Annotated in this window: 54 protein-coding genes and 1 pseudogene (1 of these 55 running past the window's edge); 48 read left to right on the top strand and 7 right to left on the bottom strand. The window is 37.2% G+C overall.

The window, feature by feature from the left end; genetic code table 11:
- Together KQI83_RS02270 and KQI83_RS02265 are read left to right on the top strand one after the other, a co-directional pair.
- Positions 1-331, top strand: partial view of a class-III pyridoxal-phosphate-dependent aminotransferase gene (locus KQI83_RS02270; protein ID WP_216554423.1) — the 3' end only. 914 nt of this gene lie to the left of the window's left edge; only the last 331 of its 1245 coding nucleotides appear in the window; its start codon lies beyond the left edge, outside the window; its stop codon occupies positions 329-331.
- A gap of 95 nt (positions 332-426) precedes the next feature.
- Complete coding sequence (locus KQI83_RS02265) at positions 427-2460, top strand: amino acid permease (RefSeq protein ID WP_216554422.1); 2034 nt, start codon at positions 427-429, stop codon at positions 2458-2460.
- Between the two features lie 144 nt (positions 2461-2604).
- Here the strand turns inward: KQI83_RS02265 and KQI83_RS02260 are convergent, their stop codons facing one another.
- Positions 2605-3714 carry a response regulator transcription factor gene (locus KQI83_RS02260; RefSeq protein WP_216554420.1) on the bottom strand — a complete coding sequence of 370 codons (1110 nt, stop codon included), beginning with the start codon at positions 3712-3714 and terminating at the stop codon, positions 2605-2607.
- 241 nt (positions 3715-3955) lie between these two features.
- On the opposite strand from KQI83_RS02260, the gene KQI83_RS02255 reads away from it, so the two are divergent.
- From KQI83_RS02255 to KQI83_RS02140, 24 genes are all read left to right on the top strand, one after another.
- Positions 3956-4672, top strand: a complete 717-nt coding sequence (locus KQI83_RS02255) for an AzlC family ABC transporter permease (protein WP_216554419.1) — start codon at positions 3956-3958, stop codon at positions 4670-4672.
- A complete protein-coding gene (locus KQI83_RS02250; protein ID WP_216554417.1) occupies positions 4665-4970 on the top strand; it encodes an AzlD domain-containing protein in 306 nt (101 codons plus the stop codon). The genes KQI83_RS02255 and KQI83_RS02250 overlap by 8 nt, the downstream gene beginning before the upstream one ends.
- 51 nt (positions 4971-5021) lie before the next feature.
- Positions 5022-5741: a purine-nucleoside phosphorylase gene (deoD, locus tag KQI83_RS02245; RefSeq protein ID WP_216554415.1), complete on the top strand. Its 720-nt coding sequence runs from the start codon at positions 5022-5024 to the stop codon at positions 5739-5741.
- 159 nt (positions 5742-5900) lie between these two features.
- A complete protein-coding gene (metE, locus tag KQI83_RS02240; protein WP_216554414.1) occupies positions 5901-8171 on the top strand; it encodes a 5-methyltetrahydropteroyltriglutamate--homocysteine S-methyltransferase in 2271 nt (756 codons plus the stop codon).
- Positions 8172-8247: 76 nt separating this feature from the next.
- The gene (locus KQI83_RS02235) at positions 8248-8397 is read left to right on the top strand and encodes a FeoB-associated Cys-rich membrane protein (RefSeq protein ID WP_216554412.1); all 150 of its coding nucleotides are present in this window, start codon (positions 8248-8250) and stop codon (positions 8395-8397) included.
- A gap of 146 nt (positions 8398-8543) precedes the next feature.
- The gene (locus KQI83_RS02230) at positions 8544-9221 is read left to right on the top strand and encodes a site-2 protease family protein (protein ID WP_216554410.1); all 678 of its coding nucleotides are present in this window, start codon (positions 8544-8546) and stop codon (positions 9219-9221) included.
- Between the two features lie 400 nt (positions 9222-9621).
- Entirely contained in the window at positions 9622-10128 is a 507-nt protein-coding gene (locus tag KQI83_RS02225; protein WP_216554408.1) for an SEC-C metal-binding domain-containing protein, read from the top strand.
- A 138-nt stretch (positions 10129-10266) separates the two neighbouring features.
- Positions 10267-10587: a DUF1540 domain-containing protein gene (locus KQI83_RS02220; protein WP_216554406.1), complete on the top strand. Its 321-nt coding sequence runs from the start codon at positions 10267-10269 to the stop codon at positions 10585-10587.
- Between the two features lie 169 nt (positions 10588-10756).
- Complete coding sequence (locus KQI83_RS02215; protein WP_216554404.1) at positions 10757-11359, top strand: zinc dependent phospholipase C family protein; 603 nt, start codon at positions 10757-10759, stop codon at positions 11357-11359.
- Between the two features lie 111 nt (positions 11360-11470).
- A complete protein-coding gene (locus KQI83_RS02210) occupies positions 11471-11632 on the top strand; it encodes an aspartyl-phosphate phosphatase Spo0E family protein (RefSeq protein ID WP_216554402.1) in 162 nt (53 codons plus the stop codon).
- 243 nt (positions 11633-11875) lie between these two features.
- Complete coding sequence (gene mraZ / locus KQI83_RS02205; protein WP_216554400.1) at positions 11876-12307, top strand: division/cell wall cluster transcriptional repressor MraZ; 432 nt, start codon at positions 11876-11878, stop codon at positions 12305-12307.
- 26 nt (positions 12308-12333) lie between these two features.
- Positions 12334-13281, top strand: coding sequence for a 16S rRNA (cytosine(1402)-N(4))-methyltransferase RsmH (rsmH, locus tag KQI83_RS02200; protein WP_216554398.1), 948 nt, complete (start codon positions 12334-12336; stop codon positions 13279-13281).
- Between the two features lie 34 nt (positions 13282-13315).
- Positions 13316-13837 (top strand): hypothetical protein, encoded by a 522-nt coding sequence (locus tag KQI83_RS02195; protein WP_216554397.1) that lies wholly within the window; start codon positions 13316-13318, stop codon positions 13835-13837.
- A gap of 13 nt (positions 13838-13850) precedes the next feature.
- Complete coding sequence (locus KQI83_RS02190; protein ID WP_216554394.1) at positions 13851-15821, top strand: peptidoglycan D,D-transpeptidase FtsI family protein; 1971 nt, start codon at positions 13851-13853, stop codon at positions 15819-15821.
- Positions 15822-15886: 65 nt separating this feature from the next.
- Positions 15887-17713 carry a peptidoglycan D,D-transpeptidase FtsI family protein gene (locus KQI83_RS02185; RefSeq protein ID WP_216554392.1) on the top strand — a complete coding sequence of 609 codons (1827 nt, stop codon included), beginning with the start codon at positions 15887-15889 and terminating at the stop codon, positions 17711-17713.
- A gap of 152 nt (positions 17714-17865) precedes the next feature.
- The gene (mraY, locus tag KQI83_RS02180) at positions 17866-18831 is read left to right on the top strand and encodes a phospho-N-acetylmuramoyl-pentapeptide-transferase (protein ID WP_216554391.1); all 966 of its coding nucleotides are present in this window, start codon (positions 17866-17868) and stop codon (positions 18829-18831) included.
- Between the two features lie 36 nt (positions 18832-18867).
- Positions 18868-20235, top strand: a complete 1368-nt coding sequence (gene murD / locus KQI83_RS02175) for a UDP-N-acetylmuramoyl-L-alanine--D-glutamate ligase (protein ID WP_216554389.1) — start codon at positions 18868-18870, stop codon at positions 20233-20235.
- Between the two features lie 21 nt (positions 20236-20256).
- A complete protein-coding gene (gene ftsW / locus KQI83_RS02170; protein WP_216554387.1) occupies positions 20257-21375 on the top strand; it encodes a putative lipid II flippase FtsW in 1119 nt (372 codons plus the stop codon).
- 4 nt (positions 21376-21379) lie between these two features.
- The gene (locus KQI83_RS02165) at positions 21380-22123 is read left to right on the top strand and encodes a cell division protein FtsQ/DivIB (RefSeq protein ID WP_216554385.1); all 744 of its coding nucleotides are present in this window, start codon (positions 21380-21382) and stop codon (positions 22121-22123) included.
- Between the two features lie 112 nt (positions 22124-22235).
- Positions 22236-23423 (top strand): cell division protein FtsZ, encoded by a 1188-nt coding sequence (gene ftsZ / locus KQI83_RS02160; RefSeq protein WP_216554383.1) that lies wholly within the window; start codon positions 22236-22238, stop codon positions 23421-23423.
- A gap of 384 nt (positions 23424-23807) precedes the next feature.
- Positions 23808-24443, top strand: a complete 636-nt coding sequence (locus KQI83_RS02155) for a ketopantoate reductase family protein (protein ID WP_216554381.1) — start codon at positions 23808-23810, stop codon at positions 24441-24443.
- Positions 24444-24678: 235 nt separating this feature from the next.
- A complete protein-coding gene (locus tag KQI83_RS02150) occupies positions 24679-25464 on the top strand; it encodes a sigma-E processing peptidase SpoIIGA (RefSeq protein WP_216554379.1) in 786 nt (261 codons plus the stop codon).
- Between the two features lie 12 nt (positions 25465-25476).
- Positions 25477-26217: an RNA polymerase sporulation sigma factor SigE gene (gene sigE / locus KQI83_RS02145; protein ID WP_216554377.1), complete on the top strand. Its 741-nt coding sequence runs from the start codon at positions 25477-25479 to the stop codon at positions 26215-26217.
- Between the two features lie 395 nt (positions 26218-26612).
- Complete coding sequence (locus KQI83_RS02140; protein ID WP_216554375.1) at positions 26613-28214, top strand: MBL fold metallo-hydrolase RNA specificity domain-containing protein; 1602 nt, start codon at positions 26613-26615, stop codon at positions 28212-28214.
- Here KQI83_RS02140 and sigG read toward each other — a convergent pair.
- On the bottom strand, positions 28183-28986 hold the full coding sequence (gene sigG, locus KQI83_RS02135; RefSeq protein ID WP_216554373.1) for an RNA polymerase sporulation sigma factor SigG: 804 nt from the start codon (positions 28984-28986) through the stop codon (positions 28183-28185). The genes KQI83_RS02140 and sigG overlap by 32 nt on opposite strands.
- Positions 28987-29116: 130 nt before the next feature.
- Here sigG and KQI83_RS02130 point away from each other — a divergent pair, with 130 nt between their 5' ends.
- Both KQI83_RS02130 and KQI83_RS02125 read left to right on the top strand, forming a co-directional pair.
- Complete coding sequence (locus KQI83_RS02130) at positions 29117-29626, top strand: hypothetical protein (RefSeq protein ID WP_216554473.1); 510 nt, start codon at positions 29117-29119, stop codon at positions 29624-29626.
- Positions 29623-29772 (top strand): hypothetical protein, encoded by a 150-nt coding sequence (locus tag KQI83_RS02125; RefSeq protein ID WP_216554372.1) that lies wholly within the window; start codon positions 29623-29625, stop codon positions 29770-29772. Before KQI83_RS02130 ends, KQI83_RS02125 begins: the two co-directional genes overlap by 4 nt.
- On the opposite strand, the gene KQI83_RS02120 is transcribed toward KQI83_RS02125, so the two are convergent.
- On the bottom strand, positions 29762-30619 hold the full coding sequence (locus KQI83_RS02120; RefSeq protein WP_216554370.1) for an AraC family transcriptional regulator: 858 nt from the start codon (positions 30617-30619) through the stop codon (positions 29762-29764). The genes KQI83_RS02125 and KQI83_RS02120 overlap by 11 nt on opposite strands.
- Positions 30620-30782: 163 nt before the next feature.
- Between KQI83_RS02120 and dapF the strand changes: the two genes are divergently transcribed.
- The 4 genes from dapF to KQI83_RS02100 all read left to right on the top strand — a co-directional run bounded on the left by dapF (position 30783) and on the right by KQI83_RS02100 (position 36329).
- A complete protein-coding gene (gene dapF, locus KQI83_RS02115) occupies positions 30783-31628 on the top strand; it encodes a diaminopimelate epimerase (protein ID WP_216554368.1) in 846 nt (281 codons plus the stop codon).
- Positions 31629-31832: 204 nt separating this feature from the next.
- Positions 31833-33602 (top strand): arginine--tRNA ligase, encoded by a 1770-nt coding sequence (gene argS, locus KQI83_RS02110; RefSeq protein WP_216554367.1) that lies wholly within the window; start codon positions 31833-31835, stop codon positions 33600-33602.
- A gap of 9 nt (positions 33603-33611) precedes the next feature.
- Positions 33612-34946, top strand: a complete 1335-nt coding sequence (locus KQI83_RS02105) for an MATE family efflux transporter (protein WP_216554365.1) — start codon at positions 33612-33614, stop codon at positions 34944-34946.
- 3 nt (positions 34947-34949) lie between these two features.
- Positions 34950-36329, top strand: coding sequence for an MATE family efflux transporter (locus KQI83_RS02100; RefSeq protein ID WP_216554363.1), 1380 nt, complete (start codon positions 34950-34952; stop codon positions 36327-36329).
- A gap of 44 nt (positions 36330-36373) precedes the next feature.
- Here the strand turns inward: KQI83_RS02100 and KQI83_RS17180 are convergent, their stop codons facing one another.
- The 4 genes from KQI83_RS17180 to KQI83_RS02085 form a co-directional block, all read right to left on the bottom strand.
- A complete protein-coding gene (locus KQI83_RS17180; protein WP_253295470.1) occupies positions 36374-36517 on the bottom strand; it encodes a hypothetical protein in 144 nt (47 codons plus the stop codon).
- The gene (locus KQI83_RS02095; protein ID WP_253295469.1) at positions 36469-36789 is read right to left on the bottom strand and encodes a hypothetical protein; all 321 of its coding nucleotides are present in this window, start codon (positions 36787-36789) and stop codon (positions 36469-36471) included. Before KQI83_RS02095 ends, KQI83_RS17180 begins: the two co-directional genes overlap by 49 nt.
- 107 nt (positions 36790-36896) lie before the next feature.
- Positions 36897-37439 carry a GNAT family N-acetyltransferase gene (locus KQI83_RS02090; protein ID WP_216554361.1) on the bottom strand — a complete coding sequence of 181 codons (543 nt, stop codon included), beginning with the start codon at positions 37437-37439 and terminating at the stop codon, positions 36897-36899.
- 3 nt (positions 37440-37442) lie between these two features.
- Positions 37443-38252, bottom strand: coding sequence for a YhfC family intramembrane metalloprotease (locus tag KQI83_RS02085; protein ID WP_216554359.1), 810 nt, complete (start codon positions 38250-38252; stop codon positions 37443-37445).
- A gap of 111 nt (positions 38253-38363) precedes the next feature.
- Between KQI83_RS02085 and KQI83_RS02080 the strand changes: the two genes are divergently transcribed.
- From KQI83_RS02080 to KQI83_RS02005, 16 genes and pseudogenes are all read left to right on the top strand, one after another.
- On the top strand, positions 38364-38549 hold the full coding sequence (locus KQI83_RS02080) for a ferritin-like domain-containing protein (RefSeq protein WP_216554357.1): 186 nt from the start codon (positions 38364-38366) through the stop codon (positions 38547-38549).
- Between the two features lie 10 nt (positions 38550-38559).
- Positions 38560-38832, top strand: a complete 273-nt coding sequence (locus KQI83_RS02075; RefSeq protein ID WP_216554355.1) for a spore coat protein — start codon at positions 38560-38562, stop codon at positions 38830-38832.
- Positions 38833-38995: 163 nt separating this feature from the next.
- Positions 38996-39748, top strand: coding sequence for a response regulator (locus KQI83_RS02070; RefSeq protein WP_216554353.1), 753 nt, complete (start codon positions 38996-38998; stop codon positions 39746-39748).
- 15 nt (positions 39749-39763) lie between these two features.
- Positions 39764-42652 carry a PAS domain-containing hybrid sensor histidine kinase/response regulator gene (locus tag KQI83_RS02065; RefSeq protein WP_216554351.1) on the top strand — a complete coding sequence of 963 codons (2889 nt, stop codon included), beginning with the start codon at positions 39764-39766 and terminating at the stop codon, positions 42650-42652.
- A gap of 7 nt (positions 42653-42659) precedes the next feature.
- On the top strand, positions 42660-44102 hold the full coding sequence (locus KQI83_RS02060) for an alpha-amylase (protein WP_216554349.1): 1443 nt from the start codon (positions 42660-42662) through the stop codon (positions 44100-44102).
- A gap of 83 nt (positions 44103-44185) precedes the next feature.
- Positions 44186-45070: a DMT family transporter gene (locus tag KQI83_RS02055; protein WP_216554347.1), complete on the top strand. Its 885-nt coding sequence runs from the start codon at positions 44186-44188 to the stop codon at positions 45068-45070.
- 112 nt (positions 45071-45182) lie between these two features.
- Positions 45183-45572, top strand: coding sequence for a MerR family transcriptional regulator (locus tag KQI83_RS02050; protein ID WP_216554471.1), 390 nt, complete (start codon positions 45183-45185; stop codon positions 45570-45572).
- A gap of 16 nt (positions 45573-45588) precedes the next feature.
- Entirely contained in the window at positions 45589-47343 is a 1755-nt protein-coding gene (locus KQI83_RS02045; protein ID WP_216554345.1) for a 1-deoxy-D-xylulose-5-phosphate synthase, read from the top strand.
- A gap of 324 nt (positions 47344-47667) precedes the next feature.
- Positions 47668-48753, top strand: coding sequence for a tryptophan--tRNA ligase (gene trpS / locus KQI83_RS02040; protein WP_216554343.1), 1086 nt, complete (start codon positions 47668-47670; stop codon positions 48751-48753).
- Between the two features lie 166 nt (positions 48754-48919).
- Positions 48920-49873 carry a DUF2156 domain-containing protein gene (locus KQI83_RS02035; RefSeq protein WP_253295468.1) on the top strand — a complete coding sequence of 318 codons (954 nt, stop codon included), beginning with the start codon at positions 48920-48922 and terminating at the stop codon, positions 49871-49873.
- Position 49874: 1 nt separating this feature from the next.
- A complete protein-coding gene (locus KQI83_RS02030) occupies positions 49875-51038 on the top strand; it encodes a CobW family GTP-binding protein (protein ID WP_216554342.1) in 1164 nt (387 codons plus the stop codon).
- A 16-nt stretch (positions 51039-51054) separates the two neighbouring features.
- On the top strand, positions 51055-51996 hold the full coding sequence (locus KQI83_RS02025) for a TIGR03943 family putative permease subunit (RefSeq protein ID WP_216554340.1): 942 nt from the start codon (positions 51055-51057) through the stop codon (positions 51994-51996).
- A gap of 246 nt (positions 51997-52242) precedes the next feature.
- Positions 52243-53679: an HD domain-containing phosphohydrolase gene (locus KQI83_RS02020; RefSeq protein WP_216554338.1), complete on the top strand. Its 1437-nt coding sequence runs from the start codon at positions 52243-52245 to the stop codon at positions 53677-53679.
- Entirely contained in the window at positions 53672-56341 is a 2670-nt protein-coding gene (locus tag KQI83_RS02015; RefSeq protein WP_216554336.1) for an ATP-binding protein, read from the top strand. The genes KQI83_RS02020 and KQI83_RS02015 overlap by 8 nt, the downstream gene beginning before the upstream one ends.
- A gap of 39 nt (positions 56342-56380) precedes the next feature.
- The gene (locus KQI83_RS02010) at positions 56381-57058 is read left to right on the top strand and encodes a FadR/GntR family transcriptional regulator (protein ID WP_216554334.1); all 678 of its coding nucleotides are present in this window, start codon (positions 56381-56383) and stop codon (positions 57056-57058) included.
- An 80-nt stretch (positions 57059-57138) separates the two neighbouring features.
- Positions 57139-57671 (top strand): annotated as a pseudogene (locus tag KQI83_RS02005) (hypothetical protein); the annotation flags it as partial.

The following is a 57671-nucleotide window of genomic DNA, read 5'->3' as shown; positions in this document are numbered from 1 at the left end:
TACAACAAGAACATCTACTGGTGAAAATGTGAGAAAGCTTGAAAAATTATATCATGATGGATTAACAGAACTTCAACAAAAACATAATTCTTTTATGCCTGAATTTTATCAAATTGGTGTAATTATGGGACTACAAACATCAGAACCAGAAGGAGCAGTAACCTTGATGCAAGAACTTTATAAGAGAGGGGTATGGGCAATTCGTTCTGGGTGGAATCATTCAGCTTTACAATTTAAGGCAGGACTTTTGATGGATGAGAAGCTGGCACAGGAAACATTAAATATTTTGGATGATGCGCTAACAGCTTGTAAGAAAATTTACAACAAATAGTAATAAAGTATGAAAAAGGTATAGACAATGGTGTCTTGTATAGGAGGCAGGAACCATTGTCTATTTTTAATATAAGGATACGAGGTGATGGTTTTATGAATACAAAAAAAATCGGTGTATTTACGGGATTAGCAACAGCGGTAGGTGTAGCATTAGGAAGTACAGCTTTTGTTTCTTTAGGAAAAGGTGCGGGATATGGTGGTCAGTGGTTTGTATATGCAATTATGTTAGTTGGGATAGTTTATTTATGTTTTGCATTATCTGCCTGTGAGCTGAATGATATTTTGCCAAGTTGTAAAGGAAATGCGGGAAGATTACTTGCCAGAGCATTTGGACCAAGTATATCAATTGTACTTAATATTATGACATATTTTATTATATCAGTTGTTGCAGGTTCTGCTGAAACTATTTTTGTTTCCAGAGTCATTAGTAAGACAATGTTAAAAGGAGTTCCATATCAGGTTATTGCAGTTGGACTTTTGGTAATAGTACTTGCAATCAATCTGGTAGGTGTTGACATGTTTGCTAAAGTTCAGAATTTCGTTTTTGTTTTTTTAGTTATAACATTGTTTTTATTAGCAATTGTAGGAAGTTTTGGTTTATCAACGAATGTCTCTATGGTAACGGATAATGTTCCGTCTTTAAGTGGAGTTTCAGGAGTTTTAGAATTATCTTCATGGGCTTATTATTTATTCCTTGCAATTGATATGGTTTTACCATTAGCATGCACGATGAAAAATCCAAAAAAAAATATTCGTATTTCGTTAATTGGCGGTATTTTAATGTTAATGGTATTATATTCATTGCTTTCTTATGGTCTATATCGCTATTTACCATTGGAAATTTTGTCAGTAGACAGTATGCCGAATGTCACATTCGGTAAAGCATTGTTTGGAAAATTTGGATATTATTGGATGATTGTTGCAGTTATTTTTGCGGCAGTTAGTACAGAAAATTCACTTGTACTTGCTCCTTCTGTTGATTTACAAGGATGTGCCAATAGTGGACTGTTTCCTAAAGTTATGGGAAAGACAAATAGATTTGGCTCTGCATATCCATGGATTATTATGATTAGTATATGTCAGATAGTAATTTGTAGTTGTTTTGGTAATATGGACTTGGATTTATTGATTATGGTTGCATGCGGATTTTATATAGCTGTGTTTATTTTATTTCATGTAGCAACTATTAAATTTAGAATTATTTATCCAAATGCTAATAGAAATAAAAAATATATATTATTTAATATTCCGCAAATAATAGGCATTATAAGCTTGTTATATATTGAATATACAGTATTTAAGGATTTAAAAGTGTTGCTGGTTGATATTATTGTGGGATGTATTGTGTTAATATATGCGATGATTTGGTGCAAATATGGATTAAAAAAAGAACCGTTTAAGGCCTCTATGGAATATGAAATTGAAGAAGTGGGAAAAGAAACAGAAAAAGAAGTTTCAGAGAAGAAAAATGTGTCTGCGTTTGTGCATAAGAAAAAGGTAGGAACGGAAGGGCATATTATTACAATTAGCAGGGAATTTGGTTCTTTGGGGCGACCGATAGCTGAAAAAGTAGCAGAGAAGTTAAATTATCAGTTATATGATCCACAGTTAATTGAAATGGCAGCATCTAAATTAAATAAAGATGTAGAGGATTTGCTTGCCTATGATGATCAAAAAGTTATTAAGCTTAATATTTATGGATCAAAATATTGTGGAATGGCATATCCGCTTGGCTTTGGCGATTACATAAAGCAGAGAAAACTTTTTGAAATTCAAAGTGAGATTATAAAAGATATTGCAACAAAGGAAAATGCTGTAATTGTCGGAAGAGCGGCTGATTATGTATTAACAAAAGCGGGAAAAAAGGATATATTGCGAATTCATATTACAGGTTCTTATGAGCATCGATATCAAAATAGTATTAAAGAATTAGAGTTGAGTGAGGTGGAGGCGAAAGAACATATTCGTATTATTGATAAGGCACGAGAAGAGTTTTATAAACAGATTACTGGTGAAAGTTTTGAATCTACAACATTTCGTGATGTGGTGATTAATACAGACTTGTTATCAATGGATTATATTGTAGACATGATTTGTGATATGGCACAATTTAAGTTTGACAAATAACTATATAAGATAAGAACATATGTTTTTGCTATATGAAGCTATTACTTAGAAAGTCTGTTGCTAAAGTAATAGCTTCATTATTTTTTTATGAATAGTAATCAAAATGTAGGGTAGATACTATGAAAAATTTGCAAAGTATGTTTTTTATGATTGAATTGGTTTCCAACGATGCAGATATAAATTAATGGATGTATCATTTTCTATATTTTCTAAATAGGAAATTCGTGTTTGATATTCACTAGGAGAAATTCCAACATACATACGGAAAACTCTGCTGAAGTATCCGGTTGAACTATATCCTAAAAGTAAAGCAACCTCGCTAATTTGCATTTTAGGAGAGTGCAATAGTATTTTTGCACGTTCTAATTTTACATCTGTAACGAAATCTTGAAATCCGATACCTAAAGTTTCTTTAAAAATATGTGACAAGTAAGTAGGATTTAATCCGATTTGCTTAGCAACAATTTCTAATGAAAGTTTTTCATCTACATGTAATATGATATATTTACCGGCAGTATAGGTAATAGGATCATCATCAATTAAATTATATTTTTTGAAAATCCAACATAATTCTGAAAAATATAGATAGAGTTCATGTTCAATTTCATTTTGAGATTTTGTTTCAAATCCAGTATTACGAATATAGTTTCCTTTATATAAAAATTTTTCTATCCATGGCTTTTTTGAAATCATGAGCCGGTAAGTTTCATGTTTTAATTGTTCAATGGCAAGTTGAAATTCTAAGACATTATTATTTTGTTCACTATAAATTTGTTGCGTGATATTATGAATGAAGGGATAGACATCATCACCCCCATTAAAAATATACTCAATCATAGCGTGAAGTTTAGTTTTTAAAATATCATGTATATAAGGCATTGTATGAACAGTCTCAATGTTTTGAATAGAGTTTTTTAAAGTACTGCTATCCAAAGGTAATAATATGTAGTCCTTTACATTAGATAGGAAAGCCTTTCTTATATTCTCATAGTCGTTGTTGTAACTTAACATAATAATTGCAATATCAGGAAAATATTCGTGAATGTGTTGTATCATCTCATAGCAGAGCGTATGTGAAAAATAATCAGTTACAAGTATAATGTGAATATGGTGCTTTTCTAAAAAGGTATCAGTCATTCCGGTTTCATCTGGTGCATAAAAGACAATGTTAGAAAATGGGTCATTAAATATATCTAGTTTTTTTAGTTGTTGAAGTATGGTACCTTTTAAATCATATACAGTAATATTTGCCATAAAATAATGCTCCGTAATTTATAAAATTGTTTAGACATATAGTGATTACTTATATTAAATGAATGGATATATGTAATCGTTGTAGTTCTTTAAATAATTATAATATCATAGATGGATTAGAAAAGATAGAATTAAGGTTAAGAATTATAAGTATTTAAAATTGGTATACATCAAGTTCTTTACAGAATAAAGGAAAATATAGTAAAATATACGGATAATACAAAGGCTAAGGGTGAATAAAATGAATGAATTTAAACAGGGCATAAAAGATGGCGGTGCCATAGGCATTGGCTATTTTTCTGTGTCCTTTACATTTGGAATTGCGGCAGTAGCAAGTGGACTTGACTGGTGGCAGGCACTGGTGGTATCGGTAATGAATGTGACCTCTGCGGGGCAGTTTGCAGGAATTACGATTATGTCAGCGGCTGGTTCTTACATAGAAATGGCAATTTCACAGTTTATTATCAATTTAAGATATGCATTGATGAGTATTTCACTATCTCAAAAGGTAACAAAGGAGTTTCATACACCGAAGAAAATGTTGCTTGGATTTTGTGTTACCGATGAAATATTCGCAGTATCTATGAGTAGAGAAGGGGAAGTCAGCAGTAAATATTTTGCAGGACTGATTGTTTTACCTATTTTAGGGTGGCATTTAGGAACTGTGTCAGGAGCCATTCTGGGAGATGTTTTACCAAATAATATTGTTTCTGCATTGGGACTTGCTATTTACGGAATGTTTATTGCAATTGTTGTACCGGTTACTAAGAAGAACAGAAACGTACTTTTGATAGTACTTTTGGCAGTTGTATTAAGTTTTTGTTTGTACTATTTACCGGGCTTAAATCAGATTTCCGGTGGATTTGCCATTATTATCTGCGCAGTAATAGCGTCTGCAATCGGAGCATGGCTATTTCCGGTAAAGGAAGAAGCAGAGGAGGAAGAGACACATGAATAACTTTTGGATTTATATGCTTGTTATGTTTGGTGTCACCTATCTGATTCGTGTACTGCCATTCGTGATTTTTCAAAAAAAGATAGAAAATAAATTCGTACGTTCTTTCCTTGCGTATATACCTTATACAGTACTGGGAGCGATGACCTTCCCGGCAGTTTTTTATGCAACAGGATCTGTTCTTACGGCAAGTGCAGGAGTGATTGTTGCATTAGTTCTGGCTTATCGGGGGAAAGGACTTTTTGAAGTGGCAATATTCGCCAGTTTAACAGCATTTCTGGTAGAGCTTTTGCCCTTTTAAAAATATGGAAAAAGTGGTAAACTAAAAGAAAACGAGAGAAGGAGATAGATTATGACAAATACACCAACACCACATATAGAAGCAAAAGAAGGGGATTTTGCAAAAACAGTTTTAATGCCGGGGGACCCATTACGCGCTAAATTTATAGCAGAGACTTATTTAGAAAATGTAAAATGTGTCAATCAGGTACGAGGTATGTTGGCATTTACCGGAACATATAAAGGAAAAGAAATTTCTGTTATGGGTTCGGGAATGGGAATGCCATCCATTGGAATTTATTCCTATGAATTATTCAATTTTTATGGAGTGGACAACATTATTCGTATCGGTTCTGCCGGTGCAATTCAGGATGATATTAAGCTCATGGATGTGGTAATCGGTATGGGCGCATCTATGGTGTCCGATTATGTGGCGCAGTTCGGTTGTCCGGGACATTTAGCACCATTGGCAGATTATCATTTGTTAAGTACCGCGGTAGAAAGTGCAAAAGACCTTGGAACAGAAGTAAAGGTTGGAAATATTTTATCCGAAGATGCATTTTACAATGACAGACCAAACAGCAAGGATGCATTCAAGAAAATGGGCGTATTGGCAGTAGAAATGGAAAGCGGTGCCTTGTACTTAAATGCAGCAAGAGCAGGAAAACATGCCCTTTGCATTTTAACCATTTCTGATCACATTTATCGTCCGGAAGAGTTGACTTCCGAGGAACGTCAGTTAGGATTTGGAAAAATGATAGAAATCGCATTGGAAACAGCAATTAGAGCTTAGCGGTTAGATGAATTTTGAAAAAATAAAATAACTACGATAGGAAAACTCCTATTTGGTATAACTTAAAACTATATCAAATAGGAGTTTTTAGGTATTATACAGAACGAAAGAGTATCGTTATAATGAGAGACATAATAACGGAGCAATAAGGAGGAGAAAATGAATACAACTATCGTAGGATATCCGAGAATCGGAAAAATGAGAGAATTAAAATTTGTCATAGAAAAATACTGGCGAGGAGAAGTAACAGAAGCAGAATTAAAAGAAACAGCAAAAACACTGAGAAGTGAAAAGTTAAAAAAACAAAAGCAGGCAGGAATTACCATAAGTCCGGTGAATGATTTTTCTTATTATGACGGAATGTTAGACTTGGCAGTTATGTTAAATGCAGTGCCGGAAAGATACCGCAAACTGAATCTGTCACCATTAGATACCTATTTTGCAATGGCAAGAGGATATCAGGGAGAACATGGTGATGTAAAGGCATTTGCCATGAAAAAGTGGTTCAATACCAACTATCACTATATGGTACCGGAATTAGAAAATGGAATGGAATTGAAGCTTCAGGCAGACAAACTGTTTGCAGAATACGAAGAAGCAAAAGCATTAGGTGTTTGCCCGAGACCGGTAACTATCGGAGCATATACATTCTTAAAATTGGCAGTTGCAGAAAATGGTGTAGCAAAGGAAAGCTATGTAGAACCGGTAAAAAAGGCATTTCAGGAATTATTACAGGAATGTGAGAAACGTGGGGTAGAGTGGATTCAGATTGATGAACCGGCATTAGTATTAGACATGGACAGTGCAGATAAAAAATTATTCTGTGATTTGTACCAGGATATTCTTTCTGCAAAGGGAAGTGTAAAGGTTCTGTTGCAGACATATTTTGGGGACGTGCGTGATTGTTATCAGGAGATTTCCAAACTGGCATTTGATGGATTGGGACTGGACTTTGTAGAAGGAAAATATACCGAAAAATTGATTCGGGAAAATGGATTTCCAGCGGATAAGTACTTGTATGCAGGTATTGTAAATGGTAAGAACATTTGGAAATGTGACTATGACAAAAAACTGAAGCTGATAGAGAAATTAAAGAAGACAAATGACAAGTTGGTACTTACTACTTCCTGTTCTTTGCTTCATGTACCTTATACTACAAAGAGTGAGAAGAAACTGTCTCAGGATATTTTGAAGTATTTTGCATACGCAGAAGAAAAGTTAGAAGAAATTCATGAACTGGCAGAGCTTTCCGAAAAGGATTACACAAAAGAAGAAGCATATCAGAAAAATGTATCAGTTATTCAGTCAGAACGTGGTATGAAAGATGAAGAGGTGTGTCAGAAAGTAGCAGCACTTACGGAAAAAGATTTTGTAAGAAATGTGCCAAGGGTAGAACGTCAGAAATTACAGAGAGAAAGAATGGGGCTTCCGTTATTACCAACAACAACAATCGGTTCATTTCCACAGACAAAGGAAGTAAAGGCAAACAGAAGTCGTTTCCGTAAGGGTGAAATTACGAAAGAGCAATATGATGAGAAGGTATTTGCATTTATTAAGGAATGCGTGGAGGAGCAAGAAAAACTTGATATCGATGTTTTAGTACATGGGGAATATGAGCGTAACGACATGGTAGAGTTTTTCGGAGAAAATTTTGGAGGATATGTTTTCACAGAGCATGCATGGGTACAGTCTTATGGAACCAGATGTGTAAAACCACCGGTTATTTTCGGAGATGTTAAGAGAATTGAGCCAATTACTGTAAAATATTCCCAATATGCAGCATCTTTGACAAATCGTCCAATGAAGGGAATGCTTACCGGACCTGTAACTATTTTGAACTGGTCTTTCCCGAGAGAAGATGTATCTCACAAAGAAATGGCATTTCAAATCGGTCTTGCAATTCGTCAGGAAGTATTAGACTTAGAAGCAGCAGGAATTTCCGTGATTCAGATAGACGAAGCGGCATTAAGAGAAAAACTTCCACTTCGAAAAGCAGAATGGCACAGTGATTATCTGGATTGGGCATTAGAAGCATTCCGCTTATGCCATAGCGGTGTAAAACCGGAAACACAGATTCATACCCATATGTGTTATAGTGAATTTGATGATATTATTAAAGATATTGATGCAATGGATGCAGACGTAATTACCTTTGAAGCATCTCGTTCCAAACTGGAAATCTTAGATGCACTGAAAGAAGTAGGATTTGAAACAGAATCAGGTCCTGGTGTTTACGACATCCATTCACCACGAGTTCCATCCGTAGAGGAAATCGTAGGAGCTATAAGAAAAATGTTAGAAAAAATTCCAAAGGAAAAGTTATGGGTAAACCCGGACTGTGGACTGAAAACCAGAGGAATTCCAGAAACAGAAGCAAGTTTGGAAAATATGGTAGCTGCGGCAAAAATTGTCAGAGAAGAATTGAAGTAGGTATTGACAAACACAAAAAGTTAGCATATACTAACCATGATAAATGATATACATTCTCAAATAGGAGGGATGTAACATGGGTACAGTTATCGTTGGTGCAGTAGTTGTAGCAGTTTGTGCATTGGCAGTTTATTCTTTACATAAGGATAAAAAGAACGGAAAGTCCTGTAGCGGATGCGGTGGAAACTGTTCCGGGTGCCATAGCGGATGCCATACAGAACAATAATAGAGAAAACGGAAATGCCTTGAAGGTCTTGTATCTTCAAGGCATTTTAAGTTTTGAAAATAAAGTTTATAAAAATTTAACTTGTTACTTTTTCAGGGGACGCTTATAATTAACTATAAAATCAACGAGAAAAAGGACTGAGAAAAATGTTAAGTTACTATATGCATCAATTAAGGGTAATGTTATATGTGGCACCGGTAATTCTAATTGCCATTTCATTTCACGAATTTGCACATGGATATGTGTCCTATAAAATGGGAGATCCCACACCAAAACAAGACGGAAGATTAACCTTAAATCCATTCAAACATTTGGATTTGGCAGGAACCTTGTGCCTGCTGTTTTTTCATATGGGTTGGGCAAAGCCGGTGCGCATCAATACTGCATGTTATAAGAATAAAAAGCGGGGAACCATTTTGGTGTCGTTAGCAGGTCCGGCAATGAATTTCCTGTTAGCATTTCTTTCGCTTCTTATATATGGAATATTGTTAAAATATGGAAATGGATATTCAAAAATTGTTTATACAGGAGTATTGCTTGCCTATTATTCTGCGGTAATTAACGTAGGTCTCGGTGTGTTTAATCTAATTCCATGGCCACCGTTAGACGGTTCTAATGTATTGGGAGAACTGATTCCAAAGGTAAATCAATATTTCCGTCAGATACGGCGTTACAGCAACTTGATTTTAATTGTATTGTTAGTAAGTGGAGCATTGACACGTCCTTTAAGCTATGCGAACAGCGTGATTTTAAATGAAATGTGGAAACTGGTAAAAATGATTTTGCAATTGGGTGTGGCAGGAACCACAGGCGGATTTGTATAAAAGTGAAAAAACTTGTATAAAAAGAAAAAAGCAGGTGATACTATAATTATCCGAGGGACGAAGCCCCCACTTGTTCCTCGGAGAAAGCGAAATGCTTTGAACCAAAGATAAGGTTAAATACTTATCCTCCCCTTTTAAAACCCCTCGGAGGCAACGTGCGGTTGCTTTCGGGGGATTTTTTATGTAATAGGAAATTGCGTCCTATTACATAAAAAACGCTCCGCTAAGGAATCATAGAAAACGCCGTACCATATTAATGTGTGAAAGTATGATTCCCTAGTAATAATATTAATAGTAAGAAAAAGTAAAAATGTTTTGAAAAATCAGTAGAAATGCGTTATACTATTAGAGCATATTTCAATGCATGTAAATTATATCGAAACAAAGGATGGTATTTATTATGGCATTATTAGATCAGTGGAGAAGTGTTGCATATAATCAGGAGACTGACCGTGCACAGCTTCAGAAGTTCTGGCAGGATTATTTTATGCTGGAAAAGGGCGTATATGAAAAGTTACTGGAGAATCCAGATGAGAAGGTGGAAGGTACTGTAAAAGAATTGGCAGAGAAGTACGGATTAACCGTTATGGAAATGACCGGATTCTTAGACGGCATTAATGACAGCTTGATAAAAGAAAATCCAATCGAAGAGATGGAAGAGGATACAAAGGTAAGCCTTGCTTTTGATAAGGAAAAGCTTTACAAGAACATGGTAGATGCAAAGGCAGACTGGTTATATGAGCTTCCACAGTGGAACAAGATTTTTGATGAAGAGACCAGACATAAACTGTATATTGAACAGAAGAAGTCCGGCACCGTTGTAAAAGAAGCAAAGGTATATCCAAATGATCCATGTCCATGTGGCAGCGGTAAGAAATATAAGAAATGTTGTGGAAGAAATAAGTAATCATTCCGCAACAAAACAATGCATAAATAATTTTAAAATTTCCATACTAAGAAAGTAGAGTTCAGCAGCACGAAAATTGGGATAAGTCCACACTTGTGCTGCTGAATCTGCGAAAAAGAAGAAAAAGGAGATTTTAAAATGACACAATTAAAATGTTCTGTAAGAAGTTGTATGTATAATGACAACGAAGGAAACCTCTGCTCCAAAGGAGATATCATGATTGGAGGAAAAAGTGCTACCGCATCAAATGAAACACGGTGTGAAAGTTTTGAAGAGCGCAGAGGTTCAGCAACTAATTCAGTAGGTTCTCCAAGCGAAAAGATTGAGGTGGGATGTAAGGCAGAAAATTGCGTATTTAATGAAGAATGTAAATGTTCAGCACAGTCTATCGGAATTGCCGGAAGCAATGCATGTAGTTGTGCCGAGACAGAATGTGCAAGCTTTGAATGTCAATGCTAGTAGAATTTACTAAAAATTCCATTAATATTCACAAAAATTTTAAAAAATAATACTTGTAAAAAGAATAGGCAGGAAGTAGAATGAAACTGAAGTGAGTTGTTAGCAGTTTTATTCTGCTTCTTGTGTTTTAGAGGCAGTAATCTTAAGTCGAAGGACTATGGAGGAAATGATGAGAAAAAAGTCTCATATATCGTTAGCAAAGTATCTGGTAAACAGTATTTCTGAACAGGATATGATGGCACATAAGAAGGCATTTTATCTTGGAAGTATTTTACCTGACTGTAAACCATCCTTTTTGACAGAACGTCACGAGATAGAAGGAACGTTTCCAAAAGTACAGGAACAAATGCGGATTCTGGTAGAAGAACAGAAAAATTTCCAGATAAATACACGGGTATTTTATCGTAGATTAGGAGAGATTATACATTATATTGCGGATTACTTTACCTTTCCACACAATGCCCATTATATAGGAAGTTTGAAGGACCACTGTATATATGAGAAAAAGTTAAAGAAAAGCTTAAAGGAATATATTGAAAGTGGAGAAGCCTTGAAGAATTGTGTGTGGATTCGCAATAACCAGGGAGTACTAAATAGTACGGATGCAATTTGCGAGTTTATACAGATGGCACACGACCGATATGTAAAGAGAAAAAACACGGTGGAAGGAGATTGCCGTCAAATTGTGGCATTATGTCATCAAGTGGTGGAAGCAATTATTTTGTTGATAAAAGGAGAAAACATAGAGAAATTGTTACTCCCTGCCGCGTAAAATCAAAAAAAAGCATTTCGTGTCGAAAACTTGTGTAAAAATAACACGCATTTTGTTTGCTTTTTTCCCAGTAAGAAGATACAATACAAAAGGGGAGAAAAGGAGATATCAATGAGACCTTTGCTAGAGCTGAAAAAGCAAATTGAAACTGTACGAAAAGAGTTGAATATATCTGCTGAGAATGGTCTGGACAGAGAAGAGTGTTATAAGATTAGTCTTCGATTAGATGGATTGATAGCGGATTATATGCAATTAAAAAAAGATGAAATTTAATTACAATGATATGTAATTAAAGGAGAAAAAATAAAATAAATTATTAAGAGAAGTCTCTCGGGAAAGAAGAAAAAAATTTCTTTCCTGGGGGACTTTTTTTTATTTTCTATTGCTTTTTTCCCTATAATGGGCTAGAATGGAAGAAAAAGTGGAGGAAAGTGGTAGAAAAGGGTGCAAAGTGGTGGATAAGTGGAAAGAAAAGTGGAAATCCATCACACCTGTGCGGTTAGAAGGTGATTTTCAATGTTCATGGGAGAATTTAATCACACAATCGATGCAAAAGGCAGACTGATAGTACCGTCCAAATTCAGAGAATTACTTGGAGATGAATTTGTTGTGACAAAGGGGCTGGATGGATGCTTATTCGTGTATCCCAAGGAAGAATGGAAAATCATCGAAGATAAGTTCCGCGAAGTATCACAGTTCTCCAAAGAAGCCAGAAAATTTGCAAGATTCTTCTTTGCAGGAGCATCGTCCTGTGAAGTAGATAAGCAGGGAAGAGTATTACTTCCTGCTGTTTTGCGTGAATTCGCAGGATTAGAAAAAGAAGTGGTTTTGGCAGGTGTTTTAAATCATATAGAAATATGGAGCAAAGACAGATGGCAAGAAACCAATGAATATGATGATGTGGAAGAAATCGCAGAACATATGGCAAGTCTGGGACTTACAATTTAGGCAAGATACGCCGGAAAGGAATATGCATGGAATTCAAACATAAGTCCGTACTTTTAAAAGAAACAATAGAAAATTTAAATATAAAACCGGATGGCATATATGTAGATGGAACCCTGGGTGGGGGTGGACATGCATATGAAGTCTGTAAGCGATTATCCTCAAAGGGAAGATTTATTGGAATTGATCAGGATGAGGATGCGATAAAGGCAGCCACTCGGCGATTATTGGAATTTGAAGATAAAGTTCAGATTATCCGCAGTAATTACTGTGATATGAGAGAAGCATTAGCCGATATTGGTGTATACAAGGTGGATGGAATCGTCCTTGACCTGGGTGTTTCTTCTTATCAATTGGATGATCCGGAACGTGGATTTACTTATCGAGTGGAGGATGCACCACTGGATATGCGAATGGATAGAAGACAGGAATTTACAGCGAAAGAACTGATTAATACTTATAGTGAAATGGAATTGTACCGTATTATTCGAGATTTCGGTGAAGATAAATTTGCGAAAAACATTGCGAAACACATTGCTGCAGCAAGAGCGAAAAAGCCAATTGAGACTACCGGTGAATTGACTGAGATTATAAAGGCAGCAATCCCGGCGAAAATACGAATGAACGCAGGACATCCTGCAAAGCGTACTTTTCAGGCAATTCGAATTGAATTAAATAAAGAATTAGAAGTATTGCAAAATTCCTTAGAAGATATGATAGATTTATTGAATCCGGGTGGAAGAATTTGTATTATCACATTCCATTCCTTAGAAGACCGTATTGTAAAGAGTATTTATAAGAAAAGCGAGAATCCATGTACTTGTCCCAGTGATTTCCCAATTTGCGTATGTGGAAAGAAATCATTAGGAAAAGTAATAACAAGAAAACCTATCATACCAACGGAAGAGGAGTTGGTATACAATTCCAGATCCAAGAGTGCAAAACTGAGAGTGTTTGAAAAGGCACAGCAGGAGTAAAAATAAGCAGGAATGCATAAGGAGTGAAGATAGAATGAATCAGGAAGAGATGGCAAATAGAAGAAATATAGGATATATAGAAGGAAATACCGTTCGGAAAATGGAAGCAGCCCCACAAAGACGCGGTGAGCAGGTACATAGAGAATTAGAACGGAAACAGGAAAAAGACCGTGTACGAGAAGAGAGACAGCGAAAAGCCAGAATTGCAGCCAGAAGAAATCAGGAAAAGGCATTACAGATGAGCCCTGGATATGTGATATTTTTAACAATCGCTATGGTGGCTATGGTAAGTGTATGCGCTGTATATCTGAAGTTACAGTCAGATATTTCCAACAGAATGAAAACAGTTGCTACATTAGAAGCACAGGTAACAGATTTAAAAACACAAAACGACGGAAACTTAAAGCGAATTAATACCTCTATTGATTTAGAAAGTATTAAAAATACAGCAATTAATGAACTGGGTATGGTATATCCAAGCAAGGATCAGATAGTATATTTTAATATTGAGACAACAGATTATATGAATCAGTATGAAGACATTCCAGAAAAATAAGAGGGTGTATTAGTTGGCAAAGAAGAATAGAAAACCCAAAAAATTTACAAAAGCAATGAAGAAAAAACTACTGGTAGTATTTCTACTGGTAGTATTGTTATTAATCGCATTGGTGGTACGACTTTTTTACATTAGATATAGCAAAGGAAACGAGTATGCCAAAAAGGTATTGAGTCAACAGGGATATGCCAGTCAGACGATTCCATATCAGCGTGGCGATATTTTAGATTCTCAGGGAACGATACTGGCTACCAGTGTGGATGTATACAATGTGATATTGGATTGTAAACTTATTAACGAAGATGAAAAGTATGTGGAATCTACGATAGCAGCTTTGTTACAGTGCTTTCCGGATGTTACGGAAGAAGAATTGAGAACGGCTTTGACGGAAAAGGCAGACAGTCGTTATTTTGTATTGCGAAAAAAATTACCATATGAGCAGATACAGGGATTTGAAGCACTGGAAAATGAAGTGTATACCGAAGGAAAAAATAAAGGAAATAAAGTCAATCCCAATATTCAGGGAGTATGGTTTGAAAAAGAGTATGTAAGACAATATCCATACAATTCATTAGCTTGTAAAGTCCTCGGATTTACAACTTCCGGAAATGTAGGAATTGGTGGATTGGAAGACTATTATAATGATACTTTAAATGGAATAGACGGAAGACAGTATGGATATTTGAACACGGATAATAATTTTGAAAAAACGATTAAAGAACCGGTAAACGGACAAAGTCTGGTTACTACGATAGATATGAATATTCAAAATATCGTAGAACAGAAAATTGCAGCCTTTAATGCGGCACATGCAAATGAAGCAACAGAAGGGTCGGGAAGTCAGAATACGGCAGTAATCGTAATGAATCCTCAAAATGGAGAGATTCTGGCAATGGCAGATAGTACAGGCTATGACTTAAACAATCCGTGGGATTTGTCTGCATATTATACACCGGAGCAAATTGCATCTATGGATGAACAGACCACATTGGATAATTTAAATGGAATTTGGCAAAACTTTTGTACCACTTATACTTATGAACCGGGTTCTACTGCAAAACCATTTACCGTTGCAACAGGATTAGAAACCGGAAAGTTAAATGGGGATGAAACCTATTTCTGTGACGGATATCAGGAAGTGGGCGGACATATGATTAAGTGTGTGGCATATGCACATGGCGGACATGGTGTGGAAACCATTGAAAAGGCAATCATGAATTCCTGTAACGATGCATTAATGCAGATGGCAGATACCATTGGAAAAGATGAATTTAGTAAATATCAGAAAATATTTAACTTTGGCTTAAAAACCAATATTGATTTACCGGGAGAAGCGAGAACAGATACTTTGGTAAAAGGTGCGGATGAAATGGGAAGTGCAGACCTTGCAACCTACTCATTCGGTCAGAACTTTAATGTAACAATGATTCAGCTTGCCAGTGGCTTTTCTTCTATTATTAATGGAGGAAATTATTATCAGCCGCATTTGGTAAAAAAGATTGTAGATGATAATGGAAATACCGTTCAGACTGTTGAACCGGTTTTAATGAAACAAACAATTTCAAAACAGACCAGTGATACCGTAAAGGGTTATCTATATAATACTGTTTCCACAGGAACTGCAAAGAGTGCAAAAGTGGAAGGTTATTCCATGGGAGGAAAAACAGGTACAGCAGAAAAATATCCTCGTAGAAATGGAAAGTATCTGGTTTCCTTTATTGGATTTGCACCGGTAGAAAACCCACAGGTACTGGTATATGTCGTTATTAATGAGCCGAATGTAGAAAATCAGGCACAAAGTAGTCTGGCAACGAATTTGGCAAAAGACATCTTTACAGAACTATTTCCTTATATGAATATTTACAAGGATGAAGAAGACCCGCAGGCACAAGAGAATGCCCAAAGTCAGGAACAGCAGCAACAAATGACACCGGAAGAACAATCTTCTGCACAAGAAAACTATACAGATAATATTTTTAATTAGAATAGTACATAACCTCATAAAAGAAGTAATAGATTATAGTAATTGCTTTTATGAGGTTTTCGTATATGTTTCGGAATAAGACATACAACCGTAGAAAAATATTGCTTGTATTTACAATGGTTATGTTAGTGCTCGGTATTCTGGCAGGACGTTTGGTATACTTAATGGTGTTTTGTTCCCAATATTATGGGCAAAAAGCAGAGGATTTGCATGAAAGAGAACGAGACATCAAGGCAGCCCGTGGAAAGATTTTGGATGCTAATGGTGTAGTGCTTGCTACTAATCGTACGGTTTGTACAATTTCTGTAATTCATAGCCAGATAGAAGAACCGGAGGAAATCATTCAGGTATTGGTAAAAGAACTGGGAATGGATGAAGCAGAGGTGAGAAAACGCGTAGAAAAAGTCAGTTCCATTGAGCGTGTAAAGTCCAATGTGGACAAAGAAACCGGAGATCGTATTCGAGCCTACAAACTTTCCGGCGTAAAAGTAGATGAGGACTATAAGCGTTATTATCCCTATGATTCCTTAGCCTCTAAAGTGTTAGGATTTACCGGAGGAGACAATCAGGGCATCATCGGATTAGAAGTAAAATACGAAGAGTATTTGAAGGGAACCAGTGGAAAAATACTAACACTGACAGATGCGAGAGGTGTAGAAATTGAAAATGCCGGAGAACACCGACAGGAACCCATAGATGGGAATAACCTCCACTTAAGTCTCGATTACAATATTCAGATGTATTGTGAACAGGCAGCTAAAAGGGTAATGGAGCAAAAGTCCGCAGACAGTGTGGCAGTTATTGTAATGAATCCCCAGAACGGTGAAATTATGGCAATGGTGAATCTTCCGGAATTTAACTTAAATGAGCCATTTACTCTGGTGGAAACACCTAAGCCAGAACAACCGGAAGAAACAGAAAGCTCTGACGCGGCAGAAAGTAGTGAAGGAACCCAGGAAACTTCTGTGGTGCAAAATGCAGAAAACACCCAGGATTTATTGAATCAAATGTGGAGAAATCAGTGTATTAATGATACTTACGAGCCGGGGTCTATTTTTAAGGTTATTACAGCAGCATCTGCGTTAGAAGAAGGAGTTGTAACGGTAAACGATAACTTTTTCTGCCCCGGATATAAAATGGTAGAAGACCGTAGAATACGATGTGCAAAAGCAGGCGGGCATGGAGCAGAGACATTTACACAGGGAATTATGAACTCCTGTAATCCGGTTTTTATTGAAGTAGGATTGCGTCTTGGTGTGGATAATTTCTACAAGTACTTTAAGCAGTTTGGACTGCTGAATAAAACAGGAATCGATTTGCCGGGAGAAGCAGTTACCATTATGCATAAAAAAGAAAATGTAGGACCGGTGGAACTTGCAACCATTTCCTTTGGTCAGTCTTTTCAGATAACGCCTATACAGCTTGCAACAACCGTTTCTTCCATTATAAACGGAGGAGAACGCGTGATACCGCATTTTGGTGTGGATATTCAGGATACCCAGGGTAACATTGTGAAAACATTCACATACAATACCGGAAAGCAGATTGTAAGCAAAGAAACCTCGGAAACCATGCGAGGACTGTTAGAAAAAGTGGTTTCCGAAGGTGGAGGTAACAGAGCATATATTGAAGGTTATTCCATTGGAGGAAAGACCGCGACCTCTCAGACGTTACCCAGAAGTGCACATCGCTATATCTCTGCATTTATGGGGTTCGCACCGGCAGAAAATCCCAAGGTGCTGACATTGGTAATTGTAAATAACCCACAGGGAACCTATTATGGAGGAATGATTGCAGCTCCGGTTGTAAAAGATATTTATACAAATATTTTACCGTATCTTGGAATTGAGCGAGACGAGGTAGTGCAGGAAGAGTCAGATAGCGCACAGTAGTCATAATACAGGCTATGGCGGAAGTGTTACAAGTAAATGGTCAAATAGACTTGCATAATATAAGGAAAGGTTTTATAATTGAAAAGTTATATGAAGATAAAAAAGAAAGATACGGTGAGCATAAAACATCGTAAGGCGAGAGGTGTAAGAAAATGGCACAGAAAGTAATTTTTCCGGTGCTGATTGCATTTGCAATCACAGCAGTATTAGGACCAGTAGTAATACCGGTATTAAGAAAATTAAAAGTAGGTCAGACAGAGAGAGAAGAGTTAAAGTCTCATCTGAAAAAAGCAGGTACTCCAACCATGGGAGGACTTATGATACTGGCAGGTATTATTATTACTTGTCTGATTTATATGAAAGATTATCCGAAGATTATACCGATTCTTTTTGTAACAATAGGATTTGGAATTATTGGATTTTTGGATGATTATTTAAAAGTGGTATTGCGAAGATCGGATGGACTATTGCCTTGGCAGAAGATGTTAGGACAGATTGTAGTAACAGCAGTATTTATTTTTTACATGGTAAGATACTCTGATATATCCTTAAAAATGTTAGTTCCTTTTACCGGAGGATTTGAAAATGGCATTTATCTGGATTTGGGTTGGGTAGCAATTCCTGTTATGTTCCTTGCAATTATCGGTACCGTAAATGGAGCTAATTTTACAGACGGTTTAGATGGTTTGGCATCTAGTGTAACGGTATTGATTGCAACCTTTTTTACCGTAGTAGCAATTGGAACAAATAGCGGAATCGAACCGATTACCTGCGCAGTAGTGGGAGCATTACTTGGATTTTTACTTTTTAACGTATATCCTGCAAGTGTATTTATGGGAGATACAGGTTCCTTAGCGTTAGGTGGTTTTGTGGCAGCAACCGCTTATATGATGCAGATGCCGATTTTTATATTGATTGTAGCTTTGATTTATTGGGTAGAATTGTTATCTGTTATGATTCAGGTGACTTATTTTAAAAAGACCGGTGGAAAACGAATTTTCCGTATGGCACCAATTCATCATCATTTTGAATTAGGCGGCTGGTCAGAAACAAGAGTAGTAGCAGTATTTTCTATTGTAACAGCGCTTCTTTGCCTGATAGGGCTGCTTGCACTATAAGAAGTTGGTTATAATGGGTATAGATGGAGGAAAGACATGGAGATAGAAGGAAAAAAGTTCCTGGTTGTGGGAACAGGAATTAGCGGAATTGCAGCAGCAGAGCTTTTGGTAAAAAAGAATTTAAATGTTGTATTATATGATGGAAATGAAGAGTTAAAGGAACAGGAAATCAGAGAAAAATCTCCGCTATTAGAAAAGGTAGACATTGTACTGGGAACACTTACAACAGAACAAATCAAAGATTGCGATATTGCGGTATTAAGCCCGGGAGTACCTACTGACAGTCCGGTAGTGAATACTATGCGAGATGCAGGACTTGCAATCTGGGGTGAGATTGAATTAGCATATGCTTTTGAAAAAGGAAAAGTACTTGCAATCACCGGAACCAATGGAAAAACAACAACAACAGCGTTGTTAGGCGAAATTATGAAAAACTACTATAACAATGTGCAGGTGGTGGGAAATATTGGAATCCCTTATACCAGTGTGGTAGATAAGACCACAGAAGATTCCGTTACAGTAGCGGAAATCAGTAGTTTTCAGTTAGAAACCGTACACGAATTTTGTCCACAGGTTTCTGCAATCTTAAATATTACACCAGACCACTTAAATCGTCATCATACCATGGAAAATTATATTCTGGCAAAAGAAAGCATTACCAGAAATCAGGGAAAAGATCAGGTATGTGTATTAAACTATGAAGACGAAGTGTTGCGAAAATTTGCGGAAGAAGTAAAAGCAAAGGTGATATTTTTCAGCAGTCAGTGCAAATTAGAAGAAGGAATTTTCTTGCAGGGGGAAGACATTATCTGGGCTTCGGCAGGAAAAGAAACAGTGGTTTGCAATGTAAAAGAATTAAAATTAATTGGAAGACATAACTATGAAAATGTTATGGCAGCAACAGCCATGGCACTTGCTTTTGGAGTACCAATGGAAAAAATTAAAGAAGTTTTAGTTCGATTTGTTGCAGTTGCACATAGAATAGAATATGTAGTAACAAAACGTGGTGTACGTTTTTACAATGACTCTAAGGGAACCAATCCGGATGCAGCTATTCAGGCAATTCGCGCTATGGAATGGCCAACACTGTTAATCGGTGGAGGATATGATAAAAATTCCGAGTATGATGAGTGGATAGAAGCATTTGACGGCAAAGTAAAGAAGCTGGTTCTTTTAGGAGCTACCAGAGATAAGATAGCAGAAACAGCAATAAAGCTTGGTTATCCAAAAGAAGATATTGTGTTTGTAGAAAGTCTTCAGGAAGCAGTAGATGTATGCTATAAGAATGCTGAGAGTGGAGATGCAGTATTACTTTCTCCTGCATGTGCCAGCTGGGGAATGTTCAAAAACTACGAACAAAGAGGCGATATGTTTAAGAAAATGGCAAGAGCTTTAACGGAGTAATTAAAGGTCAGGAGTGCTGATATGGGCAGAGAACAAAGTCAAGACAAAAGACAAAAGAATATCCGGTATTTTGATTATAGTTTGCTTGTGATTATTTTATTTTTAATCTGTTTTGGACTGGTAATGCTTTATAGTACCAGCTCTTATAATGCGCAGCTTAAGTTCGGAGATGGAACCGCCTATTTGCGAAAACAATTACAGGCAACGGTAATCGGTCTTGTGGTAATGTTTGCAGTTTCCAAGATTGATTACCGCATCTGGAAGAAATTTTGGCTTTTGGCGTACATAGGTGCATTTGGACTTTGTACCTTGGTTTTATTTGTGGGAAAAGAACTGAATGGTGCCAAAAGATGGTTGCAGGTAGGACCATTAAGTGTTCAGCCTTCTGAGATAGCAAAGCTTGCGATTATTGTGTTTTTAGCCACCATTATCAGCGAGATGCCAAAGCAGATGGGAAAATTTTCCTCACTGGTAAAGGTTATGATTATGGTTATGCCCATGGTTATTATCGTTGCTTCGGAGAACTTAAGTACTGCGATTATTATACTGGGAATTGCCGTAGCTCTGGTTTTCGTATCCAGTCCTAAATATATGCAATTCGTGGTGATGGCAGGAGTGGTAATTGTGTTTGGTGCAGCATTTATTATGCTGGAATCTTACCGTGCAGAACGTTTGAAAATCTGGTTAAATCCGGAAAAGTATGAAAAAGGTTTCCAGACACTTCAAGGATTGTATGCAATCGGTTCCGGAGGGCTATTTGGAAAAGGACTGGGTGCAAGTATGCAAAAACTTGGGTTTGTACCGGAAGCACAAAATGACATGATTTTTTCCATTATTTGTGAAGAATTAGGACTGTTTGGTGCCATCTGTGTCATACTGTTGTTTGGCATTTTAATCTGGCGATTCATGGTAATTGCCAACAATGCACAGGACTTGTATGGAGCCTTATTAGTTACCGGAGTAATGGCGCACATTGCCATTCAGGTTATTTTAAATATTGCCGTTGTAACAAACACGATTCCAAATACGGGTATTTCATTACCATTAATCAGTTATGGAGGAACTTCGGTATTGTTTTTACTGGCGGAAATCGGACTGGTATTGAGTGTATCCAGAGGAATACGACTGGAACAGGAGTGATGGTATGAAACGAGAAGGAAAAAGGAAAAAATGGAAGATTCGGTTGGCAGTTTTTTTCATTATTTTAGCATTACTTGCTATCGGAGCCTTGGTGGTAATCAAAGTATTTACCGTGAAAAAAGTAGAGATTACCGGAAATGTAAACTGTTCCGAAGAAACCATAAAGGAATGGGTATTAAAGGATGAATATTCCTGGAACAGCCTTTATGTATATTTTAAAAATAAATTTGTGGAACCGGAAGATATTCCATTTGTAGACACTATGGAAGTGACATTAAAATCTCCCCATGTGTTAGCAATTAAAGTGTACGAAAAGGGACTATTAGGATGTGTTTACATGGATTCCTTAGGGCAGAATGCATATTTTGATAAAGATGGAATTGTTGTGGAAATGTCATCCGATGTGATTGAAGGCGTACCAAGAATTACCGGCCTGGATGTGGATGAAATCGTGTTATATGAAAAGTTGCCTATAAAAGGGAAAAATGTACTAAAGAACTTATTATCTCTTACCCAAAGCTTAAAGAAGTATGAATTGTTACCACAAAGTATCAATTATAGCAAAGAAGGAAGTTATACTTTGGGTTATGGAAATATTACCGTTTTACTTGGACAGGCAAAGCATTTAAATGAAAAAATCTTAAGATTATCCTATATTATGCCTCAATTAGAAGGGCAGGCAGGAACCCTGCATTTGGAAAGCTGGACGGAAGATACAACGGATATAAGTTTCGAAAAAGCACAGTAAAAGAAAAAAGTTTCGTAAAATTTAAAATTTTTATTGATTAATTAGCAAAAAAATTATACTATATTGTATAAGAGTTTATATTGGATAAATGAGGACAAAAGGAGGAAGAACCTTGCTGGAGATTATGACAAGTGAAGCAGATTCCAGTGCTAAGATCATTGTGATTGGTGTCGGGGGAGCTGGAAATAATGCAGTAAATAGAATGATTGATGAAAATATTGGTGGTGTTGAGTTTATTGGTATCAACACGGACAAGCAGGCATTAGCCTTATGTAAAGCACCAACACTCATTCAGATTGGTGAGAAACTTACCAAAGGATTAGGAGCAGGTGCACAGCCTGAGATTGGTGAAAAGGCAGCAGAAGAGAGTAGTGAAGAATTAAACGCAGCAATCAAAGGTGCAGATATGGTATTTGTTACCTGCGGTATGGGCGGTGGAACAGGAACAGGTGCAGCACCTGTTGTTGCTAAAATTGCCAAAGACATGGGGATATTAACAGTAGGTGTTGTAACCAAGCCTTTTAAGTTTGAAGCAAAGGCCCGTATGGTAAATGCACTTGGTGGAATTGAAAGATTAAAAGACAGCGTAGATACGTTGATTGTAATTCCAAATGATAAATTACTTGAGATTGTAGACAGACGCACTACAATGCCTGATGCATTGAAGAAAGCAGATGAAGTATTACAGCAGGCAGTACAGGGAATCACAGACTTGATTAACTTACCTGCATTGATTAACCTTGACTTCGCAGATGTTCAGACTGTTATGAAGGATAAGGGAATGGCTCATATCGGTATTGGTAATGCCAAGGGTGATGAGAAGGCAATCGAGGCAGTAAAACTTGCAGTTGCCAGCCCATTGTTAGAGACAACTATCAATGGTGCATCCCATGTTATTATTAATATTTCCGGAGATATTTCTCTTATGGATGCGAATGATGCAGCAAGCTATGTACAGGATCTTGCAGGAGATAATGCAAATATTATCTTTGGTGCGAAGTTTGATGAGACAATGACAGATGAAGCAACAATCACTGTAATTGCTACTGGTTTAGAGGAAGTGGCAGCATCTCCAAAGATTATGCCAAGTATGAAATATACAACAAATGCAACTCCGAGACCGGCAACAACAGCTACTCGTCCATTGAGTTCTTATACTTCAGGAACTACTCACAGTAGTACAAGCGGGTTAGGTGTAACACCATCTTCTATGGGATTACAGAGACCGAAGAAGCCAGAAAGCAGTATTCCGGAAAGAGATATTAAGATACCAGAGTTCTTGAAGAATACAAGAAAATAGTAATAGTAGGATAAAAGGTTTGACTGTAAGAGAGTCAAACCTTTTTTATGTAATAGGAAATTACGTCCTATTACATAAAAAACGCTCCGCTAAGGAAGCGCACTTCGCGGAGATGAAATTAGTCATAAATGACACCGCTCGGGCGCGAAAGAGTCCAGCGAGCGGACTCTTTGTTCTGCAATAGGAAATATCGTGTTACCTTAAAGTGTAAAAGTTATGATTTTCCTATGATATAAAAACGCTCCGCTAGGGGAGTGTACCTCGCGGAAAGGAGAAAAATATGTTAATTCAGGGAATACATCATATATGTATCAAGTGCGACAAAAGTGAAATAGAAAAGGTGAAAAATTTCTATGGGGATGTGTTAGGGATGCCCATACCATAGTGTTAAGTCCGTTAAATGGAATAGATAGTGAAACCATTATCGGAGAGAAAATAGGCATGGAACATCTGGTATATTCCATGATTAAGATAGCGTCTCAGAGAGTGGAAAACGCGATTACTTATAATCCGGAGGTTACGCAAGGACTTTATTTTGGAGAGCAGAATGGAGAAAAAAGTGAACGTATTCAGGCAATAGAAGAACTATTTGAAGGAACCAATATACATTATCATATAAGTGACAATATTCAACAGGATATCTGGTACAAATATGCATTGAATATCAGTAAAAATTTACCGCAGGCAATTGTAAATTGCGGAGTGGGTGCCTATACAACAAGTAAACATCTGGCATATATCAGTGAACGTATGAGAGAAGAAGTAGTTCAGGTTGCAGCAGCAAAGGGAATTGATATTAGTGATGCAGCAAATAGAGCAGGAATCAATATACCGATTTCGCCGGATAGTCGTTTTTCTACGTTGCAGGACTTAGATGGAAAAAGGGAAACAGAAATCGAAATGTTTTCAGGGGCATTAAGTCGTATGGGAAAAGAAATTGGAATAGATACACCCTTTAATGAATTTGCATATCATGTAATTAAATGCTTAGAAGAAAAAAATCGCGGGGAAATACGCTAAAACCATACAAATATGTATAAGTATAAGAAATATGTGTAAAAGAAAAGCAGTTTTGACATATCTGTGTCAGAGCTGCTTTTTTTATGCAATAGGAAATTAGTCATCGAGAATATTTGCAAGGAGTGTAGAAACGTGTATAAGTTTGTAAATCAATTTCTGTAAAATCGGACAATGGTTTGACAAAAAAATCGGAAGAAGCATTTTATAATGGTATCCAGCAGAAAGGGGGCATTTAGTGAAATATGAACTGTATGCAGATGTTTGGTTTGCTACAAACTGCTCCATGGATTGTCTTGCATTATGGTTGTGCACAAAATTGATGAAACAAAGCTGCAAAAGAGGAAGAATATTTTTGTCAGGGGTGATAGGAACAGCATTTGCACTTGCTTGTTTTTTTATTATGCGAAGTTATATCTGCTATGTGATAACCGTACATTTGGTAATAAATCCTCTGATGGTGTTTTTATGTTTTCGAAGCAGAAATGTAAAAGAATTTTTCATGCAGTATGTGTTTACATATTTGTCAGTCATTTCTCTGGGAGGAATTTTAGAATTTAGCAGAGGTGTGTGGCGAGGCGGTATAGGGTATTGGATAACGGTAGTGGTGGCAGTAGTTTTCATACTTGTAACAGAGAAGGTAAGAAATACATGGAAAAGGCAAAAGGACACGGTGGTCGAAGTGTTGATTTTATTGGAAGAACGACAGGTACGGACAAAAGGATTTATAGATACAGGAAATCTTTTGAAGGACCCGTTGGTAAATCGACCGGTACATATTATAAAAGAGAGACTTTTAGAGCCTGAGTTAGAAGAAGGAAAGTTGTTAATTCGTTTGATTCCATATCATTCTTTAGGGAAAGAACATGGATTACTAGAAACGGTTACATTAAAAGGAATGTACATATTACAGGGAGAAGTGTCGGTTTATTTGGAAAATCCGGTATTTGGAATTGCAAGAGAAAAATTATTTCAAGGTGATAAGTATGACGTGATATTAAACGGAGTATGTATGGAACATTAAAGGAGGAAAAAGATGTATATAAAAATTGCGATACCACAACACTTTCAGTTGAAATTAATACCTAATATTCAAAATATGATGCTTTTAAGAAAGGGAGACATTCATTATATCGGTGGGGCAGAGATATTACCACCACCACTGGAAACAACGGAAGAAACGCAATGTATTAGTCAGTTGCAGGGAGAAGAGGCACAAGAAGCACGAAGTAGACTGATTGAGCATAACTTACGATTAGTGGTTTATATAGCTAAAAAATTCGATAATACAGGAATTGGTGTGGAAGATTTGATTTCCATTGGAACCATAGGGTTAATAAAGGCAATCAATACCTTTAATCCGGAGAAAAATATTAAACTTGCCACCTATGCGTCCAGATGTATCGAAAATGAGATTTTAATGTATCTTAGGAGAAATAATAAGACTAGATTGGAAGTATCTATTGATGAGCCGTTAAATGTGGACTGGGATGGAAATGAGCTACTGCTTTCCGATATTTTAGGAACAGAAGAGGATATTATATATCGGGATATTGAAACCGAGGTAGAAAAAGGATTGCTAAAAAGAGCAGTAGAAAAACTTTCACCGAGGGAGAAAACAATCGTAGAATTGCGATTCGGTTTAAACCATCCCACCGGAGAAGAGCTGACACAGAAAGAAGTGGCAGACCTTCTTGGTATTTCCCAATCGTATATTTCCAGGTTAGAAAAAAAGATCATGAAACGGCTAAGAAAAGAGATTGTAAAGTTTGAATAGCCGTAACCAGTATGGTATAATGTACATATAGCAATGAGCCGTGCCAAAAAAGGAAAAGACAAATCGGCTGCTAGCAGACGAATTTGGATATTACTTTTTTGATAGGGCGAAAGCCCGTGAGCGAGAGGAAACGAAGCGGAATCGAGCGGGCACGGCGAAAAAGCCGTGAAGAGGAAAGGCGAAAGCCCGTGAGCGAGAGGAAGCGAAGCGGAATCGAGCGGGCACGGCGAGAAAGCCGTGAAGAGGAAAGGCGAAAGCCCGTGAGCGAGAGGAAGCGAAGCGGAATCGAGCGGGCACGGCGAGAAAGCCGTGAAGAGGAAAGGCGAAAGCCCGTGAGCGAGAAGAAGCCAAGCGGAATCGAGCGGGCACGAACATAATGGATTGGAGATGGTAGTATGAGGCTGGAATTTTTGGGGGCAGCTCATGAGGTAACCGGAAGTTGTCATTATTTACAAGTGGGAGATACAACACTGTTAGTAGACTGTGGAATGGAACAGGGTGCAGACATTTATGTGAATCAGGATATTCCCGTAAATGCAGCAGAAATTGATTGTGTGTTAGTAACACATGCTCATATCGATCATTCAGGTTTGTTACCTTTGTTATATAGTCGTGGATTCAGAGGTAAAATATATGCGACTACGGCAACCACAGAGTTGTGTAATATTATGTTAAAGGATTCTGCACATATTCAAATGTTTGAAGCAGAGTGGCGAAATCGTAAGGCAAAACGTGCAGGAAAACCATTAGTAGAGCCAATGTATGATATGGACGATGCTATGGGAGTATTGGAACACTTTATTCCTTGTACCTATGAGGAAAAAATCAAAATCTCAGAAAACATTACCATTCGTTTTATTGATGTAGGACATTTATTAGGTTCTTCCAGTATTGAGGTTTGGGCACAAGAGGATGGAAAAGAAATAAAGTTAGTATTTTCCGGAGATATTGGTCATGGAAACAAACCATTGATTCGAGATCCACAGTACATAAAAGAAGCAGATTATGTTATCATGGAATCCACTTATGGAGACCGTGTACATCAGAATCCACCGGATTATGCAAAAGAGTTAGCACGGGTATGTCGTGAAACTTTTCAGCGAGGCGGTAATCTGGTGATTCCAGCCTTTTCGGTAGGAAGAACACAGGAAATGCTGTACTTTATGCGAAAAATAAAGACAGAAAATTTATTGCCGGAATATCAGGATTTTGAAGTGTATATTGATAGTCCGTTGGCAGTAGAGGCTACTAATATTTTCCACAAGAGTGTAGAAGAATGTTTTGATGAAGAAGCAAGAGAATTAGTAGGAAAGGGTATTAACCCAATCGGATTTCCTGGACTTAAAACAGCAATTACCAGTGATGAATCGAAAATGATTAACTTTATTAATAAGCCCATTGTAATTATTTCCGCATCCGGTATGTGTGAAGCAGGAAGAATACGACATCATTTAAAACATAATTTGTGGAGAGAAGATTCTACTATTTTGTTTGTAGGATATCAGGTCCCGGGAACCTTGGGAAATCACCTGTTAAGTGGAGCAAAAGAGGTAAAACTTTTTGGAGAAACCATTGAGGTGCGCGCCCATATTGAAAACCTTGCAGGAATTAGCGGACACGCAGATCAGCCACATTTATTAAAGTGGATAGAAGCATTTGAAAAAAAGCCGCAGAGAGTATTTGTTGTACATGGTGATGACAAGGTATGCGACCATTTTGCACAACTGGTAGAACAGGATACCGGAATTCCGTCCATAGCACCTTATAGCGGAGACATTTACGATTTGCTTACCAATGAATGTATTGCGCAGGGCAGCCGTGAGATGACGCAGAAGAAAAAGAAAGATACTCGTATGGTTTCTAATGTGTTCGCACGACTGGTTGCAGCAGGCGAGCGGCTTATGGCTGTAATTCGTAAATGTGAAGGCAGACCAAATAAAGAATTAGGCAAGTTTGCAGATCAGATTAATTCCCTCTGTGATAAGTGGGAGGAATAGAAAGATAATTTCGCATATTTTTTAAGGCGGATTTTTCCAATCTGCTGACTTGAGCTTGGGAGATGTGGATTTCTTCAGCGACTTCCATTTGTGTTTTTCCTTCGAAAAAGCGGAGTTTAATGATATAGTTTTCCCGTTCATTTAACCGCTTCATGGCATCGCTTAAAGAAAGCTCTTCTACCCAAGCTTCTTCCTTGTTCTTTTTGTCACTAATTTGATCCATAACATAAAGGGTATCGCCACCGTCAGTGTAAATGGGATCATATAGACTTAAAGGGCTTTGAATGGCATCCAAAGCAAAGACAATATCCTCTTTTGGAATTTCCAATGCTTTTGCAATGTCTTCTAAGGTTGGCTCATGAGAGAGCTCCTTGGATAATAGTTCACGGGTATGAATTACCTTGTATGCAGTATCCCTTAAAGAGCGACTGACACGAATGGAATTATTGTCCCGTAAATAACGGCGTATTTCGCCAATAATCATAGGAACTGCATAGGTGGAAAATTTTACCCCCATGTCAGGGTTGAAATTATCAATGGATTTGATAAGTCCGATACATCCGATTTGAAATAAATCGTCAACATTTTCATTACTATTAGAAAAGCGTTTGATAACGCTTAGGACAAGTCTTAAATTACCTTTGATATATTCTTCACGCGCTTGCATGTCACCAGCTTTAATTCTGGTAAAAAGTGCATTTTTTTCTTCTTCTTTTAATATAGGAAGCCGAGAAGTATTGACTCCGCATATTTCTACTTTGTATACGGCCATGGTGTTACCTCCAGGGATTTTTATATTAAAAGAATGCACGGAATTTGATACTTTTATTCATATAAAATTTGTGATAAAATAAAATTAGTAAAAAGATTTCCAAACTGAGGGTATTTGGAGGAATGATAATATGAAAGATGCGATTGATAAAAGAAATGAAAAAGAGAAAATAGCGAGAAGCATCATAAAACGCTGGAATGTTATTTATATAACAAAGGAAGAGTTAGAGAAGAGACGCCAGGAAGAAGAGCGCATGAAACAAAATCAGGAAGAATGTGAAAAGGCAGATGAGATTTTAAAGCGCTTAGAAAACGAGGCGAAAGAAGACGAGTGTAAAAAAGCAGAGGAAATGCAGGCAATTTTGGCGCAGCAGGAAATAGAAGGTCATAAAAATGCAGATACCTATGGAACAACTCCGATGGATGGGGTTACCCAGGAGAAAGTAGAGGCAATCTTAAATGATAAAGAACGTATGTTACAGCAAATTATTCAAGATACCGAAATGGCTTCAGCGCAGCAAGAAATGGAAGAAAACGTGGGAGAGGAACTTACAGAGGATAACACCACAGCAGAAGAGAAAGATGCAGAAGAAGTTTCGGAAGTTGTGGAAGAGTCTGAGGAAGAGGGTGCATCTGCATGAAAGAGCCAGAAGAAAAAGATAAAAAAGAAATAGAAGAAACAAAAAAGACTGCCCCAAAGCAGCCTTTGAGTGAAACATGGTCACAAGATGCACAGGATGAACTTCAGGAGTTTATTGAACTTCAGGGAATTTATATCAGACAATAAGATCCTTCGGAGATATGCCAAACATTTTGCGAAAAGCACGCAAAAAAGTAGAATAATCAAAAAAACCACATTGGGAGGCAGCCTTTAAAACAGGTGTGCCTCCTTTTATCATGTCTGATGCACAGATAAGTCGTTTCTGTTGTATATAATTGTGAAGTGTATATCCGGTTTCTTCCTTAAATTTGTGCATAAGGTAATATTTGCTAAGGAAAAATTTCTCAGAAAGAGCCTCGTTGGATAAATCTTCATCCAGATGCAGGTTAATATATTTTAAAATGTCAGCAATTTGCTTGTCGTACTTGGAAGCAGATTGATTTTCTTCGTATTGTTCCGGAGTGAAAACCTGATTTAAGTACACCATAAGTTGCAAAAAGTATGTCTGGCTTAGAACTTCATGCCCAAATTCTTCACTGGTAAGAGAATCCTCAAGAGAGTGGATTAGCGTTTGAATTTTTGTCTGTAAGGTAGCATTTAAACGGATAAGATTAAAACGCTTTTCATTTGCGGTAGCAAAGCAGGCAGAAAGGTCGCACGGACGGTCTTTCTGTGATTTAATAAAGTCATTTTGCAACCAAATGATAATGCGTTCATAAGTGGTGCCCGGATCAATGACAGCCTTATGAATATCATGATGATTTACCAAAAGAATATCCCAAGGCTTTAGATAGTAAGCCTTTCCTTCTACCAGGTAGGTAACATTTCCAGAAAGAAAAATAATAATCTTATTAAAATTGTGGTAATGGAATTCAAATTCCGGTGTTTTTTTATCCTTTAAATGAAAAAGGCGAAAGTTTTGATGTAAGTATCCGCTTTCCTTTTTGGAAGAAAGTTCTGTATGTTCATTCATAATAATATCCTCTGCAAAATATAATTCATTACGCAAATATCATACCGCACTTTTTGCAACGTTTCAAGCAATTTATTCGCTATTATTTGCAAAAAGATACGATATAATAGAATTATAAATACGTTACGCGGCAGGTACGGTGAGACCTGGGAAGGGAGAATATATGGATACAATTACAATGAAAAAATATCACGGATTAGGAAACGATTACTTGGTACTGGACCCAAATAAAAACGAGATAAAGTTACAAAAGAGAAATGTGGAAATGCTTTGCAGAAGAAACTTTGGTGTAGGTGCAGACGGCATTTTATATGGACCATTTCAAGAAGATGGAAAGCTTCGGGTTCAGATATTTAATCCGGATGGTTCAGAGGCAGAGCGTAGTGGAAATGGTGTGCGTATTTTTGCAAAATATCTGCTGGATGAAGGATATGTAAAAGAAAAGAAATTTACATTAAATACATTGGCTGGAGACGTAGAAATTGAGTTTTTAGACGAAGACGGAAGTACTATGCGGGTAAATATGGGAAAACCGGTATATGCAGGAGCAGAACTGCCCTTGGTAGGATTAGAAGGAGAAATCGTAAATGCACACTTGCGTTTCCACGATAATGATTACAATACAACCTGCTTATCGGTGGGAAATCCAAACTGTGTTATTATGATGGAGGAGATTACGCCACAGAAAGCAAAAGATTTAGGACCTTATGTAGAAGGAGCTTCTTATTTCCCGAATCGAACGAATATGCAGATATGTAAAGTAATGGATAGAGAAAATATTGCTATCGAAATATACGAGCGTGGAGCCGGCTATACTCTTGCGTCAGGTACAGGAGCATGTGCCGCAGCAGCCGCAGCAAAACGTATGGGATTAGTAGACGATAAAGTAACTGTTCATATGCAAGGTGGCAATCTTATCGTAGAATTTGATAAAGAAGGAAATATCTTTATGACAGGAACAGTGGGAACGGTAGGAACCTTTACCTTGGCAGAGAATTTTTTTGCATAGGATGTTACTAATTGAAAAAGTGGATATTGGCAAGAAAAAAAGCGGATATTGGCAAGAAAAAAAGTGGATATTCAGAATCCGAAAGTGGACATTGAAAGTGAAAAGCTGAAAAAAGAGGGTGACAAGTTCCCCTCTTTTTGTTATGATTAAAAGTAAAGTGTTCTGAAGAATTCAGAAAGTATGTGAAAGAAAAGAGGACAGACCATGAAAAAAATGTTGGACTTAATCAGTGCTGAAGTAACGAAGGCATTTGAAGATAATGGATATGATGCAAAGTACGGAAAAGTAACATTGTCAAATCGTCCGGATTTGTGTGAATATCAGTGTAATGGAGCCATGGCAGCAGCAAAGGAATATAAATGTGCTCCATTTATGATTTCAGATAAAATTGCAGAGAGTTTGAAGGAAAATCCAATGTTTTCCTCAGTAGAATCAGTAAAACCGGGATTTTTGAATATGAAGTTAAATGAATCCTATTTAGCAGATTATATTGGAAATATGGAGGCAGACAAGGAACGTCTTGGATGCGAGAAAGCAAAGAATCCAAAGACAATTATGATTGATTACGGCGGACCAAATGTGGCAAAGCCACTTCATGTAGGACACTTACGTTCTGCAATCATCGGAGAAAGTGTAAAACGTATCGGTAAGTTTATGGGACATCGTATGATTGGTGATGTACATTTGGGAGACTGGGGTCTTCAGATGGGACTTATTATTACTGAGCTTAAGGAACGTAAACCGGAGCTTGTATATTTTGATGAAAATTATGATGGAGAATATCCAAAAGAACCACCATTTACCATTTCAGAATTAGAAGAGATATACCCAACTGCCAGTGGGAAGTCCAAACAGGATGCGGCATATAAAGAAGCAGCAATGCAGGCAACTTATGAACTTCAGCATGGAAGAAGAGGATACAATGCACTTTTAAAACATATCTTAGATGTGTCTGTAAATGACTTAAAGCGCAATTACAAGAACCTTAATGTATCTTTTGACCTGTGGAAAGGTGAGTCCGATGCACAGCCGTATATCCCGGATATGGTACAGAAGATGAAGGATGACGGATATGCATACATAAGCGAAGGTGCATTGGTAGTAGATGTAAAAGAAGATACCGATACCAAAGAGATTCCACCATGTATGATTTTAAAATCAGATGGAGCTTCTTTATACAATACAACCGACCTTGCGACGATTGTATGGCGTATGAAGGACTACAATCCGGATGAGTTGATTTATGTAGTAGACAAGCGTCAGGAATTGTATTTTACACAGGTATTCCGTTGTGCAAGAAAGACCGGCTTAGTGAAACCGGAAACGAAATTGAAGTTTTTAGGCTTTGGTACTATGAACGGCAAGGATGGAAAGCCATTTAAGACCCGTGAAGGTGGTGTCATGCGTCTGGAGTATTTGGTTTCTTCCATTAATGAAGAAATGTATAAAAAGATTGCAGAAAACCATACCGTAGACGAAGCAGAAGGAAAAGAGACAGCAAAAGTAGTTGCTTTAGCTGCAATTAAGTATGGGGATTTATCCAATCAGGCTTCTAAGGACTATGTATTTGATATTGAAAGATTTACTTCTTTTGAAGGAAATACAGGACCATATATTTTGTATACAATTGTTCGTATCAAATCTATTTTGAAAAAATATCAGGCAGAAAAGACAATGCCAGAGGATGCTAAGATTCTTCCGGCACATTCAGAAAGTGAAAAGGCACTGATGTTAGAGTTAAGCAAATTCAATGCAGCTATGGAAACAGCATTTGAAGAAACAGCACCACATAAGATATGTGCTTATATCTATGACCTTGCAAATGCATTTAATCATTTTTACCATGAAACAAAAATTATGGCAGAAGAAGATGCAATGGTACAGGCAGGTTACATTAAGTTGTTAGAATTAACAAGAAGTGTACTAGAAACATGCATTGATGTGTTAGGATTCGAAGCACCAGAGAGAATGTAAGAAAAAGATATGAAAGATTTAACAAAGGGAAGACCGGAAAAGTTGCTGCTATCTTTTTCACTTCCCATTTTTTTCGGAAATTTATTACAGTTAACCTACAGTCTGGTTGATACCAGAATTGTAGGTTCCTATTTGGGAAAACATGCATTAGCAGCCGTAGGGGCAACCAGTACAATGAGTGGTCTGTTAATTGGATTTTTGATGGGACTGGCTAACGGATTTGCCATTATTCAGGCACAATGCTTCGGAGCCAAGGATATGAGGCGGTTAAGAAAATCTTTAGCGGCATCATTTGTACTAGGTGGTGGAATTACCTTAGTACTTACCGTTTTGGGACTTGTTTTCCTAAATCCCATTCTTCGTTTTTTAAATATTTCAGAACAGTTAATGGGAACCGCCAGAGAGTATATTTTCATTATTATGGCAGGAATGATTGTGACATTACTGTATGATGTATGTGCAGCAGTAATGCGTGCGATAGGAGATACCATTACGCCACTTATTATTTTGGCAATATCGGTAGTGCTGAATATCGTAGGCGATATGTTTTTTATCTGTGTGTTAAAGACAGGAGTGCGAGGAGCAGCAATCGCTACAGTATTGGCGCAGTTAATAGCATTGATAGTATGCATAATTTTCATGCTAAAGAAATACGATATACTTCGTTTGCAACGAGAAGATTTTACATTCATGGAAAAAAATATGATTGGAGAAATGTTAAATTCCGGTCTATCCATGGGCTTTATGAGTTCCCTGGTAAATATCGGTTCTCTTTCCTTGCAGACAGCAATCAATAAGCTGGGAGAAGATATTATTGTAGCTCATACGGCAGCAAGAAAAATATCAGAGATATTTATGATTATGTTTAGTGTATTTGGGCAGGCAATGGCTACTTATTGTGGTCAGAATCTTGGCGCAGGCGAGATAGGAAGAATTAAGAAAGGGATTAAGGTTGCCATTGTCTATACATGCATTTGGTGTACCTTTACGATTATCGCAAGTTATACCATTGGTTCCTGGCTGGTTCACTTGGTAACCGGAAGTAAAAATACCGTAATTATAGAAAATGCAACCAATTATTTGAAGTTTGATACACTGTTTTATTATGTAACAGCATTTATCTGTATTATACGAAATGCGTTACAGGGAATCGGAGATCATATTACACCGTTAGTATCCAGTTCCTTGGAAATGATAGGAAAAATTGTATTGGCATGGCTTTTAGTGCCATGTTTAGGATATACCGGAGTCATTCTTTCAGAACCAATCGTATGGTTTATTATGGTGATTCCGTTAATAGTACAGATTTTGCGAACACCGGTATTGAAAGTAAAAGAAGGATAAGCAATGTTTAAAGCAAAAAACAAAGAAACAAAAAAATATGAAATGGATATGTGTAGTGGTTCCATTTTAAAGAAAATGCTACTATTTACAGTACCTCTTATGTGTTCCAGTATTTTGCAGTTATTATTCAACGCAGCAGATGTGATAGTAGTTGGAAGCTTTGTAGGCGATAATGCTTTGGCGGCAGTAGGTTCCAATACAGCATTGATTAATCTACTTACAAACTTTTTCCTTGGGTTTTCCATTGGGGCAAATGTTTTAGTTGCACGTTTTTATGGAGCAAAACAGGAAAAAGAATTGAAAGAGACAGTGCATACTGCTATTATGGTTAGCATATATAGTGGTATTGCTCTGACGTTAATCGGATGCATTGGTGCAAAGCAGATTTTAATCTGGATGAAAACACCAAAGGATGTGCTTCCGTTAGCGACTTTGTATCTTAGAATTTACTTTATCGGAATGACAGCAACAATGCTTTATAATTTCGGAAGTGCGATTTTAAGAGCGGTGGGAGATACCAGACGACCACTATATTATTTGACAGCAGCAGGGATTATCAATGTGGCACTGAATCTTTTATTTGTCATTGTTTTAAAGATGTCAGTGGCAGGAGTAGCACTTGCAACGGTAATTTCCGAGTGTATTTCGGCGTTTTTGGTTATTCGTTGTATGCGAAGAAGCGAAGGTGGTATTCGTCTGGAATGGAAGAGCTTACGGATTTACCCACAGAAGTTTTTGAAAATATTGCAGATAGGGTTGCCGGCAAGTTTTCAGGGAATCATTTTTTCCATATCCAATGTAATTATTCAGGCATCGGTAAATTCCTTCGGAGCAACCGTAGTGGCAGGAAATTCAGCGGCGGCAAATATTGAAGGATTCGTATATGTATCTATGAATGCGTTCCATCAGGCAGCCATTTCCTTTACCAGCCAAAACATAGGAGCGGCAAAATATGAACGAGTCAATAAAATCCTATATACAGCGGAGCTTTGTGTTATTGTAGTAGGAATTGTACTTGGAAATATGGCAGTATTTTTCGGACATCCATTACTTGGAATGTATACTTCCAGCGAGGCTGTTATGGAGGCTGGAATGAAGCGAATGGGTGTGATTGCCAGAACTTATGCCTTATGTGGAATGATGGATGTTATGGTAGGCTCACTACGAGGATTGGGATATTCCGTTATGCCGATGCTGGTATCGTTGGTAGGAGCCTGTGGATTAAGGCTGTTGTGGATTTTCACCTTTTTCCAGCACGCTCCATTTCACACAACAACGTCTTTGTATTTAACCTATCCGGCTAGCTGGATTATTACTTTTTCAGCACATGTAATATGCTTTATGATTGTAAGAAAAAAATTAGCAAAAAGATGGGGAAAATAACGAAAAGAAAGAGTCCGAGCAAACTCTTTATTCTAAGATATAGATTATTCTAATACAAGTAAAAGTGCCATTTTGAATTTTCCATTTGCAGTAACACTATGAAGACCATTTTTCTCAAAGCGGAAACACTCACCGGCTTTTAATTCATAATCGGTATCTTCATATCCGATAGTTGCGTTTCCTTCCAATGCAAAGACAATAGCATTGGAAGGAAACGGTGAGGAGTAAGCCCGGTGCCTTCATCAAATGCCATAAGCACATACTTCATAGTAGGGTTACTTAATACATCCATGTTAGCAATGCTACCTTCTTCATAATACACCAGTCCTTCTGATATTTGCATTCCACATAAAGTTTTCGGTGGTACAACCAGTGCCATATCTGGTTTTAGAAAGACTTCTTTTTGGTTTTCTCCAATAATAAATATTCCTTGTCCGGCAGCACCTATATACATAGTCATTCGGTCATAGCTTTCTTGACTGATAGATGTATCTTTTCCCATGGAAAAATAAGTTATTTTGGGTATACATTGTCTCTTATTAACGGAAAATATAATAAATGTAATAACTAATGCGCCGGAGCAAAAGGTTCAGGTGGAATGTTGTGTTCACCAATCATTTTTTCCATCCAAATCATATCATACCAGCGATTCAGCTTAAAACCGCAATTATGAAAATGTCCGATTGTGGTAAATCCCAAAGCTTTATGAAAAGCAATACTGCCAGGATTCGGATAAGCAATGCAGGCATTTAGATTTAATACATGCTGTTGTACCAGTTGTTTTTCCAGTTCCGCATAGAGTAATTTTCCCACACCTCGACCATGAAAATCCTGTTGTATGTAAATAGAAGTTTCTGCACACCAGACGTAAGCCGCCCGTGGATGAAAAGAAGAAGCATATGCATATCCCACAGGTGCGTTCTGATATTCAGCCACTAAGTATGGATATTTTTCGAGTGTCTGGGTAATACGCTTTGTAAATTCTTCGACAGAAGGAACTTCATATTCAAATGTAATGGCAGTGTCTGTTACATAAGGCGCATAAATTGTAAGAAGAGCAGCTGCGTCTTCAGGAATTGCTCTTCTTATGGTAATGGTATCTGTGTACATAAGTTAGCCTTTCTTTTGAAAAAGATTCGTATCTCCGTCTGTTGTATAGATGTGGTGCGACCAAAGAGTCACCACTCCGGTATAAATAATACCAATGGCTTCTGTTGCAATGAGTGGTAAGACATCCATCTGGTAAAGTCCTGCAAAAATATCCAGTCCGGTATGAAGAAGAATTGCCACAGGAAAAAGCCATTTTTTCTCCGGTTTTTGAACGGCATAGTAAACAATTACAGAGAGTGCAATATGGAAAATAAATGCATAAGCACGTTCTAATACCGTTAATGCACAAGTACCTACGGTCATAGAAGAAATCAAAGAGACAATGGATTGTAAAGAAGTAAGTTCGTCTCCGGTAGTAGAAGAAAGGAGAGCGTTAATACTTCCATTATGAATCATAAGAGCAATGGAAAAATATTGAATAAATCCAAAGCCTACCACAGACATAGATTCAAATCCACCGTGTCCGATACCATAAGTAATAGCTGTTTCTTTTCCGGAAGTTTTCTTCTGTAAAAAGCGAAATGCTACAAAGCGTCCGGTTTCTTCAAAAAGTCCTGCAACGAGTCCGGCATACAGGGCATATAAAATCGGTGTAGCCGTAATGATGCGGGAAACAGGGGTGTCCATATAAAGAAAGAAAATGTGCGGAAACATTTCCAAAATACGGGCAAAGATTAAAAATATGATAGCCCCTGTAAGTGCGGGCAATACTTTTGCTTTCGTTTTTACGCACCAAACAATCAGTACCAGAATAGGAACAGAAATTGTAAGAATGCCAACAGAAAGTATAGCGGATAATGTTGATGTTGACATAAAAATGTCCCCCTTTTTTTATATAAATTTAGTATAGCAGAATATTTTGTACAGGAACAGGGAAATTTATTTTATGTGACATAAAAAAGTAGAAATGAAAGGAGATTTTCCATGAATCAGTTATCAGACAAAGAATTGTCCGCATTAAATGATTTGCTTCCGGGAGAAGAACTTTTGATTAAAAAGTTTCAGATGTTGGCAGAGCATAGTACCGATGCAGAGGTAAAAGCAAAATTTACAGAAATCGCAAATGAGCACAAAGAGCATTTTCGTTCTTTGTATTCTTTGTTAGGTTAGGAGGAGAAATATGCAGCAACCACTTTATTCAGAAAAAGAAGTATTAGCGGATGCATTATCCGCAGAAAAATCAGCAACCACTTTGTATAATACGTTTTCCAATGAGTGTGTACACGAAAATGTAAGAAATGCTATTTTAGATTGCTTAGAAAAGGAACATGACATTCAGCAGGAAGTATTTAATATGATGCATGATAGAGGATTTTATCCAACCCCTTCCGCAGATACACAAAAGATGGAAGAAGCAAAGCAAAAGTATCAGCAGTGTATGCAAAGCTTTTAGAAGAAATACAAGCACGCGTCGAATGTTTAGGTGTTCGGCGCGTAAATTATATGTGTAAAAATACAGTTAAGCTACATATTGCAAACATCATAGTGTATATGATATAATTTTTTTGTGTATTTATAAACAAAACAAAAAAAAGTATGACAAAAGAGGATGAGATATGGAAAATGTGCGACCGAATGTATTAATAGTTGACGATGATGTACAGGCATTAGAAACCATGAGTTTATATTTGGCAGGGATATCGGAAGTATTTACCGCAACGGGAGGAAGACAGGCCATAGAGGTAGTACAGCAACAACATATGGATGTAATTCTTTTGGATGTAGATATGCCGGGGATGAATGGGTTTAAAACACTGGAACAGTTTCGAAAATTGAAGGAATGTATCAATGTTCCGGTAGTATTGGTAACTGGAAAAAGAGATAAAGATACTGTTATGAATTCTGTAGTGTTGGGAGTGGATGGTTACTTAGCAAAACCGGTAGATAAGGAAACCCTGCGTCAAAAAGTAATGGAGGTTTTTGAAGAAAAGAGCAGCAGAGAGAACCGTAAAACAATATTGGCAATTGATGATGATATGTCATATTTAAAGATAATCGACAGTTATTTGCATGATGATTACAATGTGATAATTATAAATTCGGCGAAATTAGCATTAAATTATTTAATAAAAAATACGCCGGATTTGATTTTGTTAGATTATCAGATGCCGCTTTATAATGGGGCAAATGTAATGAATATGATACAAAGGAATTTAGAGGGTTCCCAGATTCCGGTTATTATACTTTCGGGAGTATTGGATCGGGAAGCCTTACAGGAGTGTTATGCCTGCAAACCGGCAGCATGCCTTGTAAAACCAGTAAGCAAGGAGGTTTTGATAGAAACAATCGAAAGCTCTTTGAATGGGTAAAAGGGGGAACAGACAATGAAATATGCATTTTCATATACACTGTTTGCCAGCTGTGTCATGGCATTTTATCTGGCTGTACGCAACATTTATTATAATGGATGGAAGTATTTTGAAAATCGTGTACAGTCAGTATTTTGTATTTCCAGTGGAGTCTGGAGTCTGGGATTTTGGAGATTAATCATACAGACCAATCCGGATGTTTCACATCATTGGAGAGCAGTAGGAATGATTGGGATGTTTTCCTATCTGATTGCAGGGCAGATGTTAGTGTGTCATGTGTCGGGAATAAGAAAATCTATTCGTATTTTTATGGAGGGATTTTCTTTTTTGGGTATCATTATTTATTTTTTTATAATGCAAAGAAATCAGATTATATATAAGTTAGACCGTCAGGGAATGACATATTATTTTAAGGCAGGAGTTTGGAATAATATTTATACTGCATATACCGTAATTGTTGCATTAAATATGCTGGTGGTTATTCTTTATATGATGAGATGTGCAAAGGAAAAAAGACTGCGTGTATTGGGAAAACGGTTGCTCATGGCAGAAATTGTTATTGCATTTGGAATGTTATTAGATACAATTTTCCCTATGTTTGGAATCTATGCAATTCCCGGAAGTACGATAGGACAGTTTGTTGGAATGGTAATAATGTATTGGGCAGTAAATGTTATCAATCGTTCCAGAATAACTGTAAAAAATATGTCTGAATTCATATATTATTCGTTGCAAATTCCTATTTTAGTATATGATGTTGACAAGAAACTTGAAATATTGAATGACGCAGCATGCACACTATTTGGCGTAGATAGAGATAGTAAATGGGAATTAGAGATAGAGCATGTTTTTAATATTACAGACAAGGAAGTGTTTGATTTTGAGGGAAAAAGTAAGGATATCGACACGATATGTCAGAAGAATCAGTTAGATTGTAGTCTTACGATAAATAAAATTTACGATGATTATGGCGATTTGATTGGTTATATCATTTTTGTAACAGATTTATCAGAACGAATGAAGTATGTAAAACGCTTGGAAGAGGCAAGAAAAGAGGCAGAGTATGCAAATCAGGCAAAAAGTACATTTTTAGCTAATATGTCCCATGAGATACGAACACCAATGAATGCGATTATCGGTTTTTCAGAGTTAGTATTGAAAATGGATATCAGTGATGAAGTGCGGGAACACATCCAGGACATTAAGTGGTCGTCCCATAATCTATTGGCAATTATCAATGATATACTGGATATTTCTAAAATCGAATCCGGAAAAATGGAATTGGTGCTTGGAAAATATTATACATCCGGACTTTTGAAAGATGTTTCCTTAATTATTGCTACCCAGGCACGGGCAAAGGGATTGGACTTTCATATGAAGGTAGATTCCAATATACCCAACCGTTTGTATGGAGATAAAATAAGAATTCGTGGTGTATTAATTAACATTTTAAATAATGCAGTAAAGTACACAAAAGAAGGAAGTGTTTCTTTTGAAGTATCGGTATTATCCAGAACCGATACAAGAGTAAAGCTGGAATTTAAAGTTTCAGATACGGGAGTGGGAATACATCCGGAAGAACAGGAGCATTTATTTAAAAGTTTTGAGCAGTTAGATAAAAAGGTGCATTATGGAGTGGAAGGTTCAGGATTGGGGCTTTCCATTGCAAATGGGTATGTACAGTTAATGGGAGGAAAAATCGAAGTAGCCAGTGAGTATGGAAAAGGTTCGGTATTTACGGTTGTTTTAGAACAGGAAATAGTAGATGCTTCACCAATGGATGAGTCCTATTCCCATGAAGAGGAGAAACAAAACGGCAGTACTCTTGGGGTTATGCAAATATCAGATGTACAGGTCTTGGTAGTAGATGATAATTTTGTAAATCTACGAGTAGCAAGTGGAATTATGAAGTCATATGGCTTGCGTGTAGATACGGTGTCAAGTGGAATGGAAGCAATTGAGTTGTGTAAGGAAAATCAGTATCAGCTTATTTTTATGGATCAAATGATGCCTGAGATGAATGGAGTAGAGTCCATGGAAGAAATACGCAAAATAAGTCCCTATTATGCAAAAGGTGGAGTGTGCAAGGTAATTGTACTTACTGCGGATGCAATCAGCGGAGCACGAAGAGAATTAATGGAGCAGGGTTTTGATGAGTATTTGGGTAAACCAATCAATCTAAAGCAAATGGAGCGTTTATTTGTGAAATTTTTACCAAAGGAAAAGATAACGATACAGCAGGCAGCGGTAAAAGAAACAGACAAAGAGCGTGAAGGAGGAGAGAAAAAAGAAATAGCTTATTTGGAAAATGCACTGGAAGGGGTGGAAGTTCAAACAGGAATTAACAATTGTGGTGGAAGCTTGGAAGATTATCTTAAGGTGTTAAAGATTGCCTGGGACTATGGAGAAAGGCAGCTAGAGGAGCTGAAAATCTTGCAAAAGCAACAAAATTATGAAGATTATACTATTAAGGTACATTCTATGAAAAGTACGGCAATGAATATGGGAGCGATAGAACTTTCTGATAAGGCAAAAGCACAGGAAATGGCGGGAAGAAAAGGAGATTATGCATATATTGATGAGCATGTAGAAGCCTTTATTCAAGAATACCAGGCATTGTTGAAAAAGATAGAAGAAGTATTGAAAAAGTATGATTTGCTTGAAAATATGGAAGAGACAGAACAGATGTTGCAGGAAGATATGATTTTTCAGGTTTTAAGAAATATAGAAAATCATATTGAGAACTTTGCTTTTTCGCAGATATTTGAAATCTTAGAGGAAGTAAAGAAGTGTAAGATGTCGGAGAAATATAAAAAGGTATTTGAACAGATTAAGGTATGGATGGATGACCTGCAAGTAGAAAAAATCCAACAATTAATAGAAGAAATCATAAAAAAGGAATGAAAGACTTATGAAAAACGAAACAATGATGCAGTATTTTGAATGGTATTTGCCAGAAGATGCACAGCATTGGAAAAGATGCAAAGAAGCAGCACCGGAGCTTGCGGAACATGGTATTACATTTGCCTGGCTTCCACCTGCGTATAAAGGTGCTGCAGGAATTCAAGATGTGGGATATGGAGTATATGATACTTATGATTTAGGAGAGTTTGACCAGAAAGGAACCATTCCTACCAAGTATGGAACAAAAGAAGAGTACATAGCAGCAATAAAGGCAATGCAGGAACAGGGAATAAAAGTTTTTGGAGATATTGTTCTAAATCACCGCATGGGAGCAGACGAGCAGGAAAAAGTCATAGCAACTAAGGAAAACTGGGGCAATCGTTTTCAGGATATCAGTGGAGAGGAAGAAGTAGAAGTATGGACAAAATTTACCTTTCCGGGAAGAAAGGGAAAGTATTCTGATTTTCAGTGGAATTGGACACATTTTGACGGAACAGACTGGGATGAAGAACGAAAAGAAAAGGCATTGTTGCGTTTTCGGGGAAAAGAGTGGGATTCCGGCGTAGACAGTGAAAATGGAAATTACGATTACCTGATGGGAGACGACTTGGATATGGGAAATCCTGAGGTAATGAAGGAGTTGGAAAAATGGGGCAAATGGTACCTGGATACTACCGGAATTGATGGAATGCGTCTGGATGCAGTAAAGCATATCAATTTTGAATTTTTTAATCAGTGGCTTGGTAAAATGCGAGAATATAAGGGAACAGATTTTTTTGCAGTAGGAGAATATTGGAGTCCGGACAATAATAAGCTTATGAATTATCTCAACGAAACAGGAAAATGTATGCAATTATTTGATGTACCACTTCACTTTAAGTTTTTCGATGCATCTCATGGTGGAGGAAATTATGATATGCGCGGACTTCTGCAAAATACACTGATGCAGACAGGTAGTTGGCATGCCGTCACCTTTGTAGACAATCATGATACACAGCCGGGACAGGCATTGCAGTCTTTTGTTATGGAGTGGTTTAAACCATTGGCATATGGAATTATATTGTTGCAGGAGGCAGGGATCCCGTGCGTATTTTATGGAGATTATTATGGAATTCCCCATGATAATATATCCCCCGTACCTGGATTAAAAACACTTTTAAAATTACGAAAAGATTATGCATATGGTCCACAACATAGTTACTACGATCATCCGGATGTAGTTGGATTTACAAGAGAAGGGATGCCGGAAAAAGAAAACTCCGGTCTTGCACTTTTAATATCAGACGGACCGGGAGGGAGTAAGCAAATGTATGTAGGAAAGCAGTTTGCAGGCAAGACATTCCGGGATGCAATGGAAAAATGTCCGGAAAAAATAACCATTGGAGAGGACGGATGTGGAACGTTTCGTGTGGAAGGTGGTTCCATTTCTGTATGGATTTTAGAAGAATAGACTTGTATTCGTAAGCCTGATGGTCTATAATAGCCATATCCCCCATGGGGGGATATGGCTATTATAAAAGAGGAGGCAGAAGAATGAAGTTAAGAGATAAGAAAAGTCAGGCGATTGGTTTTGCAGTTCTTGCAGCAGCATTATATGCTATTAATGCGCCTGTATCAAAGTTATTATTAAGTAAAGTTTCCGCCACCATGATGGCGGCTTTTTTATATTTAGGAGCAGGAATCGGATTATCTTTGCTTCAAATAATACAAAAAGGAACACATAAAGAAGTAAAAGAAAAACCATTAACCAGAAGAGAGTTGCCCTATACTATAGGAATGATAGTATTAGATATTGCAGCACCATTGTTTCTTATGGCAGGACTTACCATGACAACGGCAGCCAATGCATCTTTACTTAATAATTTTGAAATCGTAGCAACCTCTGTGATTGCATTAGCGGTTTTTCATGAGGCAATCTCAAAGCGTCTTTGGATTGCCATAGGATTGGTAACAGTAGCAAGTTTGATATTATCTTTTGAAGATATTAGTAGTTTATCTTTTTCCATGGGTTCAGTATTCGTGTTGCTGGCATGTGTTTGCTGGGGATTTGAAAACAACTGCACCCGAATGCTTTCGGAAAAGAGTCCCATTGAGATTGTCATTATCAAGGGATTTTGTTCCGGAATGGGTTCATTTGTAATTGCACTGATTATGCGAGAACCCATACCAAAGCTTATTTATATTTTAGGTGCGTTATTGCTGGGATTTGTAGCATACGGATTGAGTATTTTTTTCTACATATATGCACAAAGATATTTAGGGGCGGCAAAGACCAGTGCGTACTATGCCATTTCTCCCTTTATCGGGGTGGCAGTTTCCTTTGTAATATTCCGACAGACACCAACCATATGGTTTTTGATAGCACTGGTGATTATGATGATAGGAACGTATTTTGCTTCTACGGATGGGGAAATATAAAAAGGGAAAGATAAAAAGATAAAAGATAAAAAGATAAAAAAGTACTTGACTTGGAGTAAACTCTAAGGATTACAATAGAACCAGTTCCGAAAAGAGGAGGTGGGTGTTAGAGATGACAATCAAGGAAGTAAGTGAAAAATATAATATTTCCCAGGACACGTTGCGTTACTATGAGCGGGTTGGAATGATTCCACCTGTAACAAGAACCGGTGGAAGGATTCGAGACTATCAGGAAACAGATCTGAGTTGGGTAGAACTGGCAATCTGTATGCGAAGTGCAGGGCTTCCGGTTGAAGCTATGATTGAGTATGTCAGATTATATCAGGAAGGAGATCAGACCATTCCTGCAAGATTGCAGCTTTTGGTAGATCAAAGAGAAGCATTGCTAGAACAGAAAAGACAGATTGATACAACCTTAGAACGCCTGAATTATAAGATTTCAAGATATGAAAAAGCGATAGAAACCGGAAAACTCACATGGGAAAAAGATGCATGTAAATAATAGAAAGGAAGAAAAAATGTATTTAGAAAAGATTAATCAACCAGCAGATGTAAGAAGTTTAAATAAAGAGCAGTTAGAAGCATTAGCAGCAGAAATGCGAACAGCATTATTAAATAAACTCAGTAAACACGGCGGTCATTTTGGACCAAACTTTGGAATGGTAGAAGCAATCATTGCGTTACATTATGTATTTGATTCTCCAAAAGATAAAATGGTATATGATGTATCTCACCAGAGTTATTGTCATAAAATGCTCACAGGCAGAAAAGATGCATTTCTTTATGAAGAAAAATATGATGATGTGTCCGGTTACAGTAATCCGGAGGAAAGCGAGCATGACTTTTTTAACATTGGTCATACCTCTACTTCTGTAAGTCTTGCATGTGGATTGGCAAAGGCAAGAGACTTAAAAGGGGAAAAAGAAAATATTATTGCCATTATTGGTGACGGTTCTTTAAGCGGAGGAGAAGCCTTAGAAGGATTGGATTTTGCACCGGAACTTAAGAGTAATATGATTATTGTTGTAAATGACAACGATATGTCTATTGCAGAAAATCACGGTGGAATGTACCAGAACTTAAAATTACTTCGTGATACCGAAGGAAAGGCAGAATGCAACCTGTTTAAAGCCATGGGATTGGATTATCTTTTTGTGAAAGAAGGAAATGATGTAGAAAAACTAATAGAAGCTTTTCAGAAGGTAAAAGACATCAATCATCCGATTGTAGTGCACATTTGTACCCAAAAGGGAAAAGGATATGCGTTAGCAGAAGAGCATAAAGAACAGTGGCATTGGTGTATGCCATTTGATAAAGAAACAGGAAAATCAACCGTTTCCTTTGATGGGGAAGATTATGGAAGCATGACCGCAGAGTTTCTTATGAAAAAAATGAAAGAAGATAAAACTCTGGTTGGAATTACCTCCGCAACACCAACTGTATTTGGATTTACCGAAGATAAGAGAAAAGAAGCTGGAAGCCAGTTTGTAGATGTGGGAATTGCAGAAGAACATGCCGTTGGATTAGCGTCAGGTATTGCAGCAAATGGTGGCAATCCGGTGTATGGTGTATACAGTACCTTTATTCAAAGAACATATGACCAGTTATCACAGGACTTGTGTATCAATAACAATCCGGCAACTATTCTTGTATTTGCAGCATCTGTATATGGAATGAATGATGTAACACATCTTGGAATTTACGATATACCAATGATGTCCAATATTCCAAATCTGGTATATTTAGCACCAACTACCAAGGAAGAATATCTGGCAATGGTAGAGTGGAGCATTTCCCAAAAAGAGCATCCGGTAGCAATTCGTGTACCGGGTGGAGCCGTGATATCCAATGGAAAAACAGTGACCAAGGATTTTGGAAAGCTTAATCAATATGAAGTGACACAAAAGGGAAGTAAAGTAGCAATCTTGGCATTGGGTACATTCTATTCACTGGGACAGGAAGTTGCCAAGGAGATTGCAAAAGAAACAGGAGTGCAGCCAACACTCATCAACCCAATGTATATCACGGGAACAGACGATAAATTATTAGAAGAATTAAAAGCAGAACATCAGGTAGTGATTACCTTAGAAGATGGTGTGTTAGATGGAGGATTTGGTGAAAAAATTTCCAGATTCTATGGTGCTTCTGATATGAAGGTTTTAAACTACGGACTGAAAAAAGAATTTATAGACAGATATGATGTAAATGAAGTATTAAAAGAAAATCGTTTAACCAAAGAACAAATCGTAGAAGATGCAATGAAATTGTGTTAAACCTTGACAGAAAAGTGGGGATATATTATAGTGTAAGAAGTGAAACTGATGACTGAGAATAGTAAGTATGTGAAGAATTTCAGAGAGCTGTTGGATGGTGCAAGACAGTATTTGAAGCATATGGAATGGACTCATGAGGGCAGCCCGAATTGTAGTAGGCGTTGACGGAATCCCTGCCGTTACCGGGGAGACATATGATAGTATGTACATGGTGGCATTTAAACTCTTATCCTGTATGGATAAGAGTTTTTTTATACAATAGGAAATACCATGTCACATTATGGTAAGTTTAAGAAATATTTCGTAAAAACAGGAGGAATAGAAATGAGCAAAATTATATTGACTGGTGACAGACCTACCGGAAAACTTCATGTAGGACATTATGTAGGATCACTGAAACGAAGAGTAGAATTACAGAATTCAGGAGAATTTGATAAAGTATTTATTATGATAGCAGATGCGCAGGCATTAACGGATAACGCAGATAATCCGGAAAAGGTACGACAGAATATCGTAGAAGTTGCCTTAGATTATATGGCATGCGGTTTAGACCCGGCAAAGTCTACGTTGTTTATTCAGTCTCAAATACCGGAGTTATGTGAGCTGTCCTTTTATTATATGAATTTGGTTACTGTATCAAGATTACAGAGAAACCCTACTGTTAAATCAGAGATTCAGATGCGTAATTTTGAAGCAAGTATACCGGTTGGATTCTTTACTTATCCAATTAGTCAGGCAGCAGATATTACAGCCTTTAAAGCAACTGTTGTTCCGGCAGGTGAAGACCAGATGCCAATGGTAGAGCAGACAAGGGAAATTGTGCATAAGTTTAACTCCGTATATGGAGAAACTTTAGTTGAGCCAAAGATTTTACTACCGGATAATGATGCATGTATGCGACTTCCGGGAATTGATGGAAAGGCTAAGATGAGTAAATCTCTTGGAAACTGTATCTATCTTGCAGAAGAAGCAGATGACATTAAAAAGAAAGTTATGAGTATGTATACAGATCCAAATCACCTACGCGTAGAAGATCCGGGTTCTTTAGAGGGCAATACCGTATTTACCTATTTGGATGCATTTTGTAAAGATGAGCATTTTGAACGTTATTTGCCGGAATATGCAAATCTAGGTGAGTTAAAGGCACATTATCAGCGCGGTGGTTTAGGAGATGTAAAAGTAAAGAAATTCCTAAATAATGTATTGCAGGAAGTATTAGAGCCAATCCGTAACCGTAGAAAAGAGTTACAGAAGGACATTCCTTATGTATATGATGTATTGAAAAAGGGCAGTGAAGAAGCAGAAAAGGTAGCAGCGCAGACCTTAGACGAAGTAAGAAATGCAATGAAAATTAATTATTTTTCTGATGAAGCATTAATTCGTGAACAGTCTGAAAAGTTTCAAGGATAAAAATTGAAAAATAGAAATATGTAAAAGAGAGAAACCAAAGAAAGGAGGTTTCTCTCTTTAAAATTAAGGCAGTTTTCTGATTCTGCTAATAGATTAGCACAAATTGTAAAAATGTGCTATAATAAATGTTCGACTTAAGGAAATGCTTTTAATAAAGAAGGCATTTATGCAAAGCTTTATAACATGCAGTTTGCCAGATGGGAGATTTATGGAGATACCATTTAAAAAAATTAAATTAGAGGATAGAGAGTTAATAGAGAAGTACTTAGAGCAGAAAACCTATCGAAGTTGTGAACTTGTCTTTGCGAATGTTTATTTGTGGAGCAGTAAATATCCGGTAGATTATGCAATAGTAGAAGATACGTTGATTTTCCGAAGTCTGGCAGAATGTGATGGTACCAGTATTACATTTCCGGCAGGTGAGAAGGAATGTATTCACAAAGCTATGGATGTTATGATACAATGGTTTTTGGAGCAAAATCTGGAAATGCATTTACATCTGGTGCAGGAACCGGAGTTTGAGTTGTTGAACCTCTGGTATCCGGGGATGTTTGAGATAACATATAACCGGGATAGTGCCGATTATGTATATGAAACAGAAAAGCTCATTACACTGGCAGGAAAGAAGTTGCATGGGAAGCGTAATCACATTAATAAGTTTAAAGAGACATATCCGGACTGGTGCTATGAACCGATTACAAGAGAAAATGTAGAAGAATGTTTTCAAATGGCATTGGAATGGAGAGAGATAAACCAGTGTGAAAAAGACGTAGAGAAGCGAGATGAGATGAGTGTCGCGCTAAATGCGTTGCGCTTACTGGAAGAACTAAAACTTTCCGGTGGTCTTATTCGAGCAGGTGGTCGTGTGGTGGCATTTGCCATAGGCGAACCATTGAATCCCGATACATTTGTGGTGCATATAGAAAAAGCGTTTTCAGATGTTCAGGGAGCGTATCCTATTATTAATCAACAATTTGCTGCACATGCAGCAAAAGATTACCTTTATGTGAACCGGGAAGAAGATACCGGTTCGGAAGGTCTTAGAAAAGCAAAATTATCATACCGTCCTGTTTTTTTAGTGGATAAAGGCATGGTTAGAAAAATACAAGGAGGAAAGTAAAATGACAAAAATTGATATTATTTCAGGTTTCTTAGGTGCAGGAAAAACAACCTTTATTAAAAAGATGTTAGAGGATGTTTTCAAGGGAGAAAAAATCGTACTGATTGAAAATGAGTTTGGAGAGGTTGGAATTGACGGAGGATTTTTAAAAGATTCCGGTATCGAAATCACAGAAATGAATTCCGGTTGTATTTGCTGTTCTTTAGTTGGAGATTTTGGAAAAAATCTTCGTGAAGTGATTGAACGTTTTCATCCGGATCGTATTTTAATTGAGCCATCCGGAGTAGGTAAATTATCTGACGTTATGAAGTCTGTAAAAGATGTAGAAGAAGAGCAGGATGTAAAATTAAACGGACGTATTACCGTAGTAAATACATTAAAAGCAACGAAACAAATGAAGGCATTTGGAGAGTTCTTTAATAACCAGATTGAATATGCAACAGTTGTGGTATTAAGCCGTACACAGAATGCAAAACCGGAACAGACAGAAGTAGTTGTAAAGGCAGTTCAGGAAAAGAATCCAGAAGCTGCAATCATTACTACTCCATGGGATGAAATTGACGGAAAACAAATTTATAAGGTAATAGAAGAAAAGAAATCCTTAGAAGAAGAACTGATGGAAGAACATCATCATGACCACGAGCATGAGCATCATCACGATCATGACCACGACCATGGAGAAGATTGTACTTGTGGATGCCATGACCATGATCACGACCACGAGCATGAACACCATCACGACCACGAGCATGAGCATCATCACGACCATGATCACGACCACGAGCATGAACACCATCACGACCATGACCACGACCATGGAGAAGATTGTACCTGTGGATGCCATGACCATGATCACGACCACGAACATCATCATCACCATCATGCAGATGATGTATTTACAAGCTGGGGGACTGAGACACCACATGTATTTAAGAAAGAAACTATTGAAAACGCATTAAAAGCCTTCTGTGAAACAGAAGATTATGGCGTGATTTTGAGAGCAAAGGGAATCGTTCCATCGGAAGATGGCACATGGATTTACTTTGACATGGTAGATGGTGAGTATGAGTTGCGTACCGGCGAACCGGATTACACCGGAAGACTTTGTGTAATTGGAACCAATGTAGAGGAAAATAAGCTGAAAGAGTTATTCGGCATTAACTAAGAGAGGTTGTGAAGAGATGGAAATACCTGTATATCTGTTTTCAGGTTTTATGGATAGTGGAAAGACATCCCTGATAAAAGAAACACTAATTGAAGAAAATTTTGGAGAAGGAGCAAAAACTCTTTTGATTGCCTGCGAAGATGGCGAAGTGGAGTATGATGAGGCAGAACTTGCAAAAGCCAATACAAAACTTGTCATGATTGAAGAGGAAGAGGAGTTTACTGAGGAAAAATTAAAAGAATTAGATAATCAGTATAAGCCGGATCAGGTATTCATTGAATACAATGGAACTTGGGAAATGGCAACATTAATGGAAATGAATCTTCCGAAGGGGTGGATGATTGTACAGGCATTGGCTACCGTAGATGCAACAACATTTGACATGTATCTTGCAAATATGCGAGCTATGATTATGGAACAAATCTTTCAGGCAGATGTGGTAATTATCAATCGTTGCGATGACAATACACCGAAGGGAAAATTCCGTCGTGCAATTAAAGTAATTAACCGAAAGGCACAGATTGCTTATGAACGTGCGGACGGAACAGTGGACAATGGTGAGATGGAAGAATTACCATATGACTTAAATCAGGATATTATAGACATTACCGATATGGATTATGGTATCTGGTACATGGATGCATTAGATGATCCAAGAAAGTACGAAGGCAAAAAAGTACGTTTCTTAGCATTGGTTTATCGTCCGGAGAAGTTGAAAAAAGGTGTATTTGTACCGGGACGTTTTGCAATGACTTGCTGTGCAGAGGATATTACCTTTGTGGGATTCAAGTGCAAATACGATAAAGCATCTGAGATTCCACACAAGTCATGGATTACCATTACAGCGGAGATGCATACAGAATTTGCTATTGAATATAAGGGTAAAGGCCCGGTATTGTATACATTAGATGTACAGCCGGCAGAGAAACCGGAAGATGAGTTAGTGTACTTTAACTAAGCGTAGATAGTGGAGGCAACTAATGAAATCCTTTGTCGGAACACTTATTAAAAGAGAACGATTAAAACATAATTATTCACAGGAGGGACTAGGCAGAGAAATCTGTGTAGTCTCTTATCTTTCTTAATTGAACAAGGTACTAAAGTAACAAGTTAGAGGTTTTTTCCATACAACACTAGTGATATTTGAAAAAGTATGTTAGAATATTCCTCTAGGATTATGCAAAAGAAAGGAAGATAGGTTGCTATGAGATATGTCATCATGGATGATGTACAACCTGGAATGATATTAGGAAGAGGCATTTATGACTTCACTGCGCGGACACTTTTATCAGAGGGAAAAGAGTTATCACAGGAATTAATTCGAAAATTAAAAGAACGAGGATATCCCGGAGTATATATTGACGATGATTGGTCAAGGGACATTCATGTAGAAGAAATTATATCCATGGAATTGCGTACAAATGCAGCAATGTCCTTGAGAGAGTTGGATATGGATGCAACAATGGATGTATCTGGAAAGATTGTAGAACAGATTTCTCAGGCAAAAGTACTTTCTTTGGATATTATGGATTTAAAATCATATGATGATTACATATATCGTCACTCAGTAAATGTTGCAGTATTATCTACCATAATTGGTATGGGAGTGGGATATGACACAGCAGAGTTAAAGGATTTGTGTTTGTCGGCTATGTGCCATGATCTTGGAAAAATTTTAATTGACCAACGAATCTTGAACAAACCGGGAAAGTTAAATGCCATGGAAAATGAAGTGGTTAGAAGACATCCACAGTTGTCCTATGACATGTTGTATGACAGATGGAATATTCCGGCAAGAGTAAAAGCAGGGGTATTGTGTCATCACGAAAATGAGGACGGAAGTGGTTATCCCAATGGTTTGCCAGGCGACAAGATACATCCATTTGCCAAAATTATTCATGTGGCAGATGTGTATGATGCTCTGTCTTCCAAACGCCCATATAAAGAAGCTTGTTCTTATTCAGAATCATTTGAATACCTGATGGGTGGTTGCGGAACATTATTTGATCAAAAAATAGTAGAGATATTTGCAAACTATGTTACCATTTATCCGAAAGGAATGATGGTAGAACTGTCCGATGGACAGCAGGCGGTAGTAATGGAAAACAATAAAAATGACCGTGTGCGTCCGAAAGTGAAGTTATTGGATGGACAAGTGTTAGACTTGCGTGATACCGCTAAAAATAGAAATATTACAATTGTAAAACAGAGTGGAACGCATGCTATGGTTGCAGATGAAATTGAAGAAAATGAAAAAGGCCGCAATCAGAAGATATATCATATTCTTGCAGTAGATGATATGGTATCAAGCCTTCAGCAAATCAAAGGAATTCTGGCAGGTAAATATAAGATTTCAATGGTAAAATCAGGACAACAAGCGTTGGAATTTTTGAAAAAGAAAAAGCCGGATTTGATTCTGATGGATGTGGCGATGCCGGATAAAAACGGAATAGAAACAGTAAAGGAAATACGAGAACGTTTTCCGGAGCATATACCGGTTATTTTTGTATCGGCATTGCATGATATACAGACTGTATTGGAGTGTAGGAATATACAGGCAGAAGATTATATATTAAAGCCATTCGAACCATCGTATTTAAAAGAGAGAATAAAAAGTGTTTTAGGAGAAGAAGATGTCTGATATGCTTGTGATTTTACAAATAATAGCAGTGGTAGTTTGCTTGAATATTATAGTTACATTATGTTTTAGAAAGCAATGTACCGAACGAGGTACATTGCTTTTAATTATGGTATCTGTATTTGCTTACAATTTAGTAGGAGCACTTACCGGAGCCATGGAAAGAAGTTATATACATGAAATATCTGACATACTTTATATGATGGCAGAAGTCTGCTTTTTCCTTGGAATGTGGAAACTGGTTGGATATTTAATAAACCGCCCATGGTCTAGAAGGCTGTTGAATATGGTGACGGTTTATTTTTCAATTCTTTTAATCATCCGATTTACCAATGATTGGCATTCGTTATTTTATAAAAAGAAATTTATTCAGGAGGTAGATGGAAAAGCTTGTTTGCAGGTAGAGCCGGGAATTGGAGCCTATGTTTATATGTGGAGCATCTTTTTGAATATTTTTCTGTTGTTTTGTGTGTGTCTTTGTGTGTGTATAAGACGGAGAAAAAGAACAGGAAGAAATGAATGGATGAAGTATCGCCTATTGGTAATTGCAACATCTATTCCCTGCATTACCAGTGGCTTGTATTTTATCAAAGATAATAATTATTATAAAATAGAACCGGTTGGCATGTTAATACAAAGTATATTGATATTGTTGGTAGTAAACAGATACCATTTTTTGCAGGTGGTAGAGCATGCAAGAAATCTGGTAGTGGAAACTATGGATATTGGATTGATTATTGTAGATTTACGATATGGATATTTGAATTCGAATCTCTATGCAAGAAAAGTATTGCCGGAATTGAAACAATTGGAGCGTGGACAAAATATTCAAACAATGATTCCAAAGACCAAAGAGTTTTTTGAAAGTGCAATAGAGGGACAACTGGAAAGTGAAAACCGTTGTTATGCATGGAAGCGTTCCGAAGTATATTTGGAAAAACATCAAAGAGGATATTCAGTTTGTCTATATGATATTACAGATTCTAAAAAGTACACAGAACAGTTGGTAGAGATGAAAAGACAGGCAGAAACCGAGAATGAACAAAAGAGTGCTTTTTTGGCAAATGTCAGTCATGAAATTCGTACCCCTATGAATGTCATTATTGGAATTAGCGAAGTATATAAGCAAAAGACACAAGACCCGGAACTTAAGAGTGTGTTAGGAATGATGCAAGAGGCAGGAGAACGCTTGTTAGAAACAATTAATGAAATATTAGACTTTTCAAAAATAGAAGCGGGGAAGGTCGTAGTAAAAGAAGTAAAATATTCTCTGGAAAAAATGTTAGAAGAGTTTTACTTTATGTTTCAGGAAAAGAAAAGTGAAAAAGTGGAATTTAAAGTGGAAAAAGACGAAAATGTCCCATGTTTTTTAATAGGTGATAGTAGAAAAGTACAGTCTGTACTAATGAATCTTTTGAGTAATGCAATGAAGTATACGAAGGAAGGAAGCGTTATACTAAAAGTATCGGTAGAGGAAAAAGAGAAGGAAGCAAGAATAATATTTCAAGTCAGTGATACAGGAATAGGTATGGAAAAGGAAGATGCAGAGCATATATTTGAAAAGTACATACAGGTAGGAGAAGATACAGAAACGAATTATAAAGGAACAGGCTTAGGTCTTTCCATTACCAGAAGTTTGGTTGAAATGATGAAAGGGACTATTCAAGTGGAAACTGAATTGGGAAAGGGAAGTACTTTTATAGTATCCCTGCCATTGGTAAGAGCAGCAGAAGAAACAGGAGTACAAAGTTTTATTTATCCTGAGTCAAAAGCATTAATTGTAGATGATATGGAAACCAATTTGATTGTGGCAAAGGGAATGTTAGGCTTATATCATATACAGACAAAAGGTGTAAGCTCAGGAAGTCAGGCAATAGAAGCAGTTAAAGAGGAAAACTATGATATTCTGTTAATTGACCAAATGATGCCTGAGATGAGTGGAATTGAGACATTGCAAAAAATACGGGAAATGGGATGTGAAGTGCCGGCAATTGCCTTGACGGCACAAAGTGACGAAGTGGCAATACATCAATTGAAAAATGCAGGATTTGAAAAAGTGTTGATAAAGCCCTTAGAGCGCGCAAATCTGGAGCAAGTGTTAGAAATATACCTTAAAGATAAACAGCAGTATGGAATGCCACAAAAAACAGAAAATGAACAGGATATTTATAAGAGTTACTATTATCAGGTTTCTGCCATGACAGAACAGTTGGAAAAGATGTACAAAAAAGATTTTGATGGATTCCTGATACAAGTGCATGGCATAAAGAGTGCCAGTAGGAATATAGGAGCAGAGAAGTTGGGAAATCTTGCAGAAGAGATAGAAAACGAAGGAAAAGCCGGAAATCGTGAATTTGTGGAGTCACATTTAGCAGAACTGATAGAAAATCTTCGGGAAACGTTGCAAGAGGTGAAAAAGAAAATAGAAAAGCCTCAGGAAAATAAACCGCAAAAAGAAGAAATAGAGCGGAAAACTTTGAAGTACATTGCAGAAAAAATGGAAGAATTTGAATTAGAAGAAGCGCAAAAGGCATTAGAGGATTTGAAAGAATATTCATACCCGATGCGGGAAGAAGCGTTTTTGAAAGAATTAGAACGTATGATGCTAAATCTTGAATATCAGGGTACCATAGAGGAGATTCATGGATTTTTAGCAGAAGGTTAAGGGTACATAGTAACTGAAAGTATAGGAGAAAGAGAAGATATGGAACAAAAAGGGAGACTATCAGATCGTGCGGCAGATAGTATATTATCCATGATTACAGTAGAAAAACGTTTTTTACCGGGAGATAAGTTGCCAAACGAAAATGTATTATCAGAAGAATTGAAAATAAGCAGAACTACATTGCGAGAAGCTATTCGTATTCTTGTGACAGGGGAAATTTTAGAAATTCGCCGGGGAAGAGGAACATTTGTAAGAGAAGATTTGCAGATAGAAAATCCCAAGAAATTGGTTCCGCTCACATCAGCCAAGGTAAAGGCGCGTGATTTGTATGAGATGCGTTTGATATTTGAACCGGAAGCTGCATATTATGCGTCTCTTCGCGCCACGGATAAAGAGATAGAAAGAATCCTTAGTTTGGGCACGGAAATAGAAGAACGGATTCGCCGGGGAAAAGACCGAACTGAGGTAGAGCAGGCATTTCATAAGTCCATTGCAAAAGCAACTCATAATGAGTTTATGAATCAGTTAATGCCGGTGATTTATGAAGGAATTAACAAGGGGGTACGTTTATCTAAAATCCATGAAGAAGCAGTACAGGCAACCTTGATTGATCACAGAATGTTAATGGACTTTTTAAAAGGAAGAAATGCGGAAGGGGCAAGGAATGCCATGCGTATTCATATATTACATGCTATGGAACAATTGCAAATGGAGTAAAAATATAATTGCAAATGATAAAGAAGAGAGTTATTATATAACTTGGAAAAAAATAGAAAACTATGAAGGGAGCAAATAACATGAAACAAAAGATGGCAATGTTGCTGTGTGCAGCCGTTATGTTTACGTCAAGTCCGGTGACGGTCAGAGCAGCAGAAATGGGAGAAGAGGTAATTAATATTGAGGAACAGAACCAATTGGAAGGTGAAGAGCAGACACAGCCGGAAGAAGAGAACCAACCGGAGGATATAGAGCAGACTCAGCCGGAAGAAGAAAACCGGTCAAAAGTTTCCAATCAGGAGCAAGCGGAGAACATTCAGCAACCGGAAGTTACCCAGCAGGAACAAGAACAGAATAAGGAAGAGGAAAACCAATCCGAAGTTTCTGAACAAGAACAGAATAAGGAAGAGGAAAACCAATCCGAAGTTTCCGAGCAAGAACAGTCAGAAAGTATGGATGGAACTGTGAATGGAGCAAAGGTTGTATATTCCGGAAAATCATGTGATTTGGATTGGACGATTGATTCAGAAGGAAAGCTGACAATTAGTGGAAGTGGAGATTATGCATCAAAGGAAAATATACAAGAAGGAATGGTTTATCCAAGATGGATGTA

This window comes from Roseburia sp. MSJ-14 (assembly GCF_018918225.1).
Taxonomy (GTDB): Bacteria; Bacillota; Clostridia; order Lachnospirales; family Lachnospiraceae; genus Petralouisia.
The sequence above is the reverse complement of the archived record's forward strand: the minus strand, read 5'-3'. Positions and strand labels throughout refer to the sequence as shown.

Bases quoted from the DNA above. Each gene is read 5' to 3' on its own strand.
- KQI83_RS02265 (WP_216554422.1), top strand. From the start codon at position 427: ATGAATACAAAAAAAATCGGTGTATTTACGGGATTAGCAACAGCGGTA.
- KQI83_RS02260 (WP_216554420.1), bottom strand. From the start codon at position 3,714: ATGGCAAATATTACTGTATATGATTTAAAAGGTACCATACTTCAACAA.
- KQI83_RS02255 (WP_216554419.1), top strand. From the start codon at position 3,956: ATGAATGAATTTAAACAGGGCATAAAAGATGGCGGTGCCATAGGCATT.
- KQI83_RS02250 (WP_216554417.1), top strand. From the start codon at position 4,665: ATGAATAACTTTTGGATTTATATGCTTGTTATGTTTGGTGTCACCTAT.
- deoD (WP_216554415.1), top strand. From the start codon at position 5,022: ATGACAAATACACCAACACCACATATAGAAGCAAAAGAAGGGGATTTT.
- metE (WP_216554414.1), top strand. From the start codon at position 5,901: ATGAATACAACTATCGTAGGATATCCGAGAATCGGAAAAATGAGAGAA.
- KQI83_RS02235 (WP_216554412.1), top strand. From the start codon at position 8,248: ATGGGTACAGTTATCGTTGGTGCAGTAGTTGTAGCAGTTTGTGCATTG.
- KQI83_RS02230 (WP_216554410.1), top strand. From the start codon at position 8,544: ATGTTAAGTTACTATATGCATCAATTAAGGGTAATGTTATATGTGGCA.
- KQI83_RS02225 (WP_216554408.1), top strand. From the start codon at position 9,622: ATGGCATTATTAGATCAGTGGAGAAGTGTTGCATATAATCAGGAGACT.
- KQI83_RS02220 (WP_216554406.1), top strand. From the start codon at position 10,267: ATGACACAATTAAAATGTTCTGTAAGAAGTTGTATGTATAATGACAAC.
- KQI83_RS02215 (WP_216554404.1), top strand. From the start codon at position 10,757: ATGAGAAAAAAGTCTCATATATCGTTAGCAAAGTATCTGGTAAACAGT.
- KQI83_RS02210 (WP_216554402.1), top strand. From the start codon at position 11,471: ATGAGACCTTTGCTAGAGCTGAAAAAGCAAATTGAAACTGTACGAAAA.
- mraZ (WP_216554400.1), top strand. From the start codon at position 11,876: ATGTTCATGGGAGAATTTAATCACACAATCGATGCAAAAGGCAGACTG.
- rsmH (WP_216554398.1), top strand. From the start codon at position 12,334: ATGGAATTCAAACATAAGTCCGTACTTTTAAAAGAAACAATAGAAAAT.
- KQI83_RS02195 (WP_216554397.1), top strand. From the start codon at position 13,316: ATGAATCAGGAAGAGATGGCAAATAGAAGAAATATAGGATATATAGAA.
- KQI83_RS02185 (WP_216554392.1), top strand. From the start codon at position 15,887: ATGTTTCGGAATAAGACATACAACCGTAGAAAAATATTGCTTGTATTT.
- mraY (WP_216554391.1), top strand. From the start codon at position 17,866: ATGGCACAGAAAGTAATTTTTCCGGTGCTGATTGCATTTGCAATCACA.
- murD (WP_216554389.1), top strand. From the start codon at position 18,868: ATGGAGATAGAAGGAAAAAAGTTCCTGGTTGTGGGAACAGGAATTAGC.
- ftsW (WP_216554387.1), top strand. From the start codon at position 20,257: ATGGGCAGAGAACAAAGTCAAGACAAAAGACAAAAGAATATCCGGTAT.
- KQI83_RS02165 (WP_216554385.1), top strand. From the start codon at position 21,380: ATGAAACGAGAAGGAAAAAGGAAAAAATGGAAGATTCGGTTGGCAGTT.
- sigE (WP_216554377.1), top strand. From the start codon at position 25,477: ATGTATATAAAAATTGCGATACCACAACACTTTCAGTTGAAATTAATA.
- KQI83_RS02140 (WP_216554375.1), top strand. From the start codon at position 26,613: ATGAGGCTGGAATTTTTGGGGGCAGCTCATGAGGTAACCGGAAGTTGT.
- sigG (WP_216554373.1), bottom strand. From the start codon at position 28,986: ATGGCCGTATACAAAGTAGAAATATGCGGAGTCAATACTTCTCGGCTT.
- KQI83_RS02130 (WP_216554473.1), top strand. From the start codon at position 29,117: ATGAAAGATGCGATTGATAAAAGAAATGAAAAAGAGAAAATAGCGAGA.
- KQI83_RS02125 (WP_216554372.1), top strand. From the start codon at position 29,623: ATGAAAGAGCCAGAAGAAAAAGATAAAAAAGAAATAGAAGAAACAAAA.
- KQI83_RS02120 (WP_216554370.1), bottom strand. From the start codon at position 30,619: ATGAATGAACATACAGAACTTTCTTCCAAAAAGGAAAGCGGATACTTA.
- dapF (WP_216554368.1), top strand. From the start codon at position 30,783: ATGGATACAATTACAATGAAAAAATATCACGGATTAGGAAACGATTAC.
- argS (WP_216554367.1), top strand. From the start codon at position 31,833: ATGAAAAAAATGTTGGACTTAATCAGTGCTGAAGTAACGAAGGCATTT.
- KQI83_RS02105 (WP_216554365.1), top strand. From the start codon at position 33,612: ATGAAAGATTTAACAAAGGGAAGACCGGAAAAGTTGCTGCTATCTTTT.
- KQI83_RS02100 (WP_216554363.1), top strand. From the start codon at position 34,950: ATGTTTAAAGCAAAAAACAAAGAAACAAAAAAATATGAAATGGATATG.
- KQI83_RS02095 (WP_253295469.1), bottom strand. From the start codon at position 36,789: ATGACTATGTATATAGGTGCTGCCGGACAAGGAATATTTATTATTGGA.
- KQI83_RS02090 (WP_216554361.1), bottom strand. From the start codon at position 37,439: ATGTACACAGATACCATTACCATAAGAAGAGCAATTCCTGAAGACGCA.
- KQI83_RS02085 (WP_216554359.1), bottom strand. From the start codon at position 38,252: ATGTCAACATCAACATTATCCGCTATACTTTCTGTTGGCATTCTTACA.
- KQI83_RS02080 (WP_216554357.1), top strand. From the start codon at position 38,364: ATGAATCAGTTATCAGACAAAGAATTGTCCGCATTAAATGATTTGCTT.
- KQI83_RS02075 (WP_216554355.1), top strand. From the start codon at position 38,560: ATGCAGCAACCACTTTATTCAGAAAAAGAAGTATTAGCGGATGCATTA.
- KQI83_RS02070 (WP_216554353.1), top strand. From the start codon at position 38,996: ATGGAAAATGTGCGACCGAATGTATTAATAGTTGACGATGATGTACAG.
- KQI83_RS02065 (WP_216554351.1), top strand. From the start codon at position 39,764: ATGAAATATGCATTTTCATATACACTGTTTGCCAGCTGTGTCATGGCA.
- KQI83_RS02060 (WP_216554349.1), top strand. From the start codon at position 42,660: ATGAAAAACGAAACAATGATGCAGTATTTTGAATGGTATTTGCCAGAA.
- KQI83_RS02055 (WP_216554347.1), top strand. From the start codon at position 44,186: ATGAAGTTAAGAGATAAGAAAAGTCAGGCGATTGGTTTTGCAGTTCTT.
- KQI83_RS02050 (WP_216554471.1), top strand. From the start codon at position 45,183: ATGACAATCAAGGAAGTAAGTGAAAAATATAATATTTCCCAGGACACG.
- KQI83_RS02045 (WP_216554345.1), top strand. From the start codon at position 45,589: ATGTATTTAGAAAAGATTAATCAACCAGCAGATGTAAGAAGTTTAAAT.
- trpS (WP_216554343.1), top strand. From the start codon at position 47,668: ATGAGCAAAATTATATTGACTGGTGACAGACCTACCGGAAAACTTCAT.
- KQI83_RS02035 (WP_253295468.1), top strand. From the start codon at position 48,920: ATGCAAAGCTTTATAACATGCAGTTTGCCAGATGGGAGATTTATGGAG.
- KQI83_RS02030 (WP_216554342.1), top strand. From the start codon at position 49,875: ATGACAAAAATTGATATTATTTCAGGTTTCTTAGGTGCAGGAAAAACA.
- KQI83_RS02025 (WP_216554340.1), top strand. From the start codon at position 51,055: ATGGAAATACCTGTATATCTGTTTTCAGGTTTTATGGATAGTGGAAAG.
- KQI83_RS02020 (WP_216554338.1), top strand. From the start codon at position 52,243: ATGAGATATGTCATCATGGATGATGTACAACCTGGAATGATATTAGGA.
- KQI83_RS02015 (WP_216554336.1), top strand. From the start codon at position 53,672: ATGTCTGATATGCTTGTGATTTTACAAATAATAGCAGTGGTAGTTTGC.
- KQI83_RS02010 (WP_216554334.1), top strand. From the start codon at position 56,381: ATGGAACAAAAAGGGAGACTATCAGATCGTGCGGCAGATAGTATATTA.